At 28.4% G+C, this 57,671-nt stretch carries 58 protein-coding genes and 1 pseudogene (2 of these 59 cut by a window edge); 55 read left to right on the top strand and 4 right to left on the bottom strand.

Annotated elements, in window-relative coordinates:
- The 8 genes from ffh to I4V63_RS02145 all read left to right on the top strand — a co-directional run.
- Positions 1-806 carry the 3' portion of a signal recognition particle protein gene (ffh, locus tag I4V63_RS02180; RefSeq protein ID WP_195999667.1) on the top strand. Its footprint begins 544 nt before the window's first position, so 806 of the gene's 1,350 nt are visible here — the last part of the coding sequence; the start codon falls outside the window, past its left edge; it ends in the stop codon at positions 804-806.
- 38 nt (positions 807-844) lie between these two features.
- Positions 845-1,090, top strand: a complete 246-nt coding sequence (gene rpsP, locus I4V63_RS02175; RefSeq protein WP_042396852.1) for a 30S ribosomal protein S16 — start codon at positions 845-847, stop codon at positions 1,088-1,090.
- Positions 1,091-1,139: 49 nt separating this feature from the next.
- Positions 1,140-1,379 (top strand): KH domain-containing protein, encoded by a 240-nt coding sequence (locus tag I4V63_RS02170; protein WP_195999769.1) that lies wholly within the window; start codon positions 1,140-1,142, stop codon positions 1,377-1,379.
- 165 nt (positions 1,380-1,544) lie between these two features.
- Entirely contained in the window at positions 1,545-2,042 is a 498-nt protein-coding gene (gene rimM / locus I4V63_RS02165; RefSeq protein ID WP_195999666.1) for a ribosome maturation factor RimM, read from the top strand.
- A complete protein-coding gene (trmD, locus tag I4V63_RS02160) occupies positions 2,032-2,745 on the top strand; it encodes a tRNA (guanosine(37)-N1)-methyltransferase TrmD (RefSeq protein WP_195999665.1) in 714 nt (237 codons plus the stop codon). Before rimM ends, trmD begins: the two co-directional genes overlap by 11 nt.
- 112 nt (positions 2,746-2,857) lie before the next feature.
- Positions 2,858-3,208: a 50S ribosomal protein L19 gene (gene rplS, locus I4V63_RS02155; RefSeq protein ID WP_042396536.1), complete on the top strand. Its 351-nt coding sequence runs from the start codon at positions 2,858-2,860 to the stop codon at positions 3,206-3,208.
- A gap of 318 nt (positions 3,209-3,526) precedes the next feature.
- Complete coding sequence (gene ylqF, locus I4V63_RS02150; RefSeq protein ID WP_195999664.1) at positions 3,527-4,480, top strand: ribosome biogenesis GTPase YlqF; 954 nt, start codon at positions 3,527-3,529, stop codon at positions 4,478-4,480.
- Positions 4,480-5,298: a ribonuclease HII gene (locus tag I4V63_RS02145; protein ID WP_195999663.1), complete on the top strand. Its 819-nt coding sequence runs from the start codon at positions 4,480-4,482 to the stop codon at positions 5,296-5,298. Before ylqF ends, I4V63_RS02145 begins: the two co-directional genes overlap by 1 nt.
- On the opposite strand, the gene I4V63_RS02140 is transcribed toward I4V63_RS02145, so the two are convergent.
- On the bottom strand, positions 5,295-5,666 hold the full coding sequence (locus I4V63_RS02140) for a YraN family protein (RefSeq protein WP_195999662.1): 372 nt from the start codon (positions 5,664-5,666) through the stop codon (positions 5,295-5,297). The genes I4V63_RS02145 and I4V63_RS02140 overlap by 4 nt on opposite strands.
- Before the next feature lie 125 nt (positions 5,667-5,791).
- Between I4V63_RS02140 and I4V63_RS02135 the strand changes: the two genes are divergently transcribed.
- The 25 genes and pseudogenes from I4V63_RS02135 (at position 5,792) to I4V63_RS02020 (ending at position 31,300) form a co-directional block, all read left to right on the top strand.
- Positions 5,792-7,315 carry a YifB family Mg chelatase-like AAA ATPase gene (locus I4V63_RS02135; RefSeq protein WP_195999661.1) on the top strand — a complete coding sequence of 508 codons (1,524 nt, stop codon included), beginning with the start codon at positions 5,792-5,794 and terminating at the stop codon, positions 7,313-7,315.
- A 16-nt stretch (positions 7,316-7,331) separates the two neighbouring features.
- Positions 7,332-8,390 carry a DNA-processing protein DprA gene (gene dprA, locus I4V63_RS02130; RefSeq protein ID WP_195999660.1) on the top strand — a complete coding sequence of 353 codons (1,059 nt, stop codon included), beginning with the start codon at positions 7,332-7,334 and terminating at the stop codon, positions 8,388-8,390.
- Between the two features lie 49 nt (positions 8,391-8,439).
- Positions 8,440-10,530 (top strand): type I DNA topoisomerase, encoded by a 2,091-nt coding sequence (gene topA, locus I4V63_RS02125; protein ID WP_195999659.1) that lies wholly within the window; start codon positions 8,440-8,442, stop codon positions 10,528-10,530.
- A 159-nt stretch (positions 10,531-10,689) separates the two neighbouring features.
- Positions 10,690-11,466 (top strand): GTP-sensing pleiotropic transcriptional regulator CodY, encoded by a 777-nt coding sequence (codY, locus tag I4V63_RS02120; protein WP_195999658.1) that lies wholly within the window; start codon positions 10,690-10,692, stop codon positions 11,464-11,466.
- Between the two features lie 391 nt (positions 11,467-11,857).
- Complete coding sequence (rpsB, locus tag I4V63_RS02115) at positions 11,858-12,559, top strand: 30S ribosomal protein S2 (RefSeq protein WP_195999657.1); 702 nt, start codon at positions 11,858-11,860, stop codon at positions 12,557-12,559.
- Between the two features lie 86 nt (positions 12,560-12,645).
- Positions 12,646-13,560: a translation elongation factor Ts gene (tsf, locus tag I4V63_RS02110; protein ID WP_195999656.1), complete on the top strand. Its 915-nt coding sequence runs from the start codon at positions 12,646-12,648 to the stop codon at positions 13,558-13,560.
- Positions 13,561-13,632: 72 nt separating this feature from the next.
- Positions 13,633-14,343 (top strand): UMP kinase, encoded by a 711-nt coding sequence (gene pyrH / locus I4V63_RS02105; protein WP_042396561.1) that lies wholly within the window; start codon positions 13,633-13,635, stop codon positions 14,341-14,343.
- 13 nt (positions 14,344-14,356) lie between these two features.
- Positions 14,357-14,914 (top strand): ribosome recycling factor, encoded by a 558-nt coding sequence (frr, locus tag I4V63_RS02100; RefSeq protein ID WP_195999655.1) that lies wholly within the window; start codon positions 14,357-14,359, stop codon positions 14,912-14,914.
- A gap of 116 nt (positions 14,915-15,030) precedes the next feature.
- On the top strand, positions 15,031-15,789 hold the full coding sequence (locus I4V63_RS02095) for an isoprenyl transferase (RefSeq protein WP_195999654.1): 759 nt from the start codon (positions 15,031-15,033) through the stop codon (positions 15,787-15,789).
- 15 nt (positions 15,790-15,804) lie between these two features.
- A complete protein-coding gene (locus I4V63_RS02090; protein WP_195999653.1) occupies positions 15,805-16,599 on the top strand; it encodes a phosphatidate cytidylyltransferase in 795 nt (264 codons plus the stop codon).
- Between the two features lie 140 nt (positions 16,600-16,739).
- Positions 16,740-17,723, top strand: coding sequence for an AI-2E family transporter (locus I4V63_RS02085; RefSeq protein WP_195999652.1), 984 nt, complete (start codon positions 16,740-16,742; stop codon positions 17,721-17,723).
- A 9-nt stretch (positions 17,724-17,732) separates the two neighbouring features.
- The gene (dxr, locus tag I4V63_RS02080; RefSeq protein ID WP_195999651.1) at positions 17,733-18,905 is read left to right on the top strand and encodes a 1-deoxy-D-xylulose-5-phosphate reductoisomerase; all 1,173 of its coding nucleotides are present in this window, start codon (positions 17,733-17,735) and stop codon (positions 18,903-18,905) included.
- Positions 18,906-19,925, top strand: coding sequence for an RIP metalloprotease RseP (gene rseP / locus I4V63_RS02075; RefSeq protein WP_195999650.1), 1,020 nt, complete (start codon positions 18,906-18,908; stop codon positions 19,923-19,925). It begins immediately after the preceding gene.
- Between the two features lie 12 nt (positions 19,926-19,937).
- Entirely contained in the window at positions 19,938-20,987 is a 1,050-nt protein-coding gene (ispG, locus tag I4V63_RS02070) for a flavodoxin-dependent (E)-4-hydroxy-3-methylbut-2-enyl-diphosphate synthase (protein ID WP_195999649.1), read from the top strand.
- Between the two features lie 328 nt (positions 20,988-21,315).
- Complete coding sequence (gene codB, locus I4V63_RS02065) at positions 21,316-22,551, top strand: cytosine permease (protein ID WP_195999648.1); 1,236 nt, start codon at positions 21,316-21,318, stop codon at positions 22,549-22,551.
- A gap of 12 nt (positions 22,552-22,563) precedes the next feature.
- Entirely contained in the window at positions 22,564-23,829 is a 1,266-nt protein-coding gene (gene codA, locus I4V63_RS02060; RefSeq protein ID WP_195999647.1) for a cytosine deaminase, read from the top strand.
- Positions 23,830-23,983: 154 nt separating this feature from the next.
- Entirely contained in the window at positions 23,984-25,243 is a 1,260-nt protein-coding gene (locus I4V63_RS02055; protein WP_195999646.1) for a hemolysin family protein, read from the top strand.
- A gap of 144 nt (positions 25,244-25,387) precedes the next feature.
- A pseudogene (locus I4V63_RS15550) lies at positions 25,388-25,612 on the top strand (lysine-N-methylase); the annotation flags it as partial.
- 141 nt (positions 25,613-25,753) lie between these two features.
- Complete coding sequence (locus I4V63_RS02050) at positions 25,754-26,233, top strand: NUDIX domain-containing protein (protein ID WP_195999645.1); 480 nt, start codon at positions 25,754-25,756, stop codon at positions 26,231-26,233.
- A 24-nt stretch (positions 26,234-26,257) separates the two neighbouring features.
- Positions 26,258-26,794, top strand: coding sequence for a GNAT family N-acetyltransferase (locus I4V63_RS02045; protein WP_195999644.1), 537 nt, complete (start codon positions 26,258-26,260; stop codon positions 26,792-26,794).
- 149 nt (positions 26,795-26,943) lie between these two features.
- Positions 26,944-27,525: a GNAT family protein gene (locus I4V63_RS02040; protein WP_195999643.1), complete on the top strand. Its 582-nt coding sequence runs from the start codon at positions 26,944-26,946 to the stop codon at positions 27,523-27,525.
- A gap of 63 nt (positions 27,526-27,588) precedes the next feature.
- Positions 27,589-28,107 carry a GNAT family N-acetyltransferase gene (locus I4V63_RS02035; protein WP_195999642.1) on the top strand — a complete coding sequence of 173 codons (519 nt, stop codon included), beginning with the start codon at positions 27,589-27,591 and terminating at the stop codon, positions 28,105-28,107.
- A gap of 300 nt (positions 28,108-28,407) precedes the next feature.
- The gene (rsgA, locus tag I4V63_RS02030) at positions 28,408-29,496 is read left to right on the top strand and encodes a ribosome small subunit-dependent GTPase A (protein WP_195999641.1); all 1,089 of its coding nucleotides are present in this window, start codon (positions 28,408-28,410) and stop codon (positions 29,494-29,496) included.
- 95 nt (positions 29,497-29,591) lie between these two features.
- Positions 29,592-30,326, top strand: a complete 735-nt coding sequence (locus tag I4V63_RS02025; RefSeq protein WP_195999640.1) for a nuclease-related domain-containing protein — start codon at positions 29,592-29,594, stop codon at positions 30,324-30,326.
- A 20-nt stretch (positions 30,327-30,346) separates the two neighbouring features.
- Positions 30,347-31,300 (top strand): ribonuclease Z, encoded by a 954-nt coding sequence (locus tag I4V63_RS02020; RefSeq protein ID WP_195999639.1) that lies wholly within the window; start codon positions 30,347-30,349, stop codon positions 31,298-31,300.
- Positions 31,301-31,550: 250 nt separating this feature from the next.
- Here the strand turns inward: I4V63_RS02020 and I4V63_RS02015 are convergent, their stop codons facing one another.
- Together I4V63_RS02015 and I4V63_RS02010 are read right to left on the bottom strand one after the other, a co-directional pair.
- Complete coding sequence (locus I4V63_RS02015) at positions 31,551-32,654, bottom strand: DEAD/DEAH box helicase (protein ID WP_195999638.1); 1,104 nt, start codon at positions 32,652-32,654, stop codon at positions 31,551-31,553.
- Positions 32,655-32,815: 161 nt separating this feature from the next.
- Entirely contained in the window at positions 32,816-34,198 is a 1,383-nt protein-coding gene (locus I4V63_RS02010) for a (p)ppGpp synthetase (protein ID WP_195999637.1), read from the bottom strand.
- A 181-nt stretch (positions 34,199-34,379) separates the two neighbouring features.
- Here I4V63_RS02010 and I4V63_RS02005 point away from each other — a divergent pair, with 181 nt between their 5' ends.
- The 7 genes from I4V63_RS02005 (at position 34,380) to I4V63_RS01975 (ending at position 42,061) form a co-directional block, all read left to right on the top strand.
- Positions 34,380-35,315: a hypothetical protein gene (locus I4V63_RS02005; protein WP_195999636.1), complete on the top strand. Its 936-nt coding sequence runs from the start codon at positions 34,380-34,382 to the stop codon at positions 35,313-35,315.
- A 280-nt stretch (positions 35,316-35,595) separates the two neighbouring features.
- A complete protein-coding gene (locus tag I4V63_RS02000; protein ID WP_195999635.1) occupies positions 35,596-36,687 on the top strand; it encodes a tetratricopeptide repeat protein in 1,092 nt (363 codons plus the stop codon).
- 16 nt (positions 36,688-36,703) lie between these two features.
- Complete coding sequence (locus tag I4V63_RS01995) at positions 36,704-37,441, top strand: WecB/TagA/CpsF family glycosyltransferase (protein WP_195999634.1); 738 nt, start codon at positions 36,704-36,706, stop codon at positions 37,439-37,441.
- Complete coding sequence (gene murJ / locus I4V63_RS01990; protein WP_195999633.1) at positions 37,441-38,967, top strand: murein biosynthesis integral membrane protein MurJ; 1,527 nt, start codon at positions 37,441-37,443, stop codon at positions 38,965-38,967. The genes I4V63_RS01995 and murJ overlap by 1 nt, the downstream gene beginning before the upstream one ends.
- Before the next feature lie 17 nt (positions 38,968-38,984).
- Positions 38,985-40,265 carry a glycosyltransferase gene (locus I4V63_RS01985; RefSeq protein ID WP_195999632.1) on the top strand — a complete coding sequence of 427 codons (1,281 nt, stop codon included), beginning with the start codon at positions 38,985-38,987 and terminating at the stop codon, positions 40,263-40,265.
- A gap of 5 nt (positions 40,266-40,270) precedes the next feature.
- Entirely contained in the window at positions 40,271-41,416 is a 1,146-nt protein-coding gene (locus tag I4V63_RS01980; protein ID WP_195999631.1) for a glycosyltransferase, read from the top strand.
- Positions 41,417-41,428: 12 nt separating this feature from the next.
- Complete coding sequence (locus I4V63_RS01975) at positions 41,429-42,061, top strand: cyclodeaminase/cyclohydrolase family protein (protein ID WP_195999630.1); 633 nt, start codon at positions 41,429-41,431, stop codon at positions 42,059-42,061.
- A gap of 87 nt (positions 42,062-42,148) precedes the next feature.
- On the opposite strand, the gene pdaA is transcribed toward I4V63_RS01975, so the two are convergent.
- A complete protein-coding gene (gene pdaA / locus I4V63_RS01970; protein ID WP_195999629.1) occupies positions 42,149-42,955 on the bottom strand; it encodes a delta-lactam-biosynthetic de-N-acetylase in 807 nt (268 codons plus the stop codon).
- A gap of 495 nt (positions 42,956-43,450) precedes the next feature.
- Here pdaA and I4V63_RS01965 point away from each other — a divergent pair, with 495 nt between their 5' ends.
- The 15 genes from I4V63_RS01965 to I4V63_RS01895 form a co-directional block, all read left to right on the top strand.
- Entirely contained in the window at positions 43,451-44,188 is a 738-nt protein-coding gene (locus I4V63_RS01965) for a GNAT family N-acetyltransferase (RefSeq protein WP_243280427.1), read from the top strand.
- Positions 44,189-44,237: 49 nt separating this feature from the next.
- Positions 44,238-45,023: an APH(3') family aminoglycoside O-phosphotransferase gene (locus I4V63_RS01960; protein WP_195999628.1), complete on the top strand. Its 786-nt coding sequence runs from the start codon at positions 44,238-44,240 to the stop codon at positions 45,021-45,023.
- 29 nt (positions 45,024-45,052) lie between these two features.
- Positions 45,053-45,520 carry a GNAT family N-acetyltransferase gene (locus I4V63_RS01955; protein WP_195999627.1) on the top strand — a complete coding sequence of 156 codons (468 nt, stop codon included), beginning with the start codon at positions 45,053-45,055 and terminating at the stop codon, positions 45,518-45,520.
- 247 nt (positions 45,521-45,767) lie between these two features.
- Positions 45,768-46,865 (top strand): redox-regulated ATPase YchF, encoded by a 1,098-nt coding sequence (gene ychF, locus I4V63_RS01950; RefSeq protein WP_195999626.1) that lies wholly within the window; start codon positions 45,768-45,770, stop codon positions 46,863-46,865.
- 294 nt (positions 46,866-47,159) lie between these two features.
- The gene (gene mraZ, locus I4V63_RS01945) at positions 47,160-47,588 is read left to right on the top strand and encodes a division/cell wall cluster transcriptional repressor MraZ (RefSeq protein WP_195999625.1); all 429 of its coding nucleotides are present in this window, start codon (positions 47,160-47,162) and stop codon (positions 47,586-47,588) included.
- Between the two features lie 12 nt (positions 47,589-47,600).
- On the top strand, positions 47,601-48,533 hold the full coding sequence (gene rsmH / locus I4V63_RS01940) for a 16S rRNA (cytosine(1402)-N(4))-methyltransferase RsmH (RefSeq protein WP_195999624.1): 933 nt from the start codon (positions 47,601-47,603) through the stop codon (positions 48,531-48,533).
- Positions 48,534-48,572: 39 nt separating this feature from the next.
- The gene (locus tag I4V63_RS01935; protein WP_195999623.1) at positions 48,573-49,049 is read left to right on the top strand and encodes a hypothetical protein; all 477 of its coding nucleotides are present in this window, start codon (positions 48,573-48,575) and stop codon (positions 49,047-49,049) included.
- Positions 49,050-49,145: 96 nt separating this feature from the next.
- Positions 49,146-51,350, top strand: a complete 2,205-nt coding sequence (locus I4V63_RS01930; protein ID WP_195999622.1) for a stage V sporulation protein D — start codon at positions 49,146-49,148, stop codon at positions 51,348-51,350.
- 173 nt (positions 51,351-51,523) lie between these two features.
- Positions 51,524-52,882 (top strand): UDP-N-acetylmuramoyl-tripeptide--D-alanyl-D-alanine ligase, encoded by a 1,359-nt coding sequence (gene murF, locus I4V63_RS01925; protein ID WP_195999621.1) that lies wholly within the window; start codon positions 51,524-51,526, stop codon positions 52,880-52,882.
- A gap of 40 nt (positions 52,883-52,922) precedes the next feature.
- Complete coding sequence (gene mraY / locus I4V63_RS01920; RefSeq protein ID WP_195999620.1) at positions 52,923-53,909, top strand: phospho-N-acetylmuramoyl-pentapeptide-transferase; 987 nt, start codon at positions 52,923-52,925, stop codon at positions 53,907-53,909.
- Positions 53,910-53,931: 22 nt separating this feature from the next.
- The gene (spoVE, locus tag I4V63_RS01915; RefSeq protein ID WP_195999619.1) at positions 53,932-55,056 is read left to right on the top strand and encodes a stage V sporulation protein E; all 1,125 of its coding nucleotides are present in this window, start codon (positions 53,932-53,934) and stop codon (positions 55,054-55,056) included.
- A 147-nt stretch (positions 55,057-55,203) separates the two neighbouring features.
- Entirely contained in the window at positions 55,204-56,040 is an 837-nt protein-coding gene (locus I4V63_RS01910; protein WP_195999618.1) for an FtsQ-type POTRA domain-containing protein, read from the top strand.
- A 10-nt stretch (positions 56,041-56,050) separates the two neighbouring features.
- Positions 56,051-56,770, top strand: a complete 720-nt coding sequence (locus I4V63_RS01905; protein ID WP_195999617.1) for a DUF881 domain-containing protein — start codon at positions 56,051-56,053, stop codon at positions 56,768-56,770.
- Between the two features lie 12 nt (positions 56,771-56,782).
- The gene (locus I4V63_RS01900; protein WP_195999616.1) at positions 56,783-57,133 is read left to right on the top strand and encodes a small basic family protein; all 351 of its coding nucleotides are present in this window, start codon (positions 56,783-56,785) and stop codon (positions 57,131-57,133) included.
- A protein-coding gene (locus I4V63_RS01895; protein WP_195999615.1) for a DUF881 domain-containing protein crosses the window boundary here: on the top strand, positions 57,134-57,671 show its 5' portion. 200 nt of this gene lie beyond the right edge of the window; 538 of the gene's 738 nt are visible here — the first part of the coding sequence; the start codon lies at positions 57,134-57,136; its stop codon lies off the right edge, out of view.

Here is a 57,671-nt window from a genome sequence, read left to right as displayed (position 1 = left end):
AAAACGGAAATAATGTTGTAATTATAGATACAGCTGGTAGACTTCATATTGATGAAGAATTAATGACCGAGCTTAAGGATGTAAAGGCTGAAGTTAATCCTTCAGAAATCTTACTTGTTGTTGACTCAATGACAGGGCAAGATGCTGTAAATGTCGCAGAAACATTTAATGATGCTCTTGATATCTCAGGTGTTATTTTAACAAAACTTGATGGAGATACAAGAGGTGGAGCTGCTTTATCAATTAGACATATGACTCAAAAACCAATTAAATTTATTGGTGTTGGGGAAAAGATGAATGATTTTGAAGTATTCCATCCAGATAGAATGGCTAATAGAATATTAGGCATGGGAGATGTACTTTCATTAATTGAAAAAGCTCAAGAAGCTATTGATGAAAAAGAAGCTAAAGAGCTAGGTCAAAAAATGATGGAAAATGACTTTACTTATGATGACTATTTGACTGCTATGGAGCAGATGAAAAAATTAGGATCATTAAGTAAAATAATAGAGATGATACCAGGAGTTCCTAAAGAGATGAAGGAAATTGACTTTGATGCTGGTGAAAAGCAATTAGCTAGAGTAAAAGCAATAATACATTCAATGACTCCAAAGGAAAGAAAAAATCCAAAACTTATAGTAGGATCTTCTTCAAGAAAGAAGAGAATAGCTATGGGATCTGGTACATCATTACAAGAAGTTAACAAACTCATAAAAGGACATGAAATGATGAGAAAGCAAATGAAGCAAATGAAATCATTGACTAAAAAGTCCAAGAAAGGTTTATTTGGTAAATTACCTTTTTAAGAGTTTATATATATAACCCTTTAAAGGAGGTGAAATTAATGGCAGTAAAAATCAGATTAAGAAGAATGGGTGCTAAGAAAGCTCCTTTCTACAGAGTTGTTGTTGCTGATTCAAGAAGCCCAAGAGATGGTAGATTCATCGAAGAAATCGGGTACTACAATCCAATAACAGAACCTGCAGAAATCAAAATCGATGAAGAAAAAGCTACAAAGTGGATCAACAATGGTGCACAACCTACAGATGTAGTTAAGAGATTATTCAATACAGTAGGTCTTAACAAGTAATTTTTGGGAGGTGAACTCTGCATAGTACATAATGTATTTGCAGACTCTTATGAAAGATTTAGTTGAAATAATTGCTAAATCCCTAGTGGATAATCCTGATGAAGTTCATGTAAATGAAGTTCAAGGAGAGCAAGACTTAATTCTTGAATTAAGGGTTGCTCCTGAAGATATGGGTAAGGTAATCGGCAAACAAGGTAGAGTAGCGAAAGCTATTAGAACCGTAGTAAAAGCCGCAGCACTAAACGAAGATCGAAAAGCAGTAGTTGAAATTATCGATGTAAAGAGTTAGGATTTTCCTAACTCTTTTTTTATTTTATAAAAATAGTGTGATTTTTAAGATTAATCTAAATATATACGTTAATTTTATTTAAAGAATAATTATTTTGCTAAAAGCTAAAAAGTTTGATATAAATAATATAGGAAAAAAATTAAGATAACGTAAGAGGTGAAGTTTGTGAGTAAAAATTTAAAAGTAGGAAAGATAGTAAATACTCATGGTTTAAAAGGTGAAGTTAAGGTTATTCCATTAACTGATGATATGAGAAGATTTGATGATTTAGAATATGTTTTAATAAATGATAAAGAAGTTAAAATAGAGAGCTGCAAATATCAAAAAGATAGAATTATAGTTAAGCTTGAAGGAATAAATAAAATTGAAGATGCTGAAAGACTTAAAGAAAAATTCATGGAAGTAGAGAGAAAAAATGCAGTTGAACTTGAAGAAGATTGCTATTTCTTAGCTGATTTAAGAGAATGTACAGTGTTTGATACTACAGGTAAAGAATTAGGTAAAATATATGATATTATTCAAACTAAAAATAATGATGTATATTGGATTAGACAGCCTAAAGAGTTATTAATACCTGTATTAAAAGATATAGTATTGGATATTAATATAGAAGAAAGAAAAATAACTATAAAACCAGTAGGAGAATGGATGGATGAAGATTAGTATTCTTACTCTTTTCCCTGAAATGTTTAATATATTTAATCATAGTATAATAGGAAAAGCACAAGAAAAAGGATTAATTTCTATTAATACTGAAAATATTAGAGATTATACTTTAAATAAACATAAAAAGGTTGATGATTATCCTTATGGTGGTGGTGCTGGTATGGTAATGGCAGCTCAGCCTGTAGTAGATTCTATAAGAGCTTGCAGAGAAAAAAATAATGGTAAGGTTATTTTTTTAGGTCCTAAAGGAAAAACATTTAATCAAGAAATGGCAGAAGAGTTGTCAAAGGAAGAAAATTTAATTTTCCTATGTGGACATTATGAAGGAATAGATGAAAGAGCATTTAAGGAAGTTGATTTAGAAATTTCACTTGGTGATTTTGTATTAACAGGTGGTGAAATGGCTGCTATTCCAGTTATTGATTCTATTTTAAGGTTAGTTCCAGGTGTTTTAAATAAATCTGAAAGTCATGAAGATGAATCTTTTTCTGATGGATTATTAGAATATCCTCAATATACAAGACCAGAAGTTTTTGAGGGTGAAAGTGTTCCAGCTGTATTAATTTCTGGACATCATGAGAATATTAGAAAATGGAGAAGAGTAAAATCTCTAGAGATTACAAAGGAAAGAAGACCAGATTTATATAAAAATGTTATTTTGACAAAAGAAGATAAAAAATTATTAAATAGTAAAAAATAATATCTTGAAATATAAAAATACTTATGTTACAATAAATTTTGTGCTAGTACGGGCGTTCCGCTGTCAAGGTTTTGTTAAGAGCGTCAATTATCAATTTAGGAGGGAATGCACGATGAACGAAATATTAAGAGCTATAGAAGCAGAACAAATCAGAACTGATTTACCAGAATTCCACGTTGGGGATAATGTTAAATTACACGTTAAAGTTAAAGAAGGTAACAGAGAAAGAATTCAAATGTTCGAAGGTACTGTTATAAAGAGACAAAACGGTGGTTTAAGAGAAACTTTCACTGTAAGAAGATTAGCTTACGGAGTTGGAGTTGAAAGAACTTTCCCAGTTAACTCACCAATCATCGAAAAGATGGAAGTTACTAGAAGAGGTAAAGTAAGAAGAGCTAAGTTATTCTACTTAAGAGATAGAGTAGGTAAGGCTGCTAAAGTTAAAGAATTATTAACTAGATAATTTAAAGTTAATAAAGATATTAAGGGACTTAGTATTAAGTCCCTTTTTGTTTGCAATAATATAAGTGAAACTCTAAATTTTAATTTAGTAAATCGAACTTACTCAGCGACTGAAAGGAGTCGAGTTTCCCTTAAAGGTTATAATTTTAATTTAGTAAATCGAACTTACTCAGTTAACGAAGAGAGTCGAATTTCTATATTAAAGAAATTATTTGAACTAATTAGAGGAAGTTACAATTCAATATTCATTGAGAGTTGTTTTAGAAAAAGATAATTGTTAAGAATAAATAATAGATATTTAGTTAAAGGAGGATGCATTATGGCTACAATAAATTGGTTCCCAGGGCATATGAAAAAAACAAAAAGAGAAATTGAAGATAATTTAAAGCTTGTTGATGCTGTAATAGAAATTAGAGATGCTAGAATTCCAAGAAGTTCTGCAAATCCAGATATAGATAAACTTTGCGCAGGTAAACCTAGAATAATTTTATTAAATAAAAGTGATTTGACGGAAGCAAAAGTAACTAAAGATTGGATAAAGGAATTATCAAATGAAAATGTTAAGGTTTTAGAAGTTAATTGTTTAAAAGGTCAAGGATTACAACAAATAAAGCCTGCATTATTAGAATTATTAAAAGAAAAGCATGAAAGAGCTAAAGCTAAGGGATTAGTTAAATTTATGATGAGAGTTATGGTAGTTGGTGTACCTAACTGTGGTAAATCTACATTTATAAATAAAATGGCAAGAAATAATATTGCTAAAACAGGAGATAGAGCTGGTGTTACTAAGAGTAAGCAATGGATAAAGACAGCACTTGATATGGAAATGTTAGATACTCCAGGTGTATTATGGCCTAAATTTGAAGATGAGAGAACTGCATTAAATTTAGCATTCACAGGAGCTATAAAAGATGAAATAATGGATATAGAAGAGTTAGCACTTAAACTTGTTGAAAGACTTCAAGAATATTATCCGGATAGATTAATAGAGAGATTTGGAATTACAGAAATACAAGAAAATCCATTAGATAACCTTGATGCTATTGCAAGAAAAAGAGGTTGTATCATGGCACGTAATGAAATTAATTATAATAGAATTGCTGTAATGCTTATTGATGAATTTAGGGGTGGAAAGCTTGGTAAAATATCTTTAGAGCGTCCAGATGATGTTTTTGAAGAAGCTAAAACTGAGATGAAAGAAGAAACTGAAAAAGAAAGAAAAAGAAGAATAAGAAAAGAAAAGAGAAATGAAAAGAAAAAGGAAAAAAGATAATGGATATATTAACTATGGATATTAGCAGTTTAAGCTATAAAATTGTTAAAGAAAAAGTTGATGAAATTAATGTCAATGAATTACATGATTCTCAAGAGTTAATTAATATTATAGATATATTAAAAGCTGATAAACGAAAGAATATCAATGCTTTAGGTGATAAGCTTCAAAGAGCTAAGGAAAAGATTAAAAATGAAATCAAAAGAGTAAGAAGTATGTATAATTTTGATAAGTCTTTTGAGGGATTTAATATCATTGCTGGAGTAGATGAGGTTGGTAGAGGACCGTTGGCAGGGCCAATTGTATCATGTGCTGTGGTATTAGATTTAAATGTAATAGATGAAGAGTTGATTTTATGGATAAATGACTCTAAGAAGCTGAATGAGAAGAAAAGAGAAGAGTTATCAGAAGTTATAAAAGAAAAGTCCTTAGCTTATCATATTGCTTCTCGTGATTCGAAAGAAATAGATGCTAGGGGAATTGGTGTTTGTAATAATGAGGTATTTCTTGAAGCATGCAACAACTTAGAAGTTAAACCGGATTTAGTTTTATCTGATGGATATACAGTAAAGGGAATAAAAATACCTAATAAATCTGTAATTAAAGGAGATACAAAATCTGCATGTATAGCAGCAGCGTCTATAGTTGCAAAAGTATATAGAGATAACTTAATGAAGGAATATTCAAAAAAATACCCATATTATGCTTTTGAAGAAAATGTAGGTTATGGTACGTCTAAGCATATAGAAGGTCTTAAACAATACGGACCAACAGAAATACATAGAATGTCATTTTTAAATAATATATTATCACATTAATATGCCCTAAAAGCATCTTCTATATGATTAATAATATGAGATGAGTTTAGGTTATTAAATATTATTTCAATTATATCGTATCTAATATTGTAATCAAAATATTTTTTGGAAATTGAATATAATTTTGAAAGTTTAATAATTTGATTTTGTTTATAGTAGGTAACAGACTCTATTGGGGAACCAAATGAATTTGAGTACCTACTTTTTATTTCGCAAAAAATTAGCAGATCTTTATTCATACACACAATATCGATTTCACCAAATCGATTTCTATAATTCATATTTAAAATTTTATATCCTATAGAAATTAAGTAATCACGAGCCAAGCTTTCACCAAAATCACCAATTAGCTTATTATAATTATTCAAAAAATCACCTCCTATTTTAATGATAGACTATGAAGTTATTTTTATTCATTTAAGGTTAAAGAAATAAAACATTGTCAATAATGAAGAAGAACTATTGAAATATGAAGGGATTGTGATTTGAAAACATGGCTATAAAAATAATAAGTGCAACTCATAGAGGGTTAGATGGAGTATTGATTAATGTAGAAGTAGATATAACAAAAGGTATACCTACATTTAGTATAGTTGGATTGCCAGATACATCAATTAAAGAATCTAAGGAAAGAGTCAGGCTTGCAATTGTAAATAGTGGTTATGAATTTCCTTTGGGGAGAATTACTATAAACTTAGCTCCGGCTGATGTAAGAAAGATAGGGACACTTTTAGATTTGCCCATTGCACTTGGAATTTTAATGGCTTCAGGGCAAATAGGAGAGAAATCATTAGATGATTATATTATATTTGGAGAATTATCATTAAATGGTGAATTAAAAGGTGTTAAAGGAGCTGTACCTATAATTTTTGAAGGCGATGTTAATGAAAAGAAAAACTTCATATTTCCGTTAGAAAATTTAAGAGAAATGAGAAGTTTTGTATTAGGAAATTTTTATCCTTTTAAAACTTTAAATCAGGCAATTTCATTTATTGAAAATAATGATTTACTTCCTTATAAAGAAGATGGAAAAAGTGTTACAAAGGAAATATATATTAATAAATTTGAAGATATTATTGGGCAGTATACATCAAAGCATGCAATGGAAATAGTTGCAGCAGGGAGGCATAACATTATGCTTTTTGGTTCGCCTGGGTGTGGTAAAACAATGCTAGCAAAAGCTTTACCTTCAATATTACCACCTATGAGTTTAGAAGAACAAATTGAGGTTGCAAAGATTTATAGCGTATCAGGAATGTTGAGTGATGGATATGAGATGTCAAGGCCATTTAGAGCGCCACATCATACTATAACTAAAACTGCTTTGATTGGAGGAGGAAAGGATATTAAAGCAGGAGAAATAACACTTGCACACAATGGGATATTATTTTTAGATGAGATTTTAGAGTTTAAAAAAGAAATTTTAGAATTATTAAGGCAACCATTAGAAGATAGAGTTATAAATGTTTCAAGGTTAAAAGAAAGTTATACATTACCTAGTAATTTTATTTTGGTTGGAACATTTAATCCATGTCCCTGTGGAAAAATGCTTGATTATGATTCTATGTCAGTATGTACTTGTAGTGAGATTGAGAAGAAAAGATATATTAATAAAATGTCTAGAGCATTATTAGATAGAATTGATATATTAAATTTTGTTCCGAGAATAAAACCTACAGAGATTTGTGGAGAAAAAGATAAAATTAATTCTGACAATATGCGACACAGAGTAATACTTGCACGAGAAATTCAAAAAGAAAGGTTTAAGGGAACAAATTATAGATATAATTCGGAGGTAATTGGGAAAGATGTTTTAAGGATGTGTAATTTAAGTAAAGAAGGAAGAAAGGTCCTTGAGTCGTATTACAAAAAGTATGATATTACACTTAGAGGATATACCAAAATAGTTAAAGTAGCTAGAACAATAGCGGATTTAGAGTGTAAAGATGAAATAATGGATTATCATATTATTGAAGCAATAGGATTTAGGAAAAATGTTTTTGGTGAAATAATTTAAAGAGAGGTATACATAGATGGATAAGTATAAGGTATGGTTTATTTTAACTAAGATAAGTGAAGAAGCAAAGGTAAAATTAATAGAAAAGTATAATAATGAAGAAAATATTTATAATAATATTGATAATATAATTAATAAGAATGAAATAAATAAGGTTTTTATATCACGGTTGAAGCATATAAATATTATTGATGAAGAAGCTTTTCAAGAATATTTATATAAAAATAATATAAAGTATGTAACATTAGCATCAGAACAATATCCTAAAAAGTTAAGGTATCTTGATAATCCACCTTATGTATTATTTTATAAAGGTGATTTATCATTAGTGAATTATAAAATGGTAGCGGTTGTTGGTTCGAGAAAAAATACTATTTATGGAGAACAGGTTGCCAAATTTATTGCTAATGAGTTATTTGATATTTCTTATGGTGTGGTAAGTGGTGTGGCAGCAGGAATAGATTCTATAATGCACAGACAGATACTTAGCAGGGGTGGAAAAACAATTGGGATTTTAGGGTGTGGAATAGATGTAGTTTATCCTAGGTTCAATAAAAAATTATATGATCAAATTGCAAATGAAGGATTATTAATTTCGGAATTTTTACCTGGAACTAAACCGTTATCTTATAATTTTCCTCAGCGCAATCGAATTATAAGTGGTTTTAGCGAGAGGGGAGTAATAGTTGTAGAGGCATCAAAGAAAAGTGGTTCCTTAATTACAGCAAACTATGCTTTAGATGGCGGAAAGGATGTTTTAGCAGTACCTGGACCTATATTTAATGAAAGTAGTGCTGGATGCAATTTATTAATACATGAGGGAGCTGTTCCTTTTTTAGGAAAAGAAGATTTATATAATTTTCTTAATATAATTAAAAAAGAAGAAAAAAATAATAAAAAAAATAGCATAAAAGTGAATTTGTTAGATATAATAGGGAAAGAACCTATCCATATAGATAAAATAATTGGAAGTGTAAATATTGACAGAATAGCTTTATTTGAGTTATTATTTGAAATGCAAAATGAAAATGAAATTATTTGCCTACCAGGCAATTATTACGTAAAGATTAGTTAGATGTTTTAGGGGGGTAAAAGCTCCTAAGCAATATATAGGAGTTGATGGTATGGGTCAGAATCTTGTTATAGTAGAGTCACCTGCAAAAGCAAAAACAATAAGTAAGTATTTGGGAAAAAATTATACGGTTGAAGCATCAATGGGTCATGTTAGAGATTTACCTAAAAGTAAATTAGGTGTTGATATAGAAGATAATTTTACTCCGAAGTATATAACGATAAGAGGAAAAGGTGAATTAATTACTAAATTAAAGAAAGCAGCTAAGAAAGCAGATAAAATATATCTTGCAACCGACCCCGATAGAGAGGGAGAGGCTATTTCTTGGCATTTAGCAAATATTTTGAAAATTTCTGAAGAGGAAACTTGTAGAATAGTTTTTAATGAAATTACGAAAGGCGCTGTAAAGGAATCTATCAAAGCAGCAAGAAAAATTAATTTAAATTTAGTTGATGCTCAACAAGCTAGAAGAGTCTTAGATAGATTAGTTGGTTATGAAATAAGTCCGATACTTTGGAAAAATGTAAAATGGGGACTAAGTGCAGGGAGGGTTCAGTCTGCAGCTTTAAAATTAATATGTGATAAAGAAGAAGAAATTAAAGCTTTTGAGCCAAAAGAGTACTGGACTGTAGATTGTGTTTTAAAGAAGGAAAGAAAAAAGTTTCCTATTAAATTAACAAAATACGAAAATAAGAAGATAGAAATTAGCAATGAAAATGAAGCTAATAAAGTAATAAATGATCTAAATGAAAATGAATATAGGGTAGAAAAGGTTAAAAAAGGAAGCAGACTTAAAAATCCACTTCCACCGTTTACAACAAGTACGCTTCAACAAGAAGCTGCTAAAAAATTAAACTTTATTACCAAAAGAACAATGTCTATAGCTCAAGCTTTATATGAAGGTGTAGATGTTAAAGGATTTGGTACGGTTGGACTTATAACTTATATGAGAACTGATTCTGTAAGAATTTCAGAAGAAGCTCAAGGAAAGGCAATTGAATTTATTAAAGAAAGTTATGGAGAAGAATATATACCAGAGAAGTTAAGGGTATATAAAGGTAAGAAGAATATTCAAGATGCTCATGAAGCTATTAGACCATCTCATATAGAAATAACGCCAGAAATAGCAAAGGCTAATTTAACTCCTGAGCAATTTAAGTTATATAGCTTAATATGGAAAAGATTTATTGCAAGTCAAATGGCATCCTGTGCATTAAATACAAATAGCATTGATATTGTTAATGGAAAATATAATTTTAAAGCTTCTGGATCAACAATAAAGTTTGATGGGTTTATGAAAGTATATGATTATACAACAGAAGATGATGAAAATGATGTATTGTTACCAACCTTAGAAGAAGGTCAAGTATTAGAACCTGCATCACTTGAAGGAAAGCAACATTTTACTCAACCACCTGCAAGGTATACAGAAGCTTCTTTTGTTAAATTACTTGAAGAAAAGGGAATTGGTAGACCAAGTACTTATGTACCTACAATTTCAACTTTATTAAGTAGAGAGTATGTAATAAGAGAAAAGAAAAATTTAATTCCGACTGAATTAGGATTTATTGTAAACAATATAATGTCAGATTATTTTAAACAAATAGTTGATGTAGATTTTACAGCAGGAATGGAAAGAAAGCTGGACTATATTGAAGAAGGAAATGAAGAGTGGAAAAAAGTTGTTGGCGAATTCTTTGAACCATTACAAGTTGCTATAGAAAAAGCAGAAAAAGAAATTTCTAAGGTTGTAATTGAAGATAAAGTAAGTGATGTTCCATGTGATAAGTGTGGAAGGATGATGGTTATAAAGAAAGGTAGATACGGAACATTCTTAGCATGTCCAGGATATCCAGAATGTAAAAATGCAAAACCTATAGTTGAAGAGCTAGATGTACCATGTCCTAAGTGTGGTGGTAAAATATTAGCTAAAAGAAGTAAAAAAGGTAAAAAGTTCTTTGGATGTTCCAATTATCCTAACTGTGATTTTGTAAGTTGGAATGAACCAATTAAAGAGCCATGTTCTAAATGTGGAAGTTATATGACAATGAAGTTTTCTAAAACAAAAGGAAATTATGCGATTTGTTCAAATAGTGAATGTGGAAATACTATACCTTTAGAAAATGACAAAAAAGAAGAATAAAATATAACCCCTAATAAAGCTGATTGTCGAAAGAATGTAAAATATGTTGTAAATAAAAAGTTATTATGATACTATAAAATATAAGAGATATTATAAGATTTTGATTATTTAGAAAATTAACATTTATAAGATAAGAAGTATGATGGGGGGAGTATTTAATTGTCATCATTATTAAATAAAACGAGAAGATTAAATAAAATTTTACAAAAGGGTGGAGCTGATCCAGTAGTATTTGATGATATATGCAATCTTTTGAGTGAAGTACTAGAATGTAATGTATATATTATTAGTAGAAAAGGAAAAGTTTTAGGACATACTTTTTCAACGGATTTTGAATGCGAAATAATGAAAAAATATGTTTTGGATGAAGGTAGGTTTCCTTTAGGATACAACGAAACTTTACTAAAGATTACAGAAACTTTAGCAAATTCAAAAAGCAATGGAAATTGTGTTTTTAAAGGTGAGGGAGTCTGTGAAGTGTCTAACAAAATTTCTACTATAGTACCTATAATAGGTAATAGAGAAAGAATGGGGACATTACTTTTGGCTAGATTTGGGAATGAGTTCACTGAAGATGATTTAGTATTAACTGAACATAGTGCAACTATAGTTGGAATGGAAATGTTAAGAGCTAAACAAGACGAGTTAGAAGACGATGCTAGAAAGAAAGCTGTTGTCCAATTAGCAATTGGAACTTTATCTTATTCTGAATTGGAAGCTGTTGACCATATATTTAATGAATTAGATGGTAACGAAGGTTTATTAGTGGCTTCTAAGATAGCAGACAAGGTTGGAATTACAAGAAGCGTAATTGTTAATGCTTTAAGAAAATTCGAAAGTGCTGGTGTGATTGAGTCAAGATCATTAGGGATGAAGGGAACTCATATCAAAATTTTAAATGAAAAATTAATCGATGAGTTAAAAAAGATTAGATAAAAGTAAATTGAGATTATACTATAGTATAATCTCTTTTGTATATAAAAGAGATTATAAAGAAGTAAAGGCTAAAATGGAAGTTGATAGTTAAAAGTTAGTTTATTATATTTGTTGAATTGTTTATAATTTTATATTTTGGGAATAATAAAAAAGATAATTATTATAAAAAAGGTAGTATATTAGTGTTAAGAAGTGATAAAATTATAGTGAATTTATTCTTTTATGACGTGAAAGATAAAATATACAAAAAATATGTTGCTAGTATAAGAAGCTTGTGATATACTAACTTAGGTAATAAAATACGCACACAGCCCAATTTATAAAGTTGGTGCCTGAATTGGGAAGCTTTATAAGAATGAAGGTTGTGGAGGAAAAACCAGGAGGTAACAAAATGTCAGTAATATCAATGAAACAATTATTAGAAGCAGGCGTTCACTTTGGACACCAAACAAGAAGATGGAACCCTAAGATGGCTCCATATATATTCACAGAAAGAAACGGAATATATATAATCGATCTTCAAAAGACAGTTAAGAAGGTAGAAGAAGCTTATAACTTCATCAGAGAAGTATCAACAGAAGGAAAAGACATTCTTTTCGTTGGAACTAAGAAACAAGCTCAAGAAGCTATCCAAGAAGAAGCTATAAGATCAAACATGCACTATGTTAACAACAGATGGTTAGGTGGTATGTTAACTAACTTCAAAACTATCAAAACTAGAATCAAGAGATTAGAAACTTTACAACAAATGGAACAAGATGGAACATTTGAAGTTTTACCTAAGAAAGAAGTAATCAAATTAAAGGGTGAAATGGAAAAATTACAAAACAACCTTGGTGGTATCACTAACTTAGATGTTAACAACATCGGAGCTATGTTTGTAGTTGACCCAAGAAAAGAAAAGAATGCTATATCTGAAGCAAAAATCTTAGGAATTCCAGTAGTAGCTATCGTAGATACTAACTGTGACCCAGAAGAAGTTGATTACGTAATCCCAGGAAACGATGATGCTATCAGAGCTGTTAAATTAATAACTGCTAAACTTGCTGATGGAATTATCGAAGGAAGACAAGGCGAACAATTAGCTGAGTAATAATTTTAAGAGGTAGGTGAAGGAAACTTCATTTACCTTTTAACCTAAAATAAGGTTTACATTTAATGTCAAGGAGGAATTTAATAATGATAACTGCTAAATCAGTTAAAGAATTAAGAGAAATGACTGGCGCAGGAATGATGGACTGCAAAAAGGCTTTAGTTGAAACTGAAGGAGATATAGAAAAAGCTGTTGAATTTTTAAGAGAAAAGGGATTAGCTGCTGCTGCTAAAAAAGCTGGTAGAGTTGCTGCTGAAGGTATCGTTAAGACTTTCGTTTCAGCTGACAAGAAAACTGCTGCTATGGTAGAAGTTAACTGTGAAACTGACTTCGTTGCTGCTAATGAAGAATTCGTTTCATTTGCAACTAAAGTTGCAGAAATGGCTGCTAGCACTTCAGCTACAACTGTTGAAGAATTAGTTGCTGAAAAGTTTGATGGTGAAGCTACTGTAACTGAAGCTTTAACAGCTTTAATTGCAAAATTAGGCGAAAACATGACAGTAAGAAGATTTGTTAAATTCAACATAGAAAACGGTGCTATAGCTAGCTACATTCACGGTGGTGGAAGAATCGGAGTTATGGTAGAAGTTGCTAGTGAAGCTACAGATGTTGCAGTTTTAGAAGAAGTTGCTAAAGAAGTTTGTATGCAAGTTGCTGCTGCAAATCCATTATTCTTAAGCAGAGAACAAGTAGATAACGAAGCTTTAGAAAAAGAAAAAGAAATCTACAGAGTTCAAGCATTAAATGAAGGAAAACCAGAAAAGATCGTTGAAAAAATGGTAATGGGAAGAATTCAAAAGTATTACAAAGAAGTTTGTCTTTTAGATCAAGCATGGGTTAAAGATGGAGATAAGTCAATATCTAAATTCTTAGAAGAAAAATCTAAAGAAGTTGGTTCTCCAATAACTGTTACAAGATACGCTAGATTCGAAAGAGGAGAAGGTATCGAAAAGGTTGAAGAAGACTTCGCTGCAGAAGTTGCTAAGACTATGGGTATGTAATATCGAGAGAACACTTTTGTGTTCTCTTTTTTTAAGGAAAAGAGTACATATATACCACAAGGAGGGATTACAATGGCAAATATCGCATATAAAAGAGTAATGTTAAAAATTTCAGGGGAAGCTTTATCTGGAGCCAATGGATTTGGTTTTGATTTTGAAGTAGTTGGAAGAATTGCAAGAGAAGTTAAAACTTTAGTTGACATGGGTGTAGAAGTTGGTTTAGTTGTAGGTGGAGGAAACATATGGAGAGGTAGAACTGGTGAAGGTATGGATAGAACTACTGCTGATCATATGGGGATGCTAGCTACTTGCATTAATGCACTTGCATTACAAGATGCATTAGAAGGAATAGGGGTCATGACACGTGTTCAAACTGCAATAGAAATGAAAGAAATAGCTGAACCTTTCATAAGAAGAAGAGCTGTTAGACACCTTGAAAAAGGAAGAGTTGTAATCTTTGGAGCTGGATCAGGAAATCCATATTTCTCAACTGATACTGCAGCAGCATTAAGAGCAGCTGAAATTGAAGCTGATGTTATATTATTAGCTAAAAATGTTGATGGTGTATATGATAAAGATCCAAATAAGTTTGCAGATGCTAAAAAATATGATAAACTTACTTATATGGAAGTAATCGAACAAGGATTACAAGTTATGGATACAACAGCAACTACATTATGTATGGATAATAATATTCCAATACTAGTTTTCGGTATAAGTGAAGAAGGAAATATTAAAAAAGTTATGGAAGGTCAAAAAATAGGTACAATCGTATCTAAATAATAGGGAGGTATATATGATTAAAGAAGTTTTAAACACTGCTGAATCTAAAATGCAAAAGACAATATCTGTATTATCATCAGATTTAACTACATTAAAAGCTGGAAGAGCTAATCCAAAGATGCTTGATAGAATTCAAGTTGAAGCATATGGTGGATTATGTCCAATAGAGCAAGTAGGTAATATATCTGCTCCAGAACCAAGAATGTTAGTTATAACTCCATGGGATAAATCTTTATTAAAAGATATAGAAAAAGCAATTTTAAAATCAGATTTAGGAATCAATCCTTCTAATGATGGATCTATAATAAGATTATTAGTTCCTGAATTAACAGAAGAAACAAGAAAAAATCTTGTGAAAAATGTTAAAAAATTAGGTGAAGATGCAAAAGTAGCAATAAGATCTATTAGAAGAGATGCTAATGAAAAAATTAAAGCATTAAAGAAAGACGGACATATTTCAGAAGATGAAGTTAAAAAAGGTGAAGATGCTGTTCAAAAGAAAACAGATCAATATGTTAAAGAAATAGATTCACTAATTGTAGCTAAGGAAAAAGAGATTATGTCAATTTAAAACCTGCTATTTAGCAGGTTTTTTTCTTAAGTGTAATTATTAAATTTTATTCATAAATATTACTTTACACTTTAAATATGATATGATTTATTTAAAATAAAGTGGAGGCAGAAGGAATGTTAAGTTATTTTAAGGCTAATAAGAATGTACAAGAAAATAATTTTGAATTAGATTTTGATAATATACCTCAACATATAGCTATAATTATGGATGGTAATGGTAGATGGGCAAAAGCGAGAAATTTACCTAGAACTATGGGACATAAAGCTGGTGTAGAAACTATTAGAAGGGTTATAAAAGAAGCTGATAGGCTAGGTGTAAAATATATTACTTTATATGCATTTTCAACTGAGAATTGGAAAAGACCAAAAGATGAAGTTAATGCTTTAATGAAACTTTTAGTTCAATATTTAAAAAGTGAAGTAAGTGAACTACATAAAAATGGAGTAGTTTTAAGAGTGTTAGGTGATATTAATGCACTTGCAGATGCTTGTAGAAGAGAAATAGAAGAAGCTATAGAATTAACTAAAAATAATACAGGATTAGTATTAAATTTTGCTTTTAATTATGGTGGAAGAGATGAAATAATAAAAGCAGTAAAAAATATCATAGACGATGTGCAAGAAGGTAAAATTAGTAAGGAAAATATAAATCAAGAATTATTTTCAGATTATTTATATACTAAGAATTCACCAGATCCAGATTTAATAATTAGACCATCAGGAGAACAAAGAATAAGTAATTTCTTATTATGGCAATGTGCTTATTCTGAATTTTGGTATTCAAATGTAAATTGGCCTGATTTTTCAGAGAAAGATTTACAAAAAGCTATATATGATTATCAAAATAGAGATAGAAGATTTGGTGGAGTATAGCATAGGAGGGAAAGTATGAAAATTAATAGTAGATATATAGGTGCAGTTGTACTTGCCCCACTACTAATATTTGTGCTTTTAGGCGGATTACCATTAAAATTATTCACTATAGCATTATCAGTATGTGGGTTATACGAGTTTTATCATGCCTTAAAGACTAAAGAAATTAAGAGTATTCCAATAATAAGTTACATTTTATTAGTAGTTTATTACGCACTAAATAATAATTTTGAATATATGATGTATATTTTAGTTATAGCAATTGTGTTAGCTTTAATAATACCAATTATAGATTTAAAATATTCATTTATAGATGTTGCAGTAACATTCTTAGGATTCATATATGTAGTAATTCTTTTTAGTTTTATTCCATTAGTAAATTCTAAAGTTAATGGTGAATATTTAGTATGGTTAATATTTATTGGTTCATGGGTTTCTGATACTGTTGCATATTATTTCGGAAGATTATTTGGTAAGCACAAATTATGTCCAAAGGTTAGCCCAAAGAAAACTATTGAAGGATCAATAGGAGGATTTTTAGGTGGAACACTTGGATGCGGTATATTTGGAATTATAGTAAGTAGTTATGTCCCAGAAGTTAATGTTATTCATTTCTTTTTAATTGGTGCTTTATGCGGAATAATGGGTCAATTTGGTGACTTAGTTGCTTCATCAATTAAAAGATATGTAGGATTAAAAGATTATAGCAATTTAATTCCAGGGCATGGTGGAATATTAGATAGATTTGATTCAATCCTATTTAATGCAGTTGTAGTATTTTATTATTTAACTTTTGTAGTAGGAATTTAAGTTTAATGGATACAATAGAAATAAACTATTGTATCTTTTTTTATTTAAATGAAAAGTAGTCTAAAAAATATATAAATATAATAAATTAATAGTATGAAATAATATAAACTGAGTTACTGTAGTAGGGATAAGGAGGTAAAATGAGAATATATAATGGTTATAAAAAACATTATCAATATCAAGTACTAGTTAATTTATTATTATTACTATTTCTTTTTATTATAATAGCTTTTGCTATTAAGAATTATTTTAAACCATTTTTATCAATTATTATTTTATTAATAATATGCACTCCCATTTATGATTTAATGAAAAAAGTATTTCAGAAGAAAGAAATTGCAGGAGCCTTAACAATCTTGATAATAAATGTATTGATGTTTTGTTTCGTATTTTATTTTGGAAATTCAATTATAGATTTAGTTCAAGGCTTTTACATAAATCATATAAATGACTTAAAGGAATGGCTTAACACAATTAAAGTTATATTTAATATAGATTTAGGAGAATTGTTATATAATGGATCACAAGGATTACCATCAGTAACTTCTTTTAAAAGTAGCTTAGCACTTACAGGTCAAGGAATAATATCATATATAATAGCAAATATAACTGTATATTTTATTTTAGTTGATAAAAGGTTATTTTTAAAGTTATTAAATTGTTTATTACCCTATGATGTTGTGGAAACTATAAGAGAGAAAAAAAATAATTTAGGTGAAGTAGTAAAAATTGAAATTAAGTTAGTCATTATATGTATGATAATTACAATTATAGGGTTTAAAATACTAAGAGTTCCTAGTGCGATGTTTTTAGGTATTATATGCGGAATTTTAGATATTTTGCCATATGTAGGAACTATAATTGTATTTATTCCAATTATAATATACAATATAATAATGAAGAAATACTTACTAGTTGTTGGATTGATAGCTTTATACTTATTATTACAGGTAGTAAGAGAGATATTAGAATTGAAATTCTTAAGCTCTAAGTTAGATATCCATCCATTAGTAGTAATGTTATCTATGTATATAGGAGCAGAAGTCTTTGGAATAATAGGAATATTCATAGGTCCTATATACTGTTTAATAGCAAAAGATTTAATATATGAAGGAACATTGTAGGAGGTATAAATGAAAAGTATTTCAATTTTAGGGGCAACTGGTTCCATTGGGACACAAACTTTAGACGTAATTAGAAATTCAGGGGGGACGATTAACCTTATAGGAATTACTGCTAATTCTTCCGTTGATAAGATTAAAGAAATAATTAAAGAGTTTAAACCTAAATATGTAGGAATGATGGAATTAAATTCTGCTAAAGTTATTGAGGAGTTTTGTAATGAAAACTATCCAGAAATTAAAGTTTTTAGCGGAATTGATGGATTAATTAAAATTGCAACATTAGATGAGATTGATACGGTAGTTACTTCTGTTGTGGGAATGATAGGATTAAAACCGACTATGGCTGCAATAGAAGCAAAAAAGGATATTGCTTTAGCTAACAAGGAAACACTAGTTGTAGCAGGGGAACTTGTTATGAATAAAGCAAAAGAAAATAATGTTAAAATATTACCTGTTGATTCAGAACATAGTGCTATTTTCCAAAGTTTAAGTGGATATAAGAATAAAGATATTAATAAAATAATATTAACTGCTTCAGGAGGTCCATTTAGAGGAAAGAACTTAGAAGACTTAAAAGATGTGACAGTAAAAGAAGCACTAAAACATCCAAAATGGAATATGGGGCAAAAGATATCTATAGATTCTGCTAGTCTTATGAATAAAGGATTAGAAGTTATAGAAGCTCATTTCTTATTTGATACTGATTATGACAATATTGAGGTTGTTGTTCATCCTCAAAGTATAATTCATTCAATGGTTGAGTATAAAGATGCAAGTATTATAGCTCAAATGGGAACCCCTGATATGAGGTTACCAATACAATATGCATTAAATTATCCAGAAAGAAAAGGAATGATTGCAAAACCACTTAATTTTTATGAAGTAGGGTCATTAACGTTTGAAAAACCAGATTTAGATACTTTTAAGTGCTTAAAATTTGCATACGATGCAGGTAAAATTGGAGGCCTTGCACCTACTATTTTAAATGGTGCTAATGAAGAAGCAGTAGCATTATTATTAGAGGAAAAAATAAAGTTCTTACAAATAGCAGAAATAATAGAAGAGTGTATGAATGTATTTAAAGAAAACTATTATGATAAACTAACTTTAGAAAATATTGTAGAGTTAGATAAAAAGGTAAGAAAATATATAAGAAATAAATGGGAGTTAGGAGTGAAGTAAGTGTATATTATAATGGCAATATTGGGCTTTAGTTTATTAATTATTGTTCATGAGTTAGGGCATTTTATTATGGCTAAAGTAAATGGTATTAAGGTGGAAGAATTTTCAATAGGAATGGGGCCAGAGATTTTATCTAAAAAAGGTAAGGAGACTCAATATTCATTAAGACTATTTCCTATAGGAGGATATGTTAAAATGCTTGGTGAAGAGGAAGATGTTGAAGATGAAAGAAGCTTTTCTTCAAAATCACCATTAAGAAGAATTACAGTTATTTTAGCTGGTGTTACAATGAATATTATTTTTGCGCTTATAGCATTTTCTATAATAATTAGTAATAGAGGATATACAGAAACAACAATAAGTAAATTAGAACCAGATACTCCTGCAATTGAATCAGGCTTACAAGTAGGAGATAAAATATTAACAATAGATGGTTCTAAAGTATTTACAACTACAGATGTATCAATGGGAATTCAACTTTCTAAAGGGAATTCTGTTGATTTAGTAGTAGATAGAAATGGAAAAAAGGAAAATATTACAGTTACACCAAGGTTAATTGAACAAGATGGAACAGAAATGTATCAAATAGGATTTTATTATACACCTGTAGAAAATCCAACAATACTTGAATCTATAAGAGAGTCGTTTAATGAGACAATTTCATTAGTAACACAAACATTTAAGAGCCTTAAGATGATGGTTACTGGAAATGTAAACTTTAAAACAGATGTTGGTGGACCGGTTACTATTATTAAAATGTCAGGGCAAGCAGCTAAAAATGGATTAATGACATTGACATATTTCTTAGCATTCATTAGTATTAACTTAGCTGTATTTAATTTATTACCTTTCCCGGCCTTAGATGGTGGATGGACTGTAATATTATTAATAGAGCTAATAACAAGAAGAAAGGTTCCGGATAAGATTGTTGGAGCAGCAAACTATGTAGGGTTTATGATTTTAATGGGCTTTATGATTGTAGTAACATTAAAAGACATATTATTCCCTATTAGTTTATAGGAGCGAGGAAAAATGGAAAGAAAAATTACAAGAAAAGTTAAGGTTGGATCTGTTTATGTTGGTGGAGATGCACCAGTTTCGATTCAATCTATGACTAATACAGATACAAGAGATGTAGAAGCAACTTTAAATCAAATAAGAGCATTACATGTTGCTGGGTGTGAAATAATAAGATGTGCAGTACCAGATATGATTGCAGCGGAAGCAATTAAGGATATTTGTGCAGGATCACCAATGCCTGTAGTAGCGGATATACACTTTGATTATAGATTAGCTTTAAAGTGTGTTGAAAATGGAATTAGTGCAATTAGAATTAATCCTGGTAATATTGGTAATGTAGAGAGAGTAAAAGCTGTTACGGAAGCATGTAAAGCTAAAAATATTCCAATAAGAATTGGAGTTAATTCAGGTTCTTTAGAAAAGGATATTTTAGAAAGAGATGGAAAGCCTACAGCAAAGGGATTAGTTGAGTCTGCATTAAGACATGTAAAGATATTAGAGGAACTAAATTTTTATGATATAGTAATATCAATTAAATCTTCTGATGTTCCTATGATGATAGAGGCATATAGATTAATGAGTACAAAATGTAACTATCCTCTTCATTTAGGGGTTACGGAATCAGGAACTGTTTTTAGAGGAACTATTAAGTCTACACTTGGAATAGGTACATTATTAGCTGAAGGTATAGGAGATACTATAAGAGTATCCTTAACTAGTGATCCAATAGAAGAAATTAAAGTAGCAAAGGAAATGTTAGTTGCTTTAGGCTTAAGAAAGCAAGGTATGACATTTGTATCTTGTCCAACTTGTGGAAGAACTCAAATAAACCTTATAAAAATTGCAGAAGAGGTAGAGAAGAGGCTTGAGAACTGTAATAAAAATATTAAAGTTGCAGTTATGGGATGTGTTGTAAATGGTCCAGGAGAAGCGAGAGAAGCCGATATTGGTATTGCAGGTGGAAAAGGTGAAGGATTAATCTTCAAAAAAGGTGAAATAATTAAAAAGGTTAAAGAAGAGAACCTTATTGAAGAATTAATGAAAGAAATAGAAAATTTATAATAATATAACTTGCTCCGAGATTAATCTAATATATAGAGTAATCTCGGAGCTGTTTTTATGAATTTATTTAAAAAAATATTGACTTTTTTCGACAGTCAAGTATATAATTACTTCAAGAAAACTAGTCCTTTAATATTAATCCAGAGAGATTAAAAAGGTCGGATATTTTACGACAGATAAAGTTTTAAATATGATGAAAATAAATTGAATAAATATATTTATATCATATTTAATTTTAAGTAGTAACGACCTTTCTATAAAAAAGAAAGGTCGTTTTTTAATACCTTAGGCGCTGGTTTCTAAATTTTATGTTTAAGGAGATTTAAAAATGGAGAGTAATGTAAATAATGAGGATCATGATTATGCATTAGGTCATGTGCATAGTAAAGATAAGAAAGGATTTCTTTCGATGTTTGTAGTAATGCTTGGATTCACATTTTTCTCAGCAAGTATGTTAACAGGTGGAAATTTAGGGATAGGCTTATCATTAAAAGAATTTTTCATAGCGGTATTATTAGGAAATTTAATTTTAGCTTGTTATACAGGATTGTTAGCATATATAGGAGCCGATACAGGGCTTTCAATGCATTTACTTGCTAGGTATTCATTTGGAGAAAAGGGTTCATATCTTGCATCATTTATAACTAGTATTACACAAATAGGATGGTTTGGTGTTGGAATAGCAATGTTTGCAATACCAGTAGCAAATAGATTTAATATAAACTTATATTTATTAGTGGCAGTAACAGGATTATTAATGACAGCAACAGCTTATTTTGGAATGAAGTCTTTAACAATATTAAGTGCAATAGCAGTACCGGCAATAGCTATATTAGGAAGTACATCAGCAGTGATGGCAACTAATTCAGTAGGTGGAGTACAAGGGTTAATGAGTATTGAGCCAACTAGTAAGATGGCAATGGTAACAGCAGTAACTTTATGTGTTGGTTCATTTATAAGTGGAGGAACAGCAACACCTGACTTTGCTAGATTCTCAAAGAATAAAAAAGTGGCAGTTGGAACAACAGTAGTGGCTTTCTTTATAGGAAATTCTTTAATGTTCTTATTTGGAGCAGTAGGGGCAATGGTTACAGGAAACTCAGATATAGCAGATGTAATGTTCTCACAAGGTTTAGTAATACCAGCAATATTAGTTTTAGGGTTAAATATTTGGACAACTAATGATAATGCAATTTATACATCGGGACTTGGATTATCAAACATAACTAAGTTACCTAAAAAACAAATGGTAATCATAGGGGGACTTATAGGAACAGTAGGAGCAATATGGTTAAACAATAACTTTACAGCATTCTTAACATTCTTAAACTCAATGTTACCTCCAGTAGGTGGAGTAATAATAGCAGATTATTTCTTTATAAAGAAAAGAAAGTATGGTAATATTGAAAATGTAAAATTTAAAAATGTAAACTGGATAGCAATAATAGCTTTCTTAGCAGGTTTTATTGTTGCAAATGTTGTAACAGTTGGAATAATAGCTGTAAATGCAATAGTTACAACAATGATAGTTTATGTAATAGGAACAAAAATAACTGAAAAATAAGGTGATGATGATATGTTAATTAAAAGAGTAAAACTTTTAGATAGAGAAGGATTATTTGACATAAGAATAGTAGATGGAAAATTTACTGAAATAGCAGAGAATTTAGAAGTTGTAAATGATGAAGAAATTATAGAAGGAAATGGAGCTCTAGCTTCTGCTCCTTTTATAGAACCACATATACATTTAGATACTACTTTAACAGCTGGAGAACCAGAATGGAATAAAAGTGGAACTCTTTTTGAAGGAATAGAAAGATGGTCTCAAAGAAAAGAATTTTTAACTAAAGAAGATGTTAAAACTAGAGCTAAAAAAGCTATAGAATGGCAAGTAGCTAATGGAATTCAATTTATAAGAACTCATGTTGATGTTACTGATTCAAGCTTAATTGCATTAAAAGCAATGATAGAAGTAAGAGAAGAAGTTAAAGATTATGTTACATTGCAAATAGTAGCATTCCCTCAAGAAGGAATACTTTCTTATCCTAATGGAATTGAACTAATAGAAGAAGCTATAAAGTTAGGGGCTGACGTAATAGGGGCTATACCTCACTTTGAATTTACAAGAGAGTATGGAGTAGAATCTATTAATAAAATATTTGAATTAGCTAAAAAATATAATGTATTAGTAGATGTTCATTGTGATGAAATAGATGATGAGCAATCAAGATTTTTAGAAGTAGTAGCTACAAGAGCTTTAGAAACAGGTCTTAAAAATAAGGTAACAGCTAGTCATACTACAGCAATGGGATCATATAATGATGCATATACATATAAGTTATTTAGGTTGTTAAAAATGTCTGGAATAAACTTTGTTTCAAATCCTTTAGTAAATACTCATCTTCAAGGAAGATTTGATACATATCCTAAGAGAAGAGGTATAACAAGAGTTAAAGAATTAAACGAAGCAGGAATAAATGTTTCGTTTGGGCATGATGATATTTTTGATCCATGGTATCCTATGGGAACTGGCAATATGATAGAAGTAGTTCATTTTGGGTTACATGTATGCCAAATGATGGGCTATGATGATATAAATGAATCATTAAAGTTTATATCTACTAATAGTGCAAGAACATTAAATATTGAAGAGGTATATGGAATAGAAATAGGTAAACCAGGGAATTTAATATTACTGAATGCTGAAAGTGGTTATGATGCTGTTAGAAGAAGAGCAGAAGTTTTATATTCAATAAGAGAAGGTAGAGTTATAGCTAAGACTATACCAAGTAAGTCATTTATAACTGTAAATGAAGAAAAAGAAGTAACATTTAAAAGATAGTAGAAATAAAAATAGATGAATTGCAATAAATTCATCTATTTTTATTTTTTTTATTATATTTAAAATTAAAGAAATTAATTTATTTAATATTTTAATTCGTTCTACATATATTGTTAGTAAAATAAAATATTTACAAAAATGGAGTGATTTAAAGATGGATGATAATGCCCTGATATTGATTGTTGTTATTGCTATTCTTATTATTATGTCAGCTTACTTTTCAGCTACAGAAACAGCTTTTTCTAGTTTAAATAAAATTAAGTTAAAGAACTTAGCTGTAAATGGAAGTAAAAGGGCCGAAAGTACATTAAATCTCGCTAAAAAGTTTGATAGCATACTTTCAACCATATTAATAGGTAATAATATAGTGAATATAGCATCAGCATCAATAGCTACTATAGTTTTTACTAAATATTATGGAGATGCTGGTGTAACAATTTCAACAATCGTTATGACTATAGTTGTATTAATATTTGGGGAAATATCTCCTAAAAGCTTATCAAAGGAGAGTCCTGAAAAATTTGCAATGTTTTCTACACCAATATTAAAAGTATTGCTTATTATATTTACCCCACTAAATTTTGTGTTTGGGTTATGGAAAAAGGCTATTTCTAAGGTGATAAAAGTTGAAGAAATTCCAATAGAAGTTGAAGAAGAATTATTGACTATTGTAGAAGAAGCTGAAATTAGAGGTGGAATAGATGAACATGAAAGTAAGCTTATACGTTCAGCTATAGAATTTAATGATTTAGATGCAGATCAAATACTAACTTCAAGGGTTGATTTAATTTCAATATCTAAAGAAGCTACAATAGAGGATGTTAGAAAGGTTTTTAAGGAAAATAAATTTTCTAGAATTCCTGTTTATGAAAATAATATAGATAATATAATTGGAGTTATTCATGAAAAAGATTTTTATGATGCATTAGATGAAAAGAAAGTTAATATTGATAGCATTATAAAACCAATAGTATATGTAACATCAAATACTAAGATTTCAGAGCTTTTAAAGAAGTTTCAATATCTTAAAAATCATATGGCTGTAGTAATAGATGAATTTGGTGGAACCATGGGTATTATAACACTTGAAGATGTCTTAGAAGAACTAGTAGGTGAAATATGGGACGAGCATGATGAGGTAGTAGAATATTTTAAAAAGATAGATGAAGATAAGTATTCTGTTATGTGCAGTGTGTCATTAGCAGATTTTTTTGAAGAATTTAATATGAAGGAAGAAGTAGATGATTTTGAAGTACAAACAGTTAATGGATGGGTTATAAGGGAGTTTGGATATTTGCCTAAGATTGGAGAAAGTTTTGTATATAGGAATTTAAATATTTTTATTTCTAAAATTGAGGAGAGAAGAGTAAAAGAAATAAGGGTTGAGATAAACCAAGAACAGCAATGTAGTTAAAGTTTGAATAAAGAAAAAATGCAATTGAGATTAAACTCTCAATTGTATTTTGTTAATTTTAAAAGATTTTTAAAATTAAATTTAGTTACATAACATAAGTTTTAATTTATTATTAATAGGAAGTATAATTGATTGGAGCAAAAGATGAAAGTAAATATGTTCATGCCGAAATATATGTTAACTTTTAAATGCATTGGATCAAAATGTATAGATACAGGTTGGGCAGGATAGGATATAAATATAGATGAAGATACATATAAAAAATATAGTAATTGTACTGGGGAGTTTAAAGCGTTAGTAAAGTGGAAATTTAGAGAAAATAAAAATAGTGATGATTATTTTAATAAAGGTTTTATGATTTTGAAAGAATTTAAAAATATACTTGAAGGTAATGTGTAAATAATAGAATTAACAATGGAGAAGAGCTGAGAGTTTATAAAAGAATTCTTGTTTTTTTATTTTATGATATAATTATTTAATAGAGATTTGATTTATAGGGGGAGAGAATGAATGTATTATGATTGTGGATTTACAAAGGAAAATAAATGGTTTAGATATCGTGCTGCAGCGATCATTATAGAAAATGGATGTGTTCTTTTTGCAGGAAATGAAAGAGAAAGTTATTATTATTCTATTGGTGGTGGAGTTCACATTGGAGAATCTGCAGAAGAAGCTGTAAAGCGTGAAGTATTAGAAGAAACTGGTGTTGAATATGAAGTTGAAAGATTAGCATTTATACATGAAAATTTCTTTGGTGGAGATGGTACTTTAGAAGGTAAGCAATGTCACGAAATAGCTTTATATTTCTTAATGAAACCTAGAGGAACACAAGAATTAAATAGTAATAGTTATACTCAAGGTGTGAAAGAAAGTATGTATTGGTTACCTATAGATAAGTTAAGTGAGTATAGAGCATATCCAACATTTTTTAAAGAGAAATTAAAAAATTTAAAAAATGAAGTTGAGCATATTGTTACATATCAATATTAAATAAAATATAAGAAGAGGATATAAATGGACAAGATTATTTATAAAAAATTGAAAGAAGAAGAAATAAACGAAGAATTATTTTCAAAATTTAATAGGTATCAAGAAGTAAAAAGATGTTGGAGAAAACATGAAGATAAGTGGAGATTAGAGAATATTCCCTTTATAGAACAATGGAGTAAAGAAGAATATAGATTTTTAGTAAAATGTTTAAAAAATACTATAAGAACAAAAGGCATTGTTGTAGGAGCATTTAATAAGGAAATTTTAATAGGATTTGTTTCTATCGAAAGTGAATTATTTGGGGCACATAAGGAATATGTACAATTATCATCTATTCACGTTTCTTATGAAAGTCGTGGTAGAAGTATAGGTAAGGGGCTTTTTATAATTGCAATTCAAGAAGCAAAATTACTAGGTGCAAAAAAGCTATATATTTCAGCTCATTCTTCAGAAGAGTCACAAGCATTTTACAAAGCAATGGGATGTGTTGAGGCTGAAGAGTATAATGAAGAAATTGCATCTCAAGAACCTTGCGATTGTCAGTTAGAATTTATTTTATAGTTACCAGTTAATTTAGAGGTTATTGTAGTAAAAAGTACAATAACCTCTTTGTATTTTAAATACATATAATGGAAAAGAGAAAAAGTATATGTTACAATAAGTAGTAATGATTGATTAAAAATTATTATAATATGGTGAGGAAATAGAGTATGGGAATGAATGATGAAAAAGAAATAAAATTAGAAACTGAAAGATTAATATTAAGAGAATTTAATGAAAATGATTTTGCAGCAGTTAATGCTTATGCTTCTGATATAGAAAATATTAAGTATATGATATGGGGACCAAATTCAGAAGATGATACCGTTGAGTTTTTAGTTGAATGTATAGAAAATGCTAATAGAAATCCTAGAAAGCAATATGATTTTGCAGTTACTTTAAAGGAGACAGGAAATGTAATAGGGGGATGTGGCATTTATTTAAATGATACATTAGATCAAGCAATGTTAGGATGGGTCTTACATAAGGATCATTGGAAAAAGGGATATATGAGCGAAGCGGGCAAAGAATTAGCTAGATTTGCTTTTGAGGAATTAAAACTTCATAGATTATATGCTACTTGTGATGCAGAAAATTATGGTTCTTATCGTGTTATGGAAAACATAGGGATGAGAAAAGAAGGACATGCTATTAAAAATAGAAAAGTTATCGGTTATAAGAATGAATATCATGATGAACTTTTTTATGGAATTTTGGAAGAAGAATGGAAAGCAAAACAGCAAAAGAGTTAGAGATATAACTATGAGAATACAATAGGGTAAGAATATTAATAAAATTAAGGGAGGAGAAAAGTAATGAAAGTTGCTTTGAAAAAATGCACATTAAATGATTTATTTACACTTAAGGGATTATCAGTAATTAATTATGTGGATACATATGGTCAAGATAAAACACCTAAAAGTATGGCAAAATATATAGATAAAAGATTTAGTGTTGAAAAGCTAAGTCGTGAATTAATAAATGAAAACTCATTATTTTATTTCATGTATATAGATGACATGTTATGTGGGTATGTAAAATTAAATAAGTATAAAGCTCAAAAAGATATTAAAGCTCCAAAGTCAATGGAAATAGACGGGATTTATATATTAAAAGATTACCAAGGTAAAGGTTTAGGAAAGGAATTTCTTAATCAAATAATTAAAATTGCAAAAAATGATAGTAAAGAATTTATATGGATAGGGATATGTGAAAAAAATATTAAAGCAATTTCATTTTATAAAAGAAATGGATTTAAGGAGATTGGTAAACATTCTTTTAAAGTAGGGGAAGAGCTACAAAGTAAATTTATAATGCATAAATATATAAAGTGAAAAGTATAATTTGTTATATATTAGTATAAAAGGTTAATTGAAATTAGGGAATAAATAGTAGATATATTAAAAAATAAATGATAAACTAGGTATGAGAATTGAATTCTCGTACCTTTAATTATTTGTCAAAGGAGTGATGTTTTATGATGAAAACAAGAAATATTAAAATGGATAGTGTATTAATTAGTGAGGTAGGTATTAATTAGCCTTACAGAATTGTAAAGAAAATTTCAATACCTCCTCACTAAAGTTTTATTTAAAATTAATTTAAACTTTAAGTGTATTTTGGAGGAAATAAAATTGAAAGAAACAAACTTATATAATATAGGACTTACTGAAAGATTTAAAATTGAATCAACAATGTATGAAGATAATTTATTTTTAGCTAGGGTATCTGTTCAGCATAAGGATAAATACAAAATTATTACAGAAGAAGGAGAATCTTTAGCCGAGGTTTCAGGTAAGTTTAAGCATGAAGCAATAGGTACTGAAAGCTTTCCAGCTGTAGGAGATTGGGTTATGGTAGATAGATTAAATGATATTAATGGGAATGCTATAATTCATCATGTATTAAGGAGAAAAAGTGCTTTTGAAAGAAAGGTTGCTGGAAATAGAAGAGATATTCAGATAGTGGCTGCAAATATAGATATAGTATTTATATGTATGGCACTTAATAATGATTTTAATATTAGAAGATTAGAAAGATATATATCAGTTGCTTGGGATAGTATGGCAACACCTGTAATAGTATTAACAAAGGCTGATCTTTGTGATAATGTTTTAGAAAAGAAATTAGAGGTAGAAGCTGTTGCATTTGGAATTGATGTATTGGTAACAAGCTCTATAAATGGTGAAGGTTATGAAGCAATTAAAAACTATATAGGTAATAACAAAACAGTAGCATTCATAGGTTCATCAGGTATAGGAAAGTCAACTCTTATAAATAAACTAATGGGAGAAGAAATTCTTCTTACAAATGGTTTAAGAAATGATGATAAAGGAAGACATACTACAACTCATAGGGAGCTTTTAGTACTACCTAATGGAGGAGTAGTTATTGATACACCTGGAATGAGAGAGTTGCAACTTATTACTGGGGATGTAGATAAATCTTTTTCTGATATTGATGAAATAGCATCACAGTGTAAATTTTCAGATTGTAAGCATGAAAGTGAACCAGGATGTGCTGTAATAAAAGCAATAGAAGATGGAATAATTGATATAAATAGATTTGAAAGCTATAAGAAGATTCAAAAAGAGTTAAAATATTCAGAATTAAAGGGTAGAAAATTAGAAAAAGAAAAAATTAATAATATGTTTGCAAGTGTTGGTGGAATAAAAAATGCTAGAAAATTTGCAAAAGAAAAAAATAAAAGAAGATATAATTAAATAGCTTTTGAAAGAAGATAAAAGCTCCAAATTTGTTATTTGGAGCTTTTTTTAAGTAAATATTATATCTCAATAAAGATATTTTAGGTGATCATATGAAAATAATAATAGGAATAGTAGTTATCTTATTTGTTTTTATAAAGATACATAAAGCTAAGATAAAAGGATATATTGGAGAAAAACAAGTAAGTAAAAGATTAAGAAAATTAAATAAACGAAAATATAAGGTGCTAAATGATGTATTACTAAAAACTGCAAATGGTAGTACACAAATAGATCATGTTGTTATATCTATATATGGAGTTTTTGTTATAGAAACAAAAAATTATAAGGGAATAATAAAAGGAAATGAATATGATGAAAAGTGGAGTCAAATACTAATAAATAGAAATGAAAATTTAAGAAATCCTATAAAACAAAATAATGGTCATATAAAGGCAATAAAAGATTTAATTCCTGAAATAAGACACAAAAATATAAAATCTATTATTTTATTTACTAAGAGAGCAAGATTAAATGTAAATGCAATTACTAATGTTACATATATTAATAAAGTAAATAAGATAATAAAATCATATAAAACTAAAGAGTATACAATTGAAGAAGTAGAAAGGATATTTAAGAAATTAGAAGCGTTAAATGTTAATTCGTTTAAAGAAAGAAAAGCTCATGTTAAAAATGTAAAAAAAAGAGTAAAAAATGCAGAGAAAAAACTGAAGAAAAATAGGTGTCCAAGATGTGGAGGAAAGCTTAAAAAGAAAAAAAGTAAGTATGGAAAGTTCAAAGGGTGTAAAAATTATCCTAGGTGCACATTTAAATTAAATGCATAATATAGAAAGTTGGTGGGAGTATGGTTGATTTATGTTTATTGGGTTGTGGTGGAAATATGCCAATGCCCTATAGAAATTTATCTGCAACACTTTTAAATTTTAAAGGAAGAAAAATTCTAATAGACTGTGGAGAAGGAACTCAAGTATCTATGAGAATGATTGGATGGGGATTTAAATCAATAGATGTAATTTGTATAACACATTGTCATGGTGATCATATTATTGGTTTAACAGGACTTTTATCAACTATAGCAAATAGCGGAAGAGAAAAAATGTTAACTATAATTGGTCCAGTAGGAATAACAGAAGTGGTTAAAGGACTTACTGTTATAGCCAAATACCTTACATATGATTTAAATATAATAGAAAACCCAAGAGAAATTAATTTTAGTATTAATGATGATAACCTTGAGGTTGTAGAAAAAGGCGGCCAAATAAAGCTTACAACATTAGAGGTTGATCATTCATCACCTTGTATAGGATATAGTTTATATTTTAAGCGTGATAGGAAATTTTCAGTAGAAAAAGCAGAAAAAAATAATGTACCTAAAATATTATGGAATAAGCTACAAAAAGGTTATGAAGAAATAATAAATTATGAGGGCAAGGAATATAAAAAAGAAATGGTACTTGGTGATGAGAGAAGAGGAATAAAAATAAGTTTAATTACAGACACTAGACCCTTAAATTGTATAGTTAATTTTATAGAAGAGAGTGATTTGTTTATTTGTGAAGGAAATTTTGGAAGTGATAATGATATAGATAAAGCCATAATAAAAAAACATATGACATTTAGTGAAGCAGCAGTACTTGCAAGAGATGGCAATTGTAAGGAGCTTTTATTAACTCATTTCTCACCAGCAATGTTAGAACCAAAACAATACAAAGAAAATGCAACTAAAATTTTTAAGAATACTATTATTGGAGAGGATAGGTTAATAAAGAGTATTAGCTTTGTTGATAAAGAGAAATAAAGATCTAAAAGTGGTGTGAATAAAAGAATTTTAAATCATAAAGGTGGATAGTTTGAAGGCACAAGCTGATTACAGTGACAAGTTTCAAGTTAAGGAATTAATTCTGCTTGTGATGAATTAAAAATATAATAAACAGTAGATAATTACATAAAATTATCTACTGTTCCTTATATAAAATAAAGAAACTCCCAAAGGAATTTTAACATCAACTTACCACTTGTTAATTGAAATTATCTAACTTTGTTACTGTTTAAATATTTCTTCTAGGAATATTTAATTTAATAGATTTTTCAATTTCTGAAAGCATTCTTGAGTCTTTAGGATCTACAAAAAGACAAGTATATCCCTTTTCACCAGCTCTTCCAGTTCTACCAATTCTATGGATATAAGTTTCAACATTTTCAGGTATATCATAATTATAAATATGATCAACTCCACTAATATCTAATCCACGAGAAGCTACATCAGTTGCAATTAAATATTGAATATCGGCATTTCTAAAAGATTTCATTATTCTTTCTCTTTTTGATTGTTGAATATCACTATGAATAACTTTACAGTTATATCCACGTCTATGCATAACTACTTCAAGTTCATCAGCTCTTCTTTTTGTTCTACAGAAGATTATAGCCATAAAAGGATTATCCTCATCTAATATTTTGCATAAAGTGTCCCTTTTTTCTCTATCAATAGTTTCAACAACTTCTTGTTTAATATTGGTTAAAGTGATTTCTTCTTTTTTTATACTTACTATAATTGGATCCTTCATATATCTATAAGCAAGCTTTTTCACAGCACTGTCCATTGTTGCTGAAAAACATAAAGTTTGTTTTTTCTTAGGTGTTTCTTTCATTATTAAATCAATTTCGTTTCTGAATCCCATTAAAAGCATTTGATCAGCTTCATCTAATACTACAGTTTTTAAAGTGTTCAAATTAACAGTTTTTCTTTTTAAATGATCTAAAAGTCTTCCAGGTGTTGCAATTATAAGCCTAATGTTTCCTTTAAGTTTTTTCATTTGTGAGCCTATATCTTTACCACCATACATTGATAAAACACCAATATCTTTAGCACTGCTTAATTTGTTAGCTTCCTCTGTAATTTGAATGGCTAATTCTCTTGTTGGAGAAATAATCAATGCTTGTATTCCTTGTGAATTTAATGAGATATTTTCAAATATCGGTAATAAAAATGCTAAAGTTTTACCAGTACCAGTTTGAGCTTCAGCAATAACATCTTTATTATTTAAAATATGTATAATACTATTTTGTTGAATAGGAGTTGGAGTTTGTATTCCAGATTTTTTTAATATATTATCTATATCATTACTAATTCCTAAATTTTTAAAGTTCATATAATTTACCTTTTATCTTTCATCTAAAGTTTTATATAATTATAACATCTATATAGCCAGAGGAGAATGTATATTGTTGGAAAAATGAAAATCATTTTTTTTATAAATATAAAAAATCCGATAAGAGAAAATATATATATTCTTATCGGATAAAATAAATTTTATTCTAAAACTTCAATTATTTCATTGTGTAAATGTAATAATATTGAGTTTTTTGCTCTTTCCCAAGAGTCAAAAGTATTAATATTATCATTTATATATTTATAAATATATTCAACAATTTCATTAACATCTTCAATAGCATAATCATATACAATATCTATTTTATCAATTAATACTAAAGTTTCAGCAATTTGAGCTTTTACAGCTTCATCAATTATGTTAAAATTCACTCCAAATCTAGAAAATAAAATATCTTTTTGTTTATTAATATGTTTAGATTCTGTATAAGTAATTTTAAGATAATCTAAAAAATTTTCAAAATCGCCAACGTTATCCAATGGTTCTAGGGTAAATAAAATTCTAAAGAATAAATTCCAGCTAAATTCATTATTTATTACATTTTCAAAATACTTTCCAAGTGTTTCTTTGAAGTAATCATTATAAATAACGTTTCTCTCAAAGGATAAAGATGAGTTAAAATTTAAGCTTTCTTCAGAAACTGAATTTAAAGTGTTTAATGCTGATATAAGAACATTAGTATAATCAGATTCATTTGAAATATTATTTTTAAAAAATACATATTCAACAATAGTTTCACATGAATCCTTGAAGTTAATTGTCATATCAATGGATTCTTTCATTTTATTAGAAAACATATCGTAAATAAGTTTAGATATTATTTCTTGAAGTTGTCTTTTATTAGGGGTACTAGATTTTATCTTTTTTGATTCAAAATGCTTTAAAACTGTTAAAAGTTGATTATCTATCATTGTTAAATTATTTTTTATAGAATTCATAATATCTCTAAGAAATTGATCTTCAATAATATAGTTAGAGTTTTTATAGATTATTTGATGTTCTATTTCACTCCAAAACATATTAGTTAAAGATTTAATTTGTAATTCAAAAGGAATAACTAAGTCTTCATGTGTAAATCTACCATCAATTCTATAAATGGTAAACCCATTTTTTTGTTTTTGGGGTTGCTTCCCAGAGAGTTTAAGAGATATATGATTATTGTCTTCACAAAAATAAAAATCATTTTCAGCTTTTTTATTAAAATATTTTTTTAAAAAACGATAAATCTTTTTTTCATCATCACCAAATCTACACTCAATTCTTATACCAATAAGATCACTTAACCTAAAAATAAGTTCGTTAGCATCAGGATAGCGTTTATAATAATGATTTCTTAAGATTTTTTCACGTAAACTTTCAATAGATTTAACTCTACAACTAATATTAGAGTATTCACAATAGCTATCATTTAATATTGAGGAAAAAGAATCTTCTAATTTTGTTGAAGCTTCTAATAAAATACTTTGATGTTTTTTTAGTTCATTTAATGCTATTTCTAAATAGTCAAATTCTTTAATATTCAAAATTACACCTCTGTTAAATAATTATATTAATATGATTATACAAATTACTATTTAATATAACCAATAATATTATAATGGTTTATTATCTAAAATTGTAGTAAAATAGTAATTAAGGAATTAAAATGATATTATTAAAAATATAACTATTTATTTAGTGGAGATATGAGAAGAAGGAGTAAATATGGTAAGTGAAATAAATAAAAAAATAAAAAATTTAAAAGAAGAGATTTCTCTAAAAAATAAATTAGATAATGGAATAGTCGTATTAGAACGTAATTTAAAAAATCAAGAAATAGAGTTGAATAATTTAGAAAAGGAACTTAAGAAAGAGAAAAAAGATATAGATAATTTAAATAAAACGTCATTTTCTAATTTTTTTGCAGCTATATTTAAAAATAAAGATGAGAAACTAGAAAAGGAAAAAGAAGAATATCTTAATATGAAGATAAGGCATGAAGAGGTATTATATAATATAAATGTATTAAAGTCAGATTTGAAAAATAAAAAGGAAAAGCTTTGTAGTATAGAAAATTGTGAAAAAGAATATGAAAAAGTAATGGATGAAAAAATAAGTATACTTAAAAATAATGGTGATTATGCAACAAAGGAAAATATTAAAAGGCTAGATGAAAAATTAAGTGAGCTTATAGATGAAAATAATGAGATAAGACAAGCTTATGATGTTGGTAAGAAGTTATTAGAAGAGGTAGCTTCAGCTAGAGAGCAGTTAGAAGAAGCGAAGAAATGGGGAAATTTTGATATTATAGGTGGAGATGCTATGTCATCAATAGCAAAGCAAAGTAAAATAAGAAAAGCAAATATTAAATTTGAAATAGTAGCACAACTAATATCAGAATTTAATAAGGCATTAGGCCATATTAAATTAAGTAGCTTGGAGTTTTCTAATGTTACATTTGCCCTTGATGTATTTTTTGATAATATTTTTACGGATATTTCAGTACAAAGAAGAATTAATGAATCTATAGAAGGTATTGAAAACTTAGAAAATAAAATAAAAGATATTTTATATGCTTTGCAAAATAAAGATGAAGAGGTTGTAAGAAATTTAAATAACATAAAGAATGAATATATTTTATTTATTGAAGAAGCAAATTAATTAATTTATAGTCTAATTAGGAAATATATTTCAAAGAAATTAAAAGTATAAAGATTTAAAAGATAAGCAAATTAATATGTCTTAATTATTAATTTGCTTTATTTTTATATTCAATATTAAAGCTGAAGAGATAATCAAAATTATATTGAAAAAATTGTATATAAGAAAAATTATTTTGGGGAAATTTTTTTGATTTTATTGTTTTGCGTAATTAATTTGAAACTTTTAAGGTAATAATGTATTATGAATAATGAAATAATTTACTAAAGGAGTGTAATCTATGGATTATAAGGCAAAAATTAAAGAAAAAATGAGTAAATTATTATTTTTAGAAATGAATAAAGATGGATTTAAAGAAAATGTAGGTATTCCATCATATGTTGCTTTTAAAAATAAGGATTTATACTTACCAATTAGTTCTGAATATATAAGTTCAAATGTTAATGATGAAATAAAGATTAAGAATCTTCCTATATATTACTTTATTGAAGGAATGTTTACTGCAATTGGTGCTGATGAAAAGTTAAGATTTAATGAAGATTATGAATTGATTTTAGATTATATCAAAGATACAGAAATTTGTATTAAATCGCTAATTAGTAAAAAAATTGAAGATAAAAGATATTTAGATGCTTATCTTTTATTAAAAGGTTATTACACATATTCTAAAGATTTAGATGTAATGAAAAGAATATTACTTGTAGGGGAAACTATAAGGGAAGAGGATAGTAGCTTTAAAGATTTATTGCTTGAAGATATAGATTACTGTATTAACAACAATTTAAAGATAGCAGAACCATACCTATATCAAGCAATTATATTAAAAAATGATGGAGATTTTAAAGCTGCTAGAGTTGCTATTAATGAATACCTAAATAAAGGTGGTAAAGTAACAGAGGAAGTTGAAATTATAAAAACAGATATTCAAAACATTTCAGATTATGAAAATGCTATAGAGTATTTAGCAGAAGATCCAACTAAAAGTATTGAAATATTATTAAGGCTAGCTGAAGAGTTTGAAGAAAATCCATTAATTTATTATTATTTAGGAATTGGCTTTAGAAAATTAGAAGATTATAATCAAGCAATTTATTACTTAAAAGAAAGTGTTAAGAGAGAAAGTGGTATTTTAGAGGTCATAGTTGAGTTAGGTTTAAATTATGCATGTATAAATGAATTTGAAGAGGCAATTAAGTTCTTTAAAAAAGCATTTGAAGCTTCAAGGGATGTTGAAATTTGTACAAATATTGTTATGTGTTATTTAAATCTTAATGATTTAGAAAATGCTAAATTACATTTAGATATAGCTAAAAATTTAAATCCAGATGATGAAATAGTAAAGCAATTAGAAACTATGATGAATAAGGAATAATAAAGGAAGAGTTTATATGGGGAAAAATCAAAAATATAAGACTATAGATATATTAGGGTATGAAATCTTTGCTGCTAATATGGATAAATGCTTAGAGGTTGTACTTTCAAAAGAAAAGGTACATATTGTTTCAGGGAATCCTGAAGTACTATACACAGGATTAAATGACAAGAAATTGTTTGAGAACTTTACATGTGATAAGTCATTGATTATACCAGATGGTGTAGGTGTACAAATAAGTGCTAAAATATTAAAAACACCTGTAGAAGAAAAAATAGCAGGAATAGAACTTATGAAGAAGATACTTGAAAAGTGTGAAGACAGTGGAGAGGGTATTTATCTATTAGGTGCTAGTGAAGAAAATTTAAAAGCTTGTGTAGCAAATATTTTAAGGGATTATCCAAGAATAAATATATCTGGATATCATAATGGTTTTTTTGATTTAGATAATCCAGGAGAAATATTAGAAGAAATAAAAGAAAAAAAGCCTATGGTAGTTTTTGTAGCAATGGGTTGTCCAAGACAGGAAAAGTTTATCGTAAGATATATGGATGAATTGCCCTGTAAAATATTTATGGGTGTTGGAGGTAGCTTTGATGTTATTGCAGAAAAAGTAAATAGAGCTCCAAGATGGATGATAGATATAGGAATGGAGTGGGCTTATAGAGTTGCAAAAGAACCATGGAGAATAAAGAGACTGGGAAGTATTCCTAAGTTTATATGGACTGTTACCAAGAGTAGAGGTAAAAAGTAATGAAGGGTAACAAGATATTTAAAGCTGCTTTCTTGGTTATGATAGTTAGTATTCTAAGTAGATTTTTAGGTTTATTTAGAGATATGCTAGTTGGATATCAATTTGGGGTTAGTATTTATACTGATGCTTATAAAGCTGCAGTATCAGTACCAGAAACTGTTTTTACTATTGTAGGACTTGCAATATCAACAGTATTTATTCCAATGCTTAGTAAAGTTAAGTTTGAAAAAAATAAAGAGGAAATGTTTAAGTTTTCTAATAATATTATTAACATATTATTAGTTATTTCAGTAATTGCTTTTGCTTTAGGATTTGTTTTTACAGATAAAATTGTTGCTTTTATGTTTGATGGGTTTAATGAAGAAAAGTTTACTCTTACAGTTTCTTTAACAAGAATAACTTTATTTAATCTTTTATTCTTATCAATAAATGCATGTTATACTGCTATGCTTCAAGTTTGTGAAGACTTTATAATTCCTTCAATTTTAGGTATGTTTTTTAATGCTCCAATGATAATTTATTTAATATGCTTTAAAGATATTAGTATTATTGGATTAACAGTTGCAAATGTTATAGGTAATTTTTTAAGAGTTGCAGTACAGTTGCCGGTTTTATATAAACATGGTTATAGATTTAAATTATTTATTAACTTAAAAGATGAAAGAATAAAGAAAATATTGATATTAATTATACCTGTAATCATTGGTTCAGGAGCAAATTCGTTAAACATGGTAGTTGATATGAAGGTAGCTTCTTCATTAGGTGATGGAGCTGTTAGTGCATTAGATTTTGCCCAAAAAATAATAGTTTTTGCAAATACTGCAATAACAACTTCTATCGTATCAGTAATGTATCCGCTTATGGCTAATAAGTTAAATGAAGGAGATAATGAAGGGTTTACTAATTACTTAACAAAATCTATTTCTATTATAGCTTTGTTATTAGTACCTATTTCAATAGGATTTATACTATTAAATAAAGAAATTATAAGTGCTTTTTATGAAAGAGGAAATTTTAATGATGAAGCTGTAAAGATTACAGCAAGTGCTTTTTTAGGATATTCATTAGTATTACCCTTTACAGGAGCAAGAGATATTTTAAATTCATCATTATTTTCTATGCAAAAAACTAAGGTAACAACAATCAATGGTATTATTGGGGTAGTTGTCAATATTGTTTTAAGCATTACTTTATCAAAAGTATTTGGAGTATTTGGCGTGGCAATAGCATCTACAATAGCATCAATGATAACGGCAATTTTATTATTTATTTCTACTAGAAAATTTGTTGGACACTTTAATGTTGTGCCTATGATAATTAAACTATTAAAAATAAGTTTATCAGCAATGATAATGCTTTTAGTACTAAAGGTATTAAATATAATGATAAATTTAGATAATTCAATAGTAACTATCTTATTTAATGGGATAGTAGGAGGGATTATTTATTTTATATTGTGTAAAATATTTAAAGTTGAAGAGTTTGATGAAGTAATAAATATGATAAAAAATAGAGTATATAAGTAAGGGGCTTAGGAGGAAATATGAAAATATTATTTATAGCATGTTATTCACCGTTAATTAATAATTCTGCATCTATTGAAACCTTACAATATTTAAATAACTTAGCTAAAATTGATGGAAATGAAGTTCATCTTTTAACAGTGAATTTCCCAAAGAATTCAATTTATTATGATGAGTATATATTAGGTATGTTAGATAAAAGAGTTAAAAAACATATAATTTCTGGTGGAAAAATATTTGAAAGAATAATGCCTAAGAAATCTCAAAGTACAGTAGTTGCTAGTGCGGCTAACAGTAATAAAAGTTTTGTAAAAGCTTTATTAAGAAAAGGTAAGTCAATGGTAGCAATACCAGATATGTATTTTAATTGGGCAAAATCTGCAAGTAAATATGGTATTGAATTAGTAAAAAAAGAAAAGTTTGATGTTATGTTTTCAATGCATGAACCACCTTCTAGCCATATTTGTGCTCTTAAGATTAAAGAAGAGTTTAAAGATTTACAATGGGTTACTTATTGGAGTGATCCATGGTTAAAGGATTCAACTAGAGCTAATATAAGCAAGGCAAGAAGAAAATTTGAGGGATCATTTGAAAAAAGAATAGTTGAATTAACTGATAGATTTATTTTTGTAACTAAAGCTAATAGAGATGATTACATATCTTCTTATAATATTCCAGTTGAAAAAACTTATATTGTAACAAGAGGATATGACGAAAATCAATATGAAGAGATTAAAAAGAGTTTAACTCCAAAACTTATAAATAAAGAAAAAGTTAATTTTGTTTATGCAGGAGAAATATTCTCAAAGCTTAGGGATGTTAATCCTTTTATAGAAGCATTAAATAATATTAAAGATACAAATATTAGTTTGTATAATAATTTAAATATTATGTTTTTTGGAAATATTGATGATGCAGAAATAAAGAATAAATTAATGGCAGTTGATAATATTAACGTTTCACCAAGAATTCCTTATGATGAAGCTTTAGCTTATATGCTTAATAGTGAAGTGCTGTTATTATTTGGGAATAAAAATTCAAAGCAAATTCCAGCTAAAATTTATGATTACTTTGGAGCAGATGGTATTATTTTTGTTATACTTGGTGATGAAAATGATCCTATAAAAGATGTGGTAGAAAATAAAAACAAGTGTGTTGTTGTAAATAATACTGCTGATGAAATTGTAAATGGAATTAATAAAATAATTTCTATGATTAAAAATGGTGAAAAGTATGGACCTATTGAAGAATACAAATGGCAATATATATCAAAGAAGCTTAACGATATTTTAAAGGGGTAATTATTATGCATGTAATGTTTATACCTTCTTGGTATGATAATAATAGAAATAAAGTTCATGGTAGTTTTTTTAGAGAGCAGGCAAATAAGCTTCAAGAAAGTGGAGTAAAGGTAACTGTTGCATATAATGAAATTTGGCCATTAACATTAATGGGTAAAATAAAAGAAAAAAGTGGTTTGTCTTTTAAAGTTGAAAAAGGATTAAGAACTTATAGATATAAAAACTATAATTTTATTCCAAAGAATCCATTAATGTTTAAAGTTTTTGATAAAAGAATGGAAAAGTTATATAAGGAAATTACTAAAAAAGAGGGAAAGATAGATATTATTCATGCACAATCATCATTATGGGGTGGCATAAGTGCTTCTTACGTAGCAAAAAAATATAATATTCCATTAGTGATTACTGAACATTCTTCTGTTGAGAGGGGAGTTTACGTAAAGAAAAGTTACTACAAAAGGATAATAGATTCTTATAAAAGTTCAAATAAAGTTATAGCTGTAGGAAATGGACTTAAGAAAGAGATTGAAGCATTAAGTGGTCGTAATGATATAGAGGTTATTGGAAATCTTGTAGATTTATCTTTATTTGATATTAGAGATGTTAAAAGAGAAAGTAATGAGTTTATATTTTTTAGTGTAGCATTTTTAGAGGGTGAAAAGGGATTTGATACTTTAATTAAAGCCTTTGCAGAAAAGTATAAAAATAAAAATGCCAAATTAGTTATTGGAGGAGACGGAAGTCAAAGAGAGTGGCTAAAAGGCATAGCAAAGAATGAAAGCGTAGAAAATCAAGTTATTTTTACTGGTGCATTGTCTAGAGAAGAGGTTTCTAATTGGATGAACAAATGTGATGCTTTTGTATTACCATCAAGATATGAAACCTTTGGGGTAGTATATATCGAAGCGTTAGCAAGTGGTAAGCCTGTAATTGGAGCCTTTAATGGTGGAGCTGAAGATATAGTAACTGAGGATGTTGGGATATTAGTTGAAATAGATAATGTCAAAGCATTAGGTGAAGCCATGGAATATATCGAGCAAAATTATAAGAAGTATGAACCTAGAGCATTAAGAAAGTATTGTACTGAGAAATTTAGTGCAAATGTTATAATAAATAAAATAATAAATGTTTATAAAGAACTAATAAAATAAAGGCGTGATAATATGAACTTTAAGGATTATACAATAGATAAATTTTTATATGAATTAAAAACTGATTTACCATCTCCAGGAGGAGGAAGTACTGCAGCATTGGTTTCAGCTTTAGCTGGAGCTTTAAATTCAATGGTATATTCATTTACTGTAGATAAAAAAGCTTTTGAAAAATTAGATGATAAAAATAAAGAAAAGATGTTAGTTTTAAAAGAAAAATGTGAATCTTTTATAAGTAAAAGCATCTGTTATATGGAAGCTGATAGAGATACTTTTACTGCATTAATGGATACTTTTAAATTACCAAAAGATAACGATGATGAAAAGAAGTATAGATCTAAAATGATTAAAGAAAAAACAATAGCAGCAATGGAATCACCATTAAATTTAGCTAAGGATTCTTTAGAATTTTATGATAATATTGATTTTGCAATTGAATTTGGAAACAAAAATTTAACATCAGATGCTATTGTTGCAGCAATACTTTTACATGCTGCTATTGAAAGTTCAATAGTTAATGTTTTTGTTAATTACAATAGTTTATCAAGCAATGAAGGATATGAAGAAATTCCAGAAGTGTGCAGAGAAATATTAAAAAAATCATTAAGTAAAAAAGAGTTAATACTTAAAGAATACGGTATTTAAAATTAAAAGTCATAATATATAGGTAATAGTTATCTATATATTATGACTTTATTTTTTTTGAAATACTTAGGATAAAAATATTAATATTTATTGAGCTTGATATTCAGGAAGTTCAGTTAGTGGTTTAAATTCATAACCATCGGCTCTAATTTGCTCAATTACTGTTTTTAAAACAGCAGTATTTGTTTTAGAAACAGCATGTATAAGCATTACACAACCAGGATGAACTCCATTTGTGATTTTTTTGATAGCTTCTTCTTCACTAGGTTGGCTATCAATAATCCAATCTTTATATGCAAAACTCCAAAAAATAGTTTTATAACCAAGGTCCTTAGTTTTCTTTAGAGAATTAATTGAGTATTTTCCCATCGGTGGTCTAAAGAATTTAGGCATATCTGTACCAACAACTTCTTTATATGCTTCTTCTACATCAGTAAATTCTGATTTGAACTTTTCAGGGTCTGTAATAGTTGCCATGGATGGATGATGATTAGAATGATTACAAACCAAATGACCTTCATCAGCCATTCTTTTAATAATTTCAGGGTTAGAAACAATATATGGTTTTACAACAAAAAAGGCAGCTGGAACTTTTTCATCACGTAATATATCTAGAATTTTTGAAGTATAACCATTTTCATAGCCCTCATCAAAAGTTAAATAAATAACTTTTTCATTAGTATCTCCTAGATAATAAGCATCATATTTAGATAACAGACCAGTTGCTTCTTTTGGGCATTCTGGTAATGTATCCTTGCCTCGATTAACAAAATACCAATTTAATTCAGTATCATCTGAAGCAATATTGATGGAGTGACCAAAAGCAATGCTAGAAAGATAACTTACCGATAAAGTTAAGGTAAGTAAAAATATAAATAACTTATTTTTTCTCATTAAAATCATCCCTTTCTAAGTTATATTAATATATTTTGTATATGACAAGATATTAAACGTGGTAAAAAAAGGGCGAATGGGTACATTGAAGAATAATTAGGTAAAAAATAGAACAAAAGGAATTGACAAGAAATAATACAAGGGATATAATGGTAAAAGAATGAAATATAAGGAGGTAGGAATATGTTAAATTTTAGATTTAAAAATGATAAAGAAAATGGAATAAATATTGGTAACCCTATCTCTATGGTTTTATATAAATAATAAAAATTTGTATAAAATTTAATTGAAATTTTATGTAGTAATTAGAGGTTGTGGTTATTAGCTATGACCTTTTTGTATTTTTACAAAATTAGTATGAATTTTATCTTATATGATAATTATAGTCATGGCATAGCCATGGCTTTTTTTTATTTAAAGGAAGGAGCGTTATGGAAAATGGAGATTTTAAAGGTGGATGACAATTAAGTTTTAAACTAAAGGGGGAGTCAAATAATGACTAAGGTATTTAAGTATGTTTTAAAGTATAAGGGAACATTAATTTGGGGTACTATATCCATGCTTATTGTAATAGGCGTTGATTTATTAATTCCATATATGCAACAAATATTCATAGATGAGGGAATTATTGCTGGAAATAAAAATAGCATAATTTTTGTATTAGGAGCAATTTTAAGTATTTCAATAATTAAGGCCATATTTGGCTATAATAAAGAGTTTAAATATGATTTATTGAGTGCTTGGGTTCATGAAGATATAAAAATAGATGAGAATAAAATTAAATTTAAAGATATAGATAAATCAAATTATAATGAGTGTATTTCTTTGAAGGTTGGAGAAAGTCAAAAAAATTATGTAGCAAGTAATATGTACTCCTTAGTGCAGGCATCTTATGAAGATGGATTGTATCCTTTAGGAATATTTAATGAAGATGAAATGGTAGGATTTTTGTTATATGACTATGATAAAGAGTTAAATGGATGGTCTTTTTCAAGATTTATGATTGATATAAAGTATCAAAATAAAGGACTTGGGAGAATGGCTTTAAAAAAATTCTTAGAATATTTTCATAATAGATTTCCTGATGAAAGCTTATATACAAGTGTTGAAATTGATAATGATATAGCTATTAAGCTATATCAGAAATATGGATTTGAAATAAAAAGTTCATTTGAATATACAATTGAAGATGTAATTTATAAGGAGTTTAGGATGATTAAAGAAATTTGGTAAAAGGTGAAATTAAATAATTGTGGTTGAGGTTTGCTAAATAGGAGGGATTATGGAAATACCAATAGAAATTAAGAAAATAATTGAGGGCAAAGCCTTTAATATAGATACAGTTGGATTATCAGATTCTCAGGTGTTTTGTTTTGATGATATGGTTCTTAAAATTCAAAAGAATGATGATGAAGCTATAAATGAAATAAAAATAACGAATTGGCTAAGTGGAAATCATATTGTTCCAAAAGTTTTATGTACTCATATAGAAGATAAAAAATGTTATTTGTTAATGAGTAAAGTTAAAGGGAAAATGTCTTGTGATACAGAATTTTTAAGAAATCCTGAAAAGTTAGCTGAATTATTGGCAGAAGGTCTAAAAATCCTTTGGAGTATTAATTTAAAAGGATGTCCTTGTGATAGTTCTATAGATAAAAAGTTAAAAATGGCAGAAGAGAGAGTTAATAAAAAGATATGTTCAATGGAAGATATTGAGCTAGGTGCTTATGGAGAAGAAAAATTTAGTTCTCCAGAAGAGTTGCTACAGTGGCTTAAGGAGAATAAACCTAATGAAGAACCTGTTTTATCTCATGGTGATTATTGTCTGCCAAATATTTTTATAGATAATGATAAAATATCAGGATTTATAGACTTAGGAAGATGTGGCATTGGTGATAAATATCAAGATATAGCTTTATGTTATAGAAGTTTAAAAAGTAATTTAAATGGACGATATGGAGGGGAGGTAATTAAAGACATATCGGCAGAGATTATTTTTGAAAAGTTAGGAATTGACCCTGATTGGGATAAGATTAGATACTATATTTTACTAGATGAATTGTTTTAAATAAATAATAAAATAAGAAGGTGAATAATATGAACTTAGAATATAAAATAATGAGTGAAGAAGATTTTGAAAGCTGTGCATATGAACTTATTGAAGCATTTAAAGAAGAGCCTTGGAATGAAGAGTGGACATTTGAACAGGCATTTACAAGAATTGATGAAATTATGTCTGCAAGAGTATCAAGAGGGTACGTTGTTTATGATGGAGATATAGTGGTAGCAATGGCTTGTGGAAGAATTATGACTTATATAGATTTTAAAGAATTATGGATTGATGAATTAAGTGTAAATCCTTTATATCAAGGAAAAGGTGTTGGTAGTAAGTTAATAGAATTTATAAGAAGTGAGTTAAAAAAGGAAAAGAGTAAAATTTCTTATTTAGCTTTAAATACTGAAAGAGATTATCCTTGTGTTGGGTTTTATGAAAAAAATGGATTTAGAACTTCTGAAACAAATGTTGTAATGTTTGCTAATGTAGATTATAAAGGAGATAATTAAGTATACAAAAGGAAAGCTTTATGAATCTAAGGTTTTGGGAAATTTATCAAATGAAGAGGTAGAAGAGTATAATAAGAGATTTCACTTTATGAAGAAATTAAGATTTCCAGGACAGTAGGATTAATTTGAACATTTCTATGGAATTTGCAAAGAATGGAGAATTAACGTGCATTTTATCATTGAAATAAAATTGCTTATAGAGTATAATCTTAAAGTATTAGTAACGGATGAAAGGAATGTTATATAGATGAGATTAGGGATTGTAGGACTACCAAACGTAGGTAAAAGTACATTATTTAATGCTATAACTAAGGCAGGAGCAGAATCAGCAAACTATCCATTCTGTACAATAGAGCCAAATGTTGGAGTTGTAAGTGTACCAGATAAAAGATTAGATGTTTTAGAAAAAATGTACGGAACTAAGAAAAAGGTATATACTGCTGTAGAATTTTATGATATTGCAGGATTAGTTAAGGGAGCTTCTAAGGGTGAAGGTTTAGGAAATAAATTCTTATCACACATAAGAGAAGTAGAAGCTATAGTACATGCAGTTAGATGTTTTGAAGATGAAAATGTAGTTCATGTTGAAGGTTCAGTAGATCCTATCAGAGATATAGATACTATTAATTTAGAACTTATATTTGCTGATTTAGAAGTTTTAGAAAGAAGAATGGAAAAAGGCGTAAAGCTTGCTAGATCAGGTGATAAAAAAGCTAAAGCAGAATATGAAATAATGGAAAAGGTTAAGGCTCATTTAGAAGCTAATAAGCCAATAAGAACTTTAGAGTTAAATGAAGATGAAGAAATATTTGTTAAATCTTTATTTATGATAACTTCAAAACCAGTTTTATATTCTTGTAATATATCAGAAGATGATATGATGAGTGGAAATCTTGATAATAAATATGTTCAAATGGTTAAAGAATATGCAGCAAACGAAAATTCAGAAGTAGTTGTTGTATGTGCTAAGCTTGAGGAAGAATTATCAGGATTAGATGATGAAGAAAAAGCTGAAATGTTAGAAGAGTACGGATTAAAAGAATCAGGATTAGATAAGCTTATAAGAGCTTCTTATAAATTATTAGGATTAATTAGTTACTTAACTGCAGGAGTTCAAGAAGTAAGAGCTTGGACAATTAAAGAAGGCACTAAAGCTCCAGCAGCAGCAGGTAAGATTCACTCAGATATTGAAAGAGGATTTATCAGAGCAGAAGTAGTTGGTTATGATGATTTAGTTGCATGTGGTTCTGAAGCGGCAGCTAAAGAAAAGGGTCTTTACAGATTAGAAGGTAAGGAATACATAATGAAAGATGGAGATGTAGTAAACTTTAGATTTAATGTATAATTTTACTTAAGGAACTGTTTAAAACAGTTCCTTTTTTTACGACAAAAAATCTAAGTCCAAAATACTTGAAATGAGTTATTTAGCTGATATTTACAATTAATGTAAAAATGAAAAAAACATCTATTATAAAATTTAAAATATTTCGCCAAGTATTGATATTGCTATATTTGTAAAAGAAAAAAATATATTTTTAATCAAATTTATCTTGAAGGAAATATAATAATTTTATAGAATATATATAAAGTGGTGTAAAGTGGTTAAAAGTGGTTTAGTAATACTTAGTGGGGGTGCAAAATGTTTATTGGTGAATACTCACATAGCTTAGATAGCAAAAATAGAATGATTGTACCTTCAAAATTAAGGGAAGAACTTGGAGAAAGGTTTGTTATTACTAAAGGGCTTGATGGATGTCTTTATGTATATCCAATAAGTGAATGGAAAATACTTGAAGAGAAACTTAAAAAGTTACCGCTTACCAATAAAGATGCCAGAGCATTTGTAAGCTTCTTTTTTTCAGGTGCTTGTGAAGTGGAAACAGACAAACAAGGAAGAGGATTAATTCCATTAAACCTAAAGGAATACGCCGGCATAGAAAAGGATATAGTAAGTATAGGCGCTTTAACCAGAGTAGAGATTTGGAGTAAGGAAAAATGGCGAGAATATAATGAATCAGATATCGATTTTAATTCAATTGCTGAAAAAATGGGCGATTTAGGAATATAAGGAGTAATGAAAATGGAATTTAATCACGTATCAGTTTTGCTAAATGAATGTTTAGAAGCACTTAATATTAAGGAAAATGGAATTTATGTAGATTGTACATTAGGAGGAGCTGGTCATTCGTCTCAAATTGTTAAAAGATTATCTAATGAGGGAAGGCTAATAGGAATTGACCAAGATAAAGATGCGTTAAAAGCAGCAGGAGAAAGGTTACATAATTTTTCTAATGTTACGTTCGTACATAACAATTTTCATAATATAGGAGCAATTTTAGAAGAGCTTGAAATTGAAAAAGTAGATGGTATTCTAATGGATTTAGGAGTTTCTTCTTATCAATTAGATGAAGGTGAAAGAGGCTTTAGTTATATGAAAGATGCACCTTTAGATATGAGAATGAATAGAGAAAATAATTTTTCAGCCTATGATGTTGTAAATGATTATAGCGAAGAAGAATTATATAGGATCATAAGAGATTACGGGGAGGAGAAATTTGCAAAGAGAATTGCTAATTTTATTGTTACTAGAAGAAGTGAGAAAAGTATAGAAACAACATTAGAGCTAGTTGAAATAATTAAAGATGCGATTCCAGCAAAAGCAAGGAGAGAGGGACCACACCCGGCGAAAAGAACTTTCCAAGCTATTAGAATTGAAGTTAATAGTGAACTTTCAATTTTAAATAAAGCAATAGAAGATGGCGTTAATAAGCTAAATAAAGGTGGAAGAATGGCTATAATTACTTTCCATTCTTTAGAAGATAGAATTGTAAAAAATAAATTTAGAGATTTAGCTGTGTCTTGTAGATGTCCAAAAGAATTTCCAATTTGTATATGTGGAGAAAAAGCAAAAGTAAAAGTAATTAGCAGAAAAGCCATAGATCCTTCAAAGGAAGAGGTTGAAGCTAATCCAAGAAGTAGAAGTGCAAAACTTAGAGTAATTGAAAAAATATAAAATATAAATATTATGAAAATTGGCAGGGATGTGAATAAAATGGGAGTAAGGGAATATGATTATATAAGAGGAAATACAGCTTTAGCACCAGAGAGAAAAGTAAGAGAAACTGAAAAACAAAGGGAAAAACAAAGGAAAGAAAAATATAAAAGAGCATATGAAAAGAAGATGAACCTTTTAATAAGTGGGTTTACAGTAGGCACAATTATGTTTGCTTTAGGTGCTACAACTTTATTTTTAGATAGTAAAACACATGATTATCAAAAGCAATTACTAATTTTAGAAAGCAATATGAAGGAAGCGGAAGATGTAAATGCTGCAATAAATGTTGAAATGCTTAAATTTGCATCTTTCGATAAAATAAAAAGTACTGCAGAAGAAGAATTAGGAATGGTTTATCCAAATTCTGAAAGCACTATAACTATTGATATGTCAAAAGAATATTTTTCTCATTTAAAAACTAAGGAGAATAATAAGAGTAATTTTTTACAAAAAATTTTGGCTGCATTTAATTAATGAATAGTTAATAGATTTATCTGCTTTGAAAATTATTTACAAGTACTTAAATCCTTACTTATTCATTGATTAGATGTTTCCTTGGAGGAATTTCATATGAATAAGAAGGGTTTTAAAGATAGGGCTGTCATGCGAAAAAGGATGGTTCTAGCTTTGTGGTTCATTATTGCTGTTTTTGGTTTGTTAATAGTAAGGTTATCTTATATCATGCTTGTTAAAAGAGATGACTATTCAAGCAGAGCAGAAGAACAATGGACTAGTGAAGTTAGGATTGAAGCTAGAAGAGGTAGAATATTAGATAGAAATGGAAATGAACTTGCGGTTTCAGCTAATGTATATAGAGTGGATTTTGACTTGAATTCAATAAGACAATATTTAAAGAAAAATGATAAGACGACTGATGATATTGCACCTCTTATTGCAGAAGCCACTGGTATAGAAACGGCTACGGTAAAGGATAAATTAGAAACAAAGCTTGCTAATGGTAGTGATGCTGGTTCTGCTACTTTGGTTAGAAGAGTTGAAAAAGATGTAGCAGATAAGGTTAATGAATTAAGTATTCAAGGTGTTATTGTTTCACCAGATACAAAAAGATATTATCCAGAAGGAGAGTTTTTATCTCATGTTTTAGGAAGTACTAATAGTGATGGACAAGGTTTGACAGGTGTGGAATTGCAATATAATGAATACCTTTCAGGTGTACCAGGATTAAGAATAAGTGAGCTTGATAGAAATAGTGAACAGTTAGATTATACAATTTCAAATTTTACCACTCCAATTGATGGTAAAGATGTAACTTTAACAATTGATAAAAACTTACAAGCTATAGCAGAAAAGGTAGCGGAAAAAGGGTTAGTAGATAACAGAGCAAAGAGAGTTTCAATACTTATAATGAATCCACAAAATGGTGAAATTTTGGCAATGGTAAATGAACCAGATTTTGATCCGAATAATCCTTTTGAAGGATATGAGGATTTTGTTGGTGAAACTGATGCTGAAAAGCTTCAAAAGATGTGGAGAAATAGTTTGGTAAATGATACATTTGAGCCAGGTTCTATTTTTAAGGTTATTACAATGTCTACGGCTATTGAAGAAGGATTAGTTACTGAATCGGATCAATTTACATGTACTGGTAGTTTACAAGTAGGTCCTCACACAATTAAATGTTGGAAACGTGGTGGTCATGGAACACAAATATTGCCAGAAATACTTCAAAATTCTTGTAATGTTGGTTTTATGAAGCTTGGTGAAAAAATAGGCAGTGAAAAGCTTGTAGAATATATTAAGAAGTTTGGATTTGGACAAGTTTCAGGCGTTGATTTACCAGGAGAAGCAAGAGGAATTGTTAAATCAGCTGAAAATATGAATGATGCAGACCTTGCTACAATATCTTTTGGACAAACTAATACTGTAAATGCAGTACAATATATGACTGCATTTAATGCTATAGTTAATGGTGGAACATTAATTCAACCTCATGTTATGAAATATATAAGTCATACTGATAGTAATGGTAATGTAGTTATAGATGAAGAGTTTGAACCAAAAACTGTAGAAAATGTTATTTCTGAATCAACTGCAGCTACATTAAGGGATTACTTAGAAAGAACAGTAAATCAAGGTGGTTCTAATAAGGCATATATAGCAGGATATCACATAGGTGCAAAAACAGGTACAGCTCAAAAGGTTAATCCTCTAACTGGAGGTTATGAATCAGGAAAGTATATTTCATCTATGGCTGGATTTGGGACAACAGATAATCCGCAAATAACAGTATTTGTAACTATTGATGAACCTAATCCAACTAGTGGGGCTTATTATGCAGGGGTTGTTGCTGCTCCATTAGGAAAGGAACTGTTAGAAGATATATTTAATTATATGAGTGAAGAATTTTCAGAAGATGAAAATGTTATATTAAAAGATGTAGTTTTACCAGAGTTAAGAGGTAGTTCTGTAGATGATGCTAAGAAAGTATTAAAAGATTTAAATATAGAATGTACAGTAGAAGGAGATGGCGATACAATTACAAATATGCAGCCTTATCCTGGATATACTGTTAAGGAAGGTTCTACAATAAATCTTTACACAGAGCAAAATGAATCTTATAATAAAGATGTAGTTATGCCTGATGTAAGAGGTTATTCTAAAGAATCTGCTATAGAACTATTAAATAGCCTAGGAATTGAAACTACAATTCAAGGAGATGGAGTTGTAATAAATCAAAGTATTCCTAGTGGAGAACTTATTTCTGAGGGCACGGTTGTTAAGATTACATTAAGTGCTGAGTATGAAGAAGATTAATTATTAATTAAGTTGTTTAGCATGTGGATTTTTCACATGCTAAATTTATGTATAGGATAATTTTAGTTAGTTTTTATTTTTTAGAATAATAAAACAGGATAAGGCCTATAATTATAAATAATTAGCAAATAAAATATAAAGAATATTTGAAAGATGAAAGTAGAGTGATTATTATGCAAATAACTTTTAATGAAATGTTAAAAGCTATGGATGGAGAAGTTGTTGTACAAGGACAAGAAATTAAATTTAATAAGCTTTGTATTGATACAAGAAAAGTTAAAAAAGACGATGTATTTCTTGCAATTAAAGGCGCTAATTTTAATGGGAATGATTTTGCGTTAAAGGCGTTAGAGTTAGGAGCGTCTATAGTTATTGTTGATGAAATAAAATTTGCTATAGAAGATATTAATACAAATGGAACGATAATTAAGGTAAAGAACACAAGACAAGCACTATTAGATTTAGCAAAGTTTTATAGAAAAAAGTTAGGACTTAAAGTAATAGGAGTAACTGGTTCTACAGGGAAAACTTCTACTAAAGATTTAATAGCAGCTCTATTAAGTGATAAGTATAAGGTTTTTAAAACTAAGGGGAATTTTAATAATGATATAGGCTTACCATTAATGATATTAGAATTGACATGTGATTATGATGTGGCTGTTTTAGAGATGGGGATGAGTTCATTAGGTGAAATAGAATTACTTGCAGATGTTGCAAGACCTGATATTGCTGTTATAACTAATATAGGATTATCTCATATAGAAAATTTAAAAACTCAAGAAAATATATTGAAAGCTAAGATGGAAATAAGTGCTTTTTTTGATGAAAATAACGTTTTAATAATTAATGGAGAAGATGAATTTTTAAAGAATATTTCGGCAAAAAGTTTTAAAGTTAAAAAAATTGGCTATAATCATGAATATGATGTTTACGCATCTAATATTATATTAAGAGAAGAGGAAACAGAGTTTTTAGCTCATGCTTTTGGTGAAGAAGCTGTATTTACTCTACCAATGGCTGGAAAACACAACGTTTTAAACACAATGTTAGCTATTGAAGTTGCAGAGTGTCTAAATGTATCTTTTAAAGAAATGATTTTAGGATTAGATAATATTGAAGCGACATCAATGAGATTACAAGTGATAAAGAGAGAAGGACTTACTATAATTAATGATTGTTATAATGCAAGTCCAGATTCTATGAAATCTTCTTTAGATGTACTTTCTGCTTATAGAAATTGTAGAAGGGTTGCTATATTAGGAGATATGTATGAGCTTGGAGATGAAGCTAAAAGGGCGCATTTCGAAGTAGGTCAGTATGCAAAAGATAAAGTGGATCTATTAATTGTGATAGGTGAACACATAAATAACTTTAAAGATGGTTTTAAGAATGATAATATAATCATGTACAATACTAAAGAGGAATGCATAAAAGAATTAGAAAGTATTGTTAATAAAGATGACGTAGTATTAGTTAAAGCATCAAGAGGTGTTAAGCTAGAAGACGTTGTTAAAAAATTAGAAGAGGTTTAATTATACGAAGGAGGTGAACTGCTTTTTATAGCAGTAAAAGATGGGGGATAGTATTATGAACATATTACAAGGAGATATAACAAGAACATTAATCATTACATTTGTATTAGGGATTATTATAACTTTAATACTTGGACCAATTACAATTCCGTTATTAAAGAGATTAAAATTTGGTCAAAATATTAGAGAAGAAGGTCCTAAAAGTCACTTAAAGAAAGCTGGAACACCTACAATGGGTGGTGTGATGTTTATTTTATCAACTACAATTGTTATGCTGATTGTAAGTGGTAGCTTGACTGATAAAGGAATGGTTGCATTATATTCACTAATAGCATTTGGATTTATAGGATTTTTAGATGATATTTTAAAAATACTAAAAAAACAAAGTGAAGGATTAAAAGCTTGGCAAAAGATGGTTCTTTTATTAATAGTTTCAGGAGCATTTGCTTATTATAGCTATGTAAATTTACCACACAATATAGCAATACCTTTTACAAGTATGACTCTTCCTTTAGGTGTATTATATGTACCATTTGTTATTTTTGTTTATGCAGCTATGACAAATGCAGTAAACCTAACTGATGGATTAGATGGTTTAGCATCTACAGTATCAGTTTTAGTATTAACATTTTTTGCAGTATTAACATTTATATTAAAGGATTATTCATTAACTGTTTTTTCAGTAGCTTTAATAGCTGGATTACTAGGTTTCTTAAAATTTAATGCATATCCTGCAAAAGTGTTTATGGGAGATACAGGTTCGCTTGCGATTGGAGGAGCGATAACAACTATAGCAATTATAAGTGGAAATCCATTAATAATAGTTTTAGTTGGTGGAATTTATGTAATGGAAGCTTTATCAGTAATAATTCAAGTTACTTCATTTAAATTAACTGGTAAAAGAGTGTTTAAAATGGCTCCAATACATCATCACTTTGAACAATGTGGATGGAATGAAGTTAAAATAGTAACAGTATTTTCAATTATAACAGTACTTTTATGTATAATAGGTTTTTTTGCAATTTAGTAATTAAATTGGAGGAATGTCTATGAATTTAAATAGGCCCAAGGAAAATAAGAATATGGGGCAAATAGATTATGGAATTTTTTACACCCTGTGTATATTGCTATCTATAGGTGTTGTAATGGTATATTCCGCTAGCTCATTTTATGCTATGTTTCATAATAATGATAGTATGTATTTCTTTAAAAGACAGTTGGTTTGGGCAATTATTGGTGTAATTTCAATGATGGTAATGATGTCAATTGATTATCATAAGCTTAAAAAGGTTACACCAACATTACTTATATGTACAATTCCACTATTAATTGCGGTGTTCTTTTTCCCGGCAATTAATGGTGCAAAAAGATGGATTTCATTAGGACCATTATCTTTTCAACCATCAGAGCTAACAAAATATGCAGTTGTAATGTTTTTGGCTTTTAGTATTGATTTAAAAGGTGATAAGGTAAAAGATTTTTGGCATGGGTTAGTACCATATTTAGCTGTTGCAGGTTTTTTTGCAGCACTAATATTAGCTGAACATAATATGAGTATTGCGGCTATTATAATGATAGTTACATTTATAATGCTTTTTGTAGCTGGAGGAAAAATAAAACACCTTTTTGGAATTATTTTACCTGCACTATTTACATTAGCTATATTTTTTATATTTAGTTCGGATTACAGAAGAGAAAGAATGTTAAACTTTATAGATCCATGGAAAGATGCAGCAGATGCTGGATATCAATTAATACAATCATTTTTAGCTTTAGGCTCTGGGGGCTTAACAGGACTTGGATTAGGGCAATCGAGACAAAAAACTTTATATATGCCTGAGCCTCACAATGATTTTATTTTTTCTATAATAGGTGAAGAAGTAGGGTTAATAGGTTGCTTATTTATAATAGGATTGTTTTTGATATTTATATGGAGAGGAGTTAAAGTTGCTATGAATGCAAGAGATACTTATGGTAAATTATTAGCAATGGGTATAACTTCAATCATAGCAGTTCAAGCTATAATAAATATAGCAGTTGTAACTGGCTCTATGCCTGTTACTGGAGTACCAATGCCATTTATTAGTTATGGGGGTACGTCACTGGTAATCAATTTAACGGCAATGGGGATTTTACTTAATATTTCTAGGCAAGTTGAAAAGAAAATAGTATAATATAAGTTGGTAAGAGCTTCTAATTTTAGAGGCTCTTAAATTTTTATGTACAATAATCCGATAATAATATAAAATAATTATAAAAAATTACAAGTTTTATGGTAAAATTATAGTAAAAGATAGAAATTATAAGGGATAAGGTAAGTAATGAAAGACGCAAAAAAGTTTATAAAATCAAAAAAAAGAAAAAAGTTAATAAAAAAGGTAACTTTGATGACTATAGTAATAGTAGTAGCTTTATTTATCTTCTTTACTAAAGCACCAATTTTTAATATTAAATCTATTACCTTTAAGGGGAATGTTACTATAGCAAAAGAAGTTTTATATGGTGAAGTAGAGGATAGAATAGGGCTAAATATTTTTACTGTAAATCAGAAAAGCATAAAAGAAGAAATTTTAAAGAACAAATATGTTAGTTCTGTTAGTGTAAAAAGAAAGGGATTTAATGGATTAGTGATAGAAATAACTGAGGAAGCTCCAGTTTATTATATAAACGATGGAACAAAAATCTCTATTATTAATGAAAACTTAGATGTCATAGAAGAAGTTGATAATCTTGAAGGAAGAAATTTAGTTGAAATAAAGGGGTTAGATTTAAGTATAGTTAATGATGAAAGTCGTGTAGATGATGTTCACACATACAAGAATATTTTAGCCAATTTTTATCCTTTTATTTCTCAAAATAAAGAGGAAATTCATCTTTCAAGTTTAGATATAAGTAATATTGTAAACATAATTGGATATATAGGAGATATTGAAATATTCTTTGGTGATGATAGTGATTTATACAATAAAATGGAAAATGTCTATAGAATAATTCTAAATGATGGTATAAATATGAAAAAAGGATATATTAATGTTAGTATAAATGGTTCGCCAGTAATAAAGAATGAACCAGTTGAAGAAGATGAGGTAGAAAATAGTGAAGAAAGCCAAAGCATAGATGAAGTTGAACAGGATGTAATTATTGAGGGGTTAGAGTAGGAGGAGTAAAATGAATAGAGCAGTATCTCAGATTGTTGTAGCAGTTGTTTGCGCATTATTAGGTTTTTTGCTAACTTATCAATTTAAGGAATTAAATTCAAGTAATAGTGCTAATATTGATTACAATAGTTCGGATATTTTATCGGAAATAGAAAACTTAAAAAAGGAAAAAGAAGATTTGCAAAAAAATAATGAAATACTTTCAGAGGAATTGAAACAATTAGAAGATGCAGCAGCTAAAGAAGGGGAAGTTGAAGGGGAAATTAAAAAGCAACTGGATAATGCAAGAATGCAACTTGGATTATTAGATGTAAAAGGTCCGGGATTAATTGTTACTTTAGCTTTAAAAAACTCAGTATTTGGAACTAATGGAACTCAAAATGTAAACACTATTAGTGAAGAGGAAATTGTAAATTTAATTAATTCTTTATGGTATGCAGGAGCAGAAGCAATTTCTATAAATGAAATGAGAATTACACCACAAACAGGTATAAAGACTGCGGGTAGCTCAATTTCTATAGGTTCTGCTGGGAGAATTGATCCTAATAGTGAAATTATCATAAAAGCCATTGGAGATAAAAATAAATTAAATTTGGCTGTTAACTTTCCTGGGGTATTGGATTATGGAGCATTAAAAAGTTATAGTAGTGATGTTAAACAAAGTGATGATATAACGATAGTAAAAACCACTCAATCATTAAGATATGAGTATATAAAACCGGTACAATAAGGGGGGAATTTTATGATAGCATTTATAGGTTTATTATTAGGCGTATTTTTAGGATTGATTTTTGATGTAAATATACCAGAAAATTTTTCTCCTTATATGTCAGTTGCAATTTTAGCATGTTTAGATTCAGTATTTGGAGCTTTTAGGGCATCATTAAATAATAATTTCAAACCAGATATATTTATTTCAGGTTTTTTTGGAAATGCTTTACTTGCTGCAGGATTAGCATATTTAGGAGATAAACTAGGTATTCCAATATATATTGCAGCAGTAATAGTATTTGGTGGTAGAATATTTGACAACTTTGGATCAATTAGAAGAATTTTATTAGAAAAGTTTAAAAATAAACAAAGAGGTGATTAGGTGATAAAAAATACAAGCAAATTTTTTATTTTACTAGCCTCGATTTTAATAGGTTTTTTAATTGTAGTTAATGTAGGTAAGAATAGTATTAATGGATTCTTTAGTATGAACTCAATTGAGTATAAGGATGCAATAGAGGAAAGAAATAAGCTATATGATGAGATAACAGCATTAAGTGAGGACAATTATGAGTTAATTAAAAGAATAGCATTGCTTGATGTAGATGATGATGGAAATAGTGAAAAAGTAGTGGAGCACATGCAAGAACAATTAGATATATATACTTTGCTTTCAGGAGTAGACTCAACAAAAGGAGCAGGGATTATATTGACAATTAATGATGGAGATTATAATATTCATACGGATTCTCAAGATGAAGTAAATAGAAGGACGTTACATTCAGCAGATGCAGCATTAGTATTAAATGAATTAAGAACTGCAGGGGCAGAAGCTATAGCAATAAATAATTATAGAGTATTAAATACAACTGGTGTTGTATGTGCATGGGCATTTATAAGATTTGAGGAAAATGGTAATG

This window comes from Clostridium sp. 1001271B_151109_B4, assembly GCF_015670405.1.
GTDB lineage: Bacteria > Bacillota > Clostridia > Clostridiales > Clostridiaceae > Clostridium.
This window is presented reverse-complemented; position numbering and strand designations above follow the sequence as displayed.

Coding starts and splice junctions, on each gene's coding strand:
- I4V63_RS02050 (WP_195999645.1), top strand. CDS start 25,754: ATGTATTATGATTGTGGATTTACAAAGGAAAATAAATGGTTTAGATAT.
- I4V63_RS01930 (WP_195999622.1), top strand. CDS start 49,146: ATGAATAAGAAGGGTTTTAAAGATAGGGCTGTCATGCGAAAAAGGATG.
- I4V63_RS02095 (WP_195999654.1), top strand. CDS start 15,031: ATGTTAAGTTATTTTAAGGCTAATAAGAATGTACAAGAAAATAATTTT.
- I4V63_RS02090 (WP_195999653.1), top strand. CDS start 15,805: ATGAAAATTAATAGTAGATATATAGGTGCAGTTGTACTTGCCCCACTA.
- rsmH (WP_195999624.1), top strand. CDS start 47,601: ATGGAATTTAATCACGTATCAGTTTTGCTAAATGAATGTTTAGAAGCA.
- I4V63_RS01980 (WP_195999631.1), top strand. CDS start 40,271: ATGCATGTAATGTTTATACCTTCTTGGTATGATAATAATAGAAATAAA.
- rpsP (WP_042396852.1), top strand. CDS start 845: ATGGCAGTAAAAATCAGATTAAGAAGAATGGGTGCTAAGAAAGCTCCT.
- dprA (WP_195999660.1), top strand. CDS start 7,332: ATGGATAAGTATAAGGTATGGTTTATTTTAACTAAGATAAGTGAAGAA.
- I4V63_RS02040 (WP_195999643.1), top strand. CDS start 26,944: ATGGGAATGAATGATGAAAAAGAAATAAAATTAGAAACTGAAAGATTA.
- mraZ (WP_195999625.1), top strand. CDS start 47,160: ATGTTTATTGGTGAATACTCACATAGCTTAGATAGCAAAAATAGAATG.
- codB (WP_195999648.1), top strand. CDS start 21,316: ATGGAGAGTAATGTAAATAATGAGGATCATGATTATGCATTAGGTCAT.
- I4V63_RS01975 (WP_195999630.1), top strand. CDS start 41,429: ATGAACTTTAAGGATTATACAATAGATAAATTTTTATATGAATTAAAA.
- I4V63_RS02015 (WP_195999638.1), bottom strand. CDS start 32,654: ATGAACTTTAAAAATTTAGGAATTAGTAATGATATAGATAATATATTA.
- tsf (WP_195999656.1), top strand. CDS start 12,646: ATGATAACTGCTAAATCAGTTAAAGAATTAAGAGAAATGACTGGCGCA.
- mraY (WP_195999620.1), top strand. CDS start 52,923: ATGGGGGATAGTATTATGAACATATTACAAGGAGATATAACAAGAACA.
- I4V63_RS02055 (WP_195999646.1), top strand. CDS start 23,984: ATGGATGATAATGCCCTGATATTGATTGTTGTTATTGCTATTCTTATT.
- ispG (WP_195999649.1), top strand. CDS start 19,938: ATGGAAAGAAAAATTACAAGAAAAGTTAAGGTTGGATCTGTTTATGTT.
- I4V63_RS02085 (WP_195999652.1), top strand. CDS start 16,740: ATGAGAATATATAATGGTTATAAAAAACATTATCAATATCAAGTACTA.
- I4V63_RS01935 (WP_195999623.1), top strand. CDS start 48,573: ATGGGAGTAAGGGAATATGATTATATAAGAGGAAATACAGCTTTAGCA.
- I4V63_RS02170 (WP_195999769.1), top strand. CDS start 1,140: ATGAAAGATTTAGTTGAAATAATTGCTAAATCCCTAGTGGATAATCCT.
- I4V63_RS01995 (WP_195999634.1), top strand. CDS start 36,704: ATGGGGAAAAATCAAAAATATAAGACTATAGATATATTAGGGTATGAA.
- I4V63_RS02005 (WP_195999636.1), top strand. CDS start 34,380: ATGGTAAGTGAAATAAATAAAAAAATAAAAAATTTAAAAGAAGAGATT.
- I4V63_RS01965 (WP_243280427.1), top strand. CDS start 43,451: ATGACTAAGGTATTTAAGTATGTTTTAAAGTATAAGGGAACATTAATT.
- I4V63_RS01910 (WP_195999618.1), top strand. CDS start 55,204: ATGAAAGACGCAAAAAAGTTTATAAAATCAAAAAAAAGAAAAAAGTTA.
- murF (WP_195999621.1), top strand. CDS start 51,524: ATGCAAATAACTTTTAATGAAATGTTAAAAGCTATGGATGGAGAAGTT.
- I4V63_RS02020 (WP_195999639.1), top strand. CDS start 30,347: ATGGTTGATTTATGTTTATTGGGTTGTGGTGGAAATATGCCAATGCCC.
- I4V63_RS01905 (WP_195999617.1), top strand. CDS start 56,051: ATGAATAGAGCAGTATCTCAGATTGTTGTAGCAGTTGTTTGCGCATTA.
- I4V63_RS01985 (WP_195999632.1), top strand. CDS start 38,985: ATGAAAATATTATTTATAGCATGTTATTCACCGTTAATTAATAATTCT.
- I4V63_RS01960 (WP_195999628.1), top strand. CDS start 44,238: ATGGAAATACCAATAGAAATTAAGAAAATAATTGAGGGCAAAGCCTTT.
- rplS (WP_042396536.1), top strand. CDS start 2,858: ATGAACGAAATATTAAGAGCTATAGAAGCAGAACAAATCAGAACTGAT.
- murJ (WP_195999633.1), top strand. CDS start 37,441: ATGAAGGGTAACAAGATATTTAAAGCTGCTTTCTTGGTTATGATAGTT.
- frr (WP_195999655.1), top strand. CDS start 14,357: ATGATTAAAGAAGTTTTAAACACTGCTGAATCTAAAATGCAAAAGACA.
- trmD (WP_195999665.1), top strand. CDS start 2,032: ATGAAGATTAGTATTCTTACTCTTTTCCCTGAAATGTTTAATATATTT.
- I4V63_RS01900 (WP_195999616.1), top strand. CDS start 56,783: ATGATAGCATTTATAGGTTTATTATTAGGCGTATTTTTAGGATTGATT.
- pdaA (WP_195999629.1), bottom strand. CDS start 42,955: ATGAGAAAAAATAAGTTATTTATATTTTTACTTACCTTAACTTTATCG.
- I4V63_RS02135 (WP_195999661.1), top strand. CDS start 5,792: ATGGCTATAAAAATAATAAGTGCAACTCATAGAGGGTTAGATGGAGTA.
- dxr (WP_195999651.1), top strand. CDS start 17,733: ATGAAAAGTATTTCAATTTTAGGGGCAACTGGTTCCATTGGGACACAA.
- topA (WP_195999659.1), top strand. CDS start 8,440: ATGGGTCAGAATCTTGTTATAGTAGAGTCACCTGCAAAAGCAAAAACA.
- ylqF (WP_195999664.1), top strand. CDS start 3,527: ATGGCTACAATAAATTGGTTCCCAGGGCATATGAAAAAAACAAAAAGA.
- rpsB (WP_195999657.1), top strand. CDS start 11,858: ATGTCAGTAATATCAATGAAACAATTATTAGAAGCAGGCGTTCACTTT.
- I4V63_RS02035 (WP_195999642.1), top strand. CDS start 27,589: ATGAAAGTTGCTTTGAAAAAATGCACATTAAATGATTTATTTACACTT.
- I4V63_RS01955 (WP_195999627.1), top strand. CDS start 45,053: ATGAACTTAGAATATAAAATAATGAGTGAAGAAGATTTTGAAAGCTGT.
- codA (WP_195999647.1), top strand. CDS start 22,564: ATGTTAATTAAAAGAGTAAAACTTTTAGATAGAGAAGGATTATTTGAC.
- I4V63_RS02045 (WP_195999644.1), top strand. CDS start 26,258: ATGGACAAGATTATTTATAAAAAATTGAAAGAAGAAGAAATAAACGAA.
- I4V63_RS02025 (WP_195999640.1), top strand. CDS start 29,592: ATGAAAATAATAATAGGAATAGTAGTTATCTTATTTGTTTTTATAAAG.
- spoVE (WP_195999619.1), top strand. CDS start 53,932: ATGAATTTAAATAGGCCCAAGGAAAATAAGAATATGGGGCAAATAGAT.
- ychF (WP_195999626.1), top strand. CDS start 45,768: ATGAGATTAGGGATTGTAGGACTACCAAACGTAGGTAAAAGTACATTA.
- pyrH (WP_042396561.1), top strand. CDS start 13,633: ATGGCAAATATCGCATATAAAAGAGTAATGTTAAAAATTTCAGGGGAA.
- I4V63_RS02145 (WP_195999663.1), top strand. CDS start 4,480: ATGGATATATTAACTATGGATATTAGCAGTTTAAGCTATAAAATTGTT.
- I4V63_RS02000 (WP_195999635.1), top strand. CDS start 35,596: ATGGATTATAAGGCAAAAATTAAAGAAAAAATGAGTAAATTATTATTT.